The following is a 57,671-nucleotide window of genomic DNA, read 5'->3' on the forward strand; positions in this document are numbered from 1 at the left end:
CTTCTCCAAGAGATTTGCGGCATTACATCCCCCCGGTTGTGGGCTCACGGAGATCTGCCCAGTGCGCAGAAATTGGCAAGGGACTATGGACTAGTCCGCGCTAGAACCGTGATTCAAATGCGCAGGTCGCTCAACCAACCTCTCCCGATTTTAGAAACCGATCTGAAATTGCGGTCCTTTCTTCCAGGACTCGATGATGAGGGTTGGCTCGCGCTCAATAATCGGTCCTTCGCCGGACACCCAGAGCAGGGTGGGTGGACAATCGAGAATTTGCACCAACGAATGGGTGAAAGTTGGTTTGACCCACAGGGTTTTTTCCTTGCAACTATCGCTACCGGCGCGGGGGAAGAACTCATTGCCTTCTGTTGGACAAAAATCCACGGCGCACACACGCATTCGCACGATGGGCAAGAAGAACACGGACACGATCCGATTGGTGAAATCTATGCAATGGGAGTCGATCCTTCTTACCAAGGAAAGAAAATCGGTAGAGCAATCACGATCGCCGGACTTGCTCACCTTCGTCGCCAGGGATTGATGTCAGCAATGCTCTATGTAGACGCAGAAAATGCAGCCGCAATCAAAATCTACAAAGATCTCGGATTCTCCGAGTGGGGACGCGATGTTATGTATCTGGAGTCAAGCCACTAAATCTGAGCAGAGTTTTCGAAACGCCTCCGTGTGCGCATCAACATCAGCCTCAGTAGTTGCTGGAGACATCAATGCCATGTTGTGAAATGGAGTAAGCAGGAACCCATCATTGAGTAGACGCAGATGTATGTACTGTTCCAATTCAAAATCACCGGCTTCGGCGGCTTCACGGCCAGTTCGCGGCGCATCTGGTTGGAAGACGTACTCAGCACGTGCACCTAAGCGATTGCAGTGCCAAGGAAGATTGAACTCCTTAATTGCCGCATCCACCCCATCTGCCCAACGAGTGGCGAGTGCAATCATTTTCTCAAATGCTTCGACGGTTAGGACTTGGGACAATGTTGCCCGCATTGCAGCCAGGGACAGAGCATTGCCCGCCAGCGTTCCGCCTATACCTCCAGTATCAATCTGTTCAAGCAAGACTCGACTCGATATTGCATCAGAGACTTCCTTTGTCATGCCAAATGTCCCAGTTGGTATTCCTCCACCAATTGCTTTCCCGATTGTAAGAAAATCAGGCTTCAATCCGAGGCTCCGGGTCATTCCACCAATACCCATAGAGATCGTGTGAGTCTCATCAATAATCCATAGCGCGCCGTATTTCTTGGTCAATTCGCCCACCTTCACCAAGTAGCCCTCCTCGGCAAGCACGATGCCAACATTGGTCATGGCGGGCTCCATCAAAATTGCAGCAATATCCCCCCTCGCCAGCGCCTCCTCCATTCCCACAAGATCGTTGAATTCAACAACGGTGGTTGTCTCGGCAAGCGGAACGGGTGCGCCAATATTGCCCTCACGTGCCACTGTCATGCCTGATGCATCTAAGGTAGCAAAAGTTTCATCGACACTTCCGTGATAGCAACGGTCGATAACAATGATCTTTTTCTTGCCAGTGATGAGACGCGAGTAGCGAATAACATGCCGGTTTGCGTCAGTGGCAGAGACGGTAAATTGCCACAATGGCAGCCCGAAGCGGTCAGCCAACTCAGCTGAAACGGCAAGTGCATCTCCGGTTGGCAACATGGCAGTGAGCCCCCGTGTTGCCTGCTTATGAATGGCCTTAACTGTTGCAGCAGGTGAATGCCCGGTCATTGATCCAGTGTCACCTAGACAAAAATCGATGTACTTATTCTGATCGACATCAATGAAACTGGCGCCTTGTGCACTTTCGACAAATACTGGGTAGGCACCAGGCCATTTCGCCATCCATGACATAGGAACACCACCGGGCATCACCGCTTTGGCAGATTCGAACATCTCACCGCTCTTCGGGTGTTTCTTGAGAAAACGATCTTCTTCATAGGCGGTCAGATCTGCTAGCTTCTTTCGATTTATCACTCTTAATCCTCCGAGAAAATGAATAGCGCTTCGATGTAATGCTCTCCTGAAATTCCTAAGTTTGCTGCGTCAGGCGGCGCAGTCTGCGGCTCGATGCAGATGGCTTCGGGATCTTCGGTGTAGACAACCCACCACGGGGCGTCGCATTCAATGTCAATGCGAGCGGCGCCTTCCCAAACGATCGCTGGGGTTCCTCGAATTTCTGTAAAGGCATCATCCCAGGGTTGCCGCGACGGCTCGATCAATTTTCCAGTAGGAAATAACTCGCTATCTCTCTCCATCATTTTCAGCGCGGAGAATTCAATCTTCGCGCTAGCTCCACGGTCCAGTTCGCGGGGAAACCAGGGATGGAATCCAAGCCAAGCAGGAAGATCACATTCACCGGGTTCGTACTCCATGCTCCAACGAAGGGCGTCATCGAGTACCTCAAAACTCTGCTCAATGCTTGCACCTTTGTAAGGCGCCGGAAGTTCCAAGAGGGAGCGACCCGGACCAATATCGCGCCAAGAGGAGTGAAAACCGTAGCCATGAAGTGCATGAGGTGGATCGAAGGTAGTCGGTAGTTGGAAACTCTTACCCGCAGGATTTTTAATAATTCCATTGCGAATCCGACCCGCCCATGGCGCCATGGGATACCAGCCATAGGTCGGTACTTCCCCACGAAATGGGAGCGCGAATTCCATATCTTGCCATTTCAGGGAGGCGATTCGCCCGCCTTGATCAAGATCTATTGCTACTTGAAATTCCGCATCGTCAATGAACTGCATTTTCACTTCTCTCTATTGCGGCATCAATTTCAGACCTAGTCGGAGACTGTGCGCCCACACGACTACAGGTTATTGCAGCGGCATGAACTGCACAATTCAAGGCTTCATGGAGCACAGGTCCCTGGAGATTGAGAATCCCATTCCTAAGAATTGAATCAACAAGAACCGCCCCAACGCTATCCCCAGCACCAACCGTGTCGACTACTTTGGATGCAACCGCCCCGACCTCTACGCTTTCCTCGCGGGTTACTGCACTAATTCCCTGAGCGCCGCGGGTTATGACAAGTAACTGGATTCCACCTTCGATTAATTGGGTAACGACATCGACAATAGGTCGATCGGGATACAACCAGCCAAGATCCTCTTCACTCGCTTTCACAACGGTAGAGATGTCGGCCCACTTTTCAAAAATACTCAGATACTTCACTCGATCACCTAGTGCTTGTGGACGCACATTAGGGTCGAAAATAATCGGGGCAAACTCAGATACGCGAGTAGCCCATTCAAAGAGTGCTGAAGCGCCCGGCTCAATGACGGTGGCGAGACTTCCAATGTGGAGTGCCGATGGCTTGTATCGATAAGGGTCTGGAAGCCAATCGAGAGAGAAATCAAAAGTAGCGGTGCCAGATGTACTGAATTGATAAGCAGCTTGACCATGAGCGTCGATACTCACCGACGCGATCGCAGTTGGTTTTTTTGATCTATGAACATGGCGCATGCCGACCTTGTCGCGGACAAATTCTTCGCTGACACGCACTCCAAATTCATCGGTTGAGATTCCGCCAACGAACTCGACGTCTTGCCCTAGCCGAGCGACCGCTCTTGCGGTATTTGCTGGACCGCCACCGACCGCAGTGGACTCGCCTAAACTATCGACCAATACCTCACCGCAGACCCAGACGGTCATCTGGTTTGGCATTTCATTTCGCGCACGGACTCATTCTGCCTTTCCGTGAGCCAATGATTACTATTCCTCAAACATCGCTCTCAGTCCTTCCACTCTGCCAGGGCGAGTGGGGGTCGCAGAAGTAGATCGGCACACCGGTAGTAATGGTGAAGTTCAAGTGAGTGGCCATTACTAGCGTGAGGGGCCTTTGGCTCTGCACAACATGGGCTGTATTCGTGCGCTTCTAATCAGTGTGGCCACGATAGTAGCCACGTGGATAGTATTATAGCCACGTGGATAGTATTATAGCCACGTGACCCCAGGCACTCCCTAGGGTCCCAAAGCATCTGCCGTGCAGTCGGAAGAAAGGAAGACCATGGACCTAAGCGCGCCCGCTCACGCGATCATTCCTACCCTAGATGCAGATGTCTTGACCGTGTTGGCCGGAGTAACTAAGCCTCTGACCGGTAGGCAGATAAGCCGGATGATTGAGGCCAAGAGTCACCGGGGGGTCGGGTTGGTCCTTGAGAGGCTGCGATCGCAGGGAGTCGTTGATGCGGTTGAGGCTGGAAGTTCCTATCTATACACACTCAATCGCGAACATGTCACCTTCCCTGCTATTGAGGCTCTTACTGATTTGCGAGGCAAGCTTTACTCGCGCATGACCGTGGAAATCAAGACGTGGCAAATTCTGCCTGTCTCTGTAGCGGTATTCGGATCGGCGGCCCGTGGGGATGGTGGCATTGACTCTGACATCGACATCTTGATCGTGCGGCAGGAGGAGTTGTACCCAAACAACTTAGAAAATTTCGAGATAGAACAGAACGAAGGGGAAGAGGTGTATTGGGATCTGTGGGCTGCTCAGCTTTCGGAGTTTGGCTCGAAGGTTCGGCGATGGTCAGGCAATACCGCAAGTCTTATCCAAGCCACACAATCGCAGTTGGTAGCCATGGTGGAGCGCAATGAGCCTATCGTTGCATCGTTGCAAAGGGATGCGCGCTACCTCTGGGGGCCAAAGATAATGAAGACGCTGATGGATCAAAAGTGATGCCGACCAAGCTAGGCCGAGGTGGAGAGTGCGGAAAGCCGCAGGCACTCGCACGATTTGCCCACGCCCAGAAATTCCTGGATGTGGCAGAGCTGGTTGCGAGCGAAGCCGCTGACGGTATCGACCCCGCATCGGCGAGTGTTGCCGCAGCGCTTGCAATTTTGGCAGGGATCGCAGCCTCTGATGCCGCATGTTGTCTGGTACTAAATAAGCGATCCAGGGGTGAGAGTCATGCACAAGCCGCAGATTTTCTCAGGACCATTACAGGCGGAGGTAAGGCGGCTGATGCACTCTCGGAACTGAATTCACTAAAGGACACTGCCCATTACGGCGTAATCAACATCTCTAGCAAGGAACTCAAAGTCGCCATGCGTCGGGCCACAACTTTGGTCGATTTCGCTCAATCACTATTTGACGCGGCCTAGTAGTAAGCAGGCAACCAAGGGCACTGCATCACTAAGCAAGTTGAAGAATACAAGGAGTGGCGTGAGGACCACTTTTCGACAAGTCAGCGAAGTGCGAGCGTGAATTACCATATGAATGTTCTCGGTGCGCTGGAAGAGTGTGGGACGCTCTCATTTCGCGCACGATCCCATTCTGCCTTACGGTAAGCCAATGATTACTATCCCTCAGACATCGCTATCCGTCTTTCCACTCTGTCTAGGCGGAAACGTCTTTGGATGGAGTGCCGATGAAGAAGAGTCCTTTAAAGTCCTTGATGCTTTTGTAAAGGTAGGCGGCAATTTTATAGATACCGCGGATGTGTACTCCGAATGGAAAGAGGGAAATGAGGGTGGTGAGAGCGAGAAAATCATTGGGAATTGGATGAAAAAGCGGGGAAATCGCGGCTCCGTTGTTATCGCCACAAAAGTGGCAAAGTTTTCAAAGCGTCCGGGATTGTCAGCAAAGAATATTCTCAGCGCCTGCGACGATTCGTTGAAAAGACTACAAGTGGATCACATTGATCTGTACTACGCACATGAAGATGACACAAAGACGCCTATGGGAGAGAGCCTCGAGGCATTTACTAAGTTAGTTGAAGCAGGAAAAGTCAGATACATCGCCTCTTCGAACTTCTCAGCCCCTCGATTGGCGCAGTCCTTGAAGATAAGCAAAGAGAATGGATTCGCCTCATACATTGGCGCTCAGAATATGTACAACCTTCTCGACCGTAAAGATTATGAAGAGTCAGTGGCAGAGGTTATTTCTAAGAATGAGCTCTCATGTATTCCGTTCTATGGTCTTGCGCGTGGATTCCTCAGTGGTAAGTACAGCCCGGGAGTTGACGTGGACTCCGTGAGAAGTAAAGGCGTAGTTAAGTATCAAGATGATCGTGGATGGAAAACGCTCGACGCGCTTCGCGAAATTTCCAAGGAGTACAGATGCTCAGTAGCCGCTGTTGCTTTGGCCTGGCTACGTGCCCAACCCACCGTGAGTACTCCGATTGCGAGCGCGCGAACTGTTGAGCAGTTGGAAGAAATTACTCAGATCGTCGAACTTTCAACAGAGGAGATTGTTCGGTTGAGTCAGATTACGGCTTGAGCGACTCAGGTCCTACGCTCCACGCAATGTCGTCGTGACGATCCACCACCCACGCGGAGTATTGGGCTAACTCTGGTTGCGAAAACCAGATCGCTCCATCGCGGCCCTCGACCATTAATGCGGTTGCCAATGCATCAGCCAGAGCAGCATCTGGACCTAGAACAGTCGCGGAACGAGCACCAATGGCAATAAGTCCCGAGTGCGGATCAAGAATATGGGCGCCTCGCTCATACGTTCCACTTGTCGCGATCGCCCCATCCATTATTTCGAAGACCTGTACGACCTCCTGGCGGTTCTCAGGATTCACCACCCCGATGGACCAAGGCTTCGTCTGCTTCCCATCGAAAAATCCGCCCCGCAGTGAGAGGTCGCCGGCAGCATTGATTTGAATATGTTCCGCACCGGCGCCTTGCAAAATCTGGGCGCACTTGTCAGCAGCCCATCCCTTTACAAGCCCAGATGGATCAAATCCACCCTCAACGGCCCAAGGGTCGAAGGCACCGTCGGTGAGATCACGTACCTCGATACAGCGATCCCAAACGTCTCGCACTTCAGCCGTAGTTTCTTCAATCTGGATTTCTTTGCGGCGTAATTGTGAAATGACGGAATCGTCTTTATAGGTAGAGAATAGGTCATCAACGTGCAAAACAAACTTTCCGAGAGCATCCATTCCTTCCTGAAGGGAGGATTCGTCTACTCGTCCGGACGAAGCGTCAACAAAAAGCGTGGTCCCCCATACTTCGATCTCGCTTCTTAAATGTGCCACACCTGATGATGTCACAGACCAGCTTTAGCCAGCGCCACCTGAAGTGAGGTGTACCAGCCGTAGGAGGTATACGAAGCCCCGGACACTCCTTGAATATTTGCGGACTGGGCAGCCAGTGTCTGTTGGCGAAGAAAAGGGACTGCCTTTCGTGTGAATCGATCACTTCGCCCCGTAGGTGCTTGAAGCGCGTGCGCATCAGTAATCTTTCCATTAACAACGGTAATCTCCACTTGGACCGTTCCGAAGCTAACAAAAACGGAAGAGCCGACAAAAGTGCCATTTACCGTATTAGCCGTCGGTGTAGGCGCTGCACTCTTTGTGACCACTGGCGTTGGTGCTGGAGTCGTTGATTGCGAACTGGCCGTATTCGCTGGTGTTGTAGAAGCGACTTTCCTTGTTGGAGTTGCGGTGGTCTTCTTCGTTGCAACCGATACTTTGGGAGTTGCTGCCGTTGTTTTCTTTTTGACAGTTGACTTGGGAGTTACCGATGCAGATGAAGCGGACGCGCTCACAACTGCGGATGTAGCTTGAGGAACTACTGCCTTCGTTGTTTGTGAACTAGCCGTACTTGCCGTCGCAGTGCTTGCCGCACTGTTGAGACTGCTAGAAAGATTCGTCATACCCGGCGAACCTAACTCTGGCGGCGTAATCGAGAGAACTGCCCCCAGTCCTCCGACCGTACCGCCGACTATAAGCAGCGCCCGCTTCATTCTGACCCCCTGGAAAAAGAACCACTTGCACGTACAAACAAACTCTCTAACACCAACCTGAGAGAGTCCTGAAACCGAACCGAGCGGATTATGCGACTTTCTGCTTCGTGAATCATGAAATTAGGCCGAGTGGAAAGCGAAGGCTTCATCATGGAAGCGGTTCATGGGGATTCCGGCATCCTTTGCAGCCTGTCGAACGGTCTCGACCAGCGGGGCCGGCCCGCAAATGTAGATATCTGAATCGGCGAAGAGCGGGATCATCTTCAGCAAAGCATCTGCGTTCATTGGGTGCTCTTTGCGAGAGCCCACCAAATAGTGAATACGCACCGCTTCTTCTGAGTGGGCTGCCAAATAATCCAATTCTTGACGAAATACCAGATCTTCTTCCCGAGAGGCGCGAAAAATAACGTCCATCTGCACTCCGCCGCGGAACTCTTCCATGATCGCACGGATCGGAGTGATGCCAACTCCGCCGCCAATCAGTACCACGTGACGCCGCGAAGATCTCCCTGCAGTAAATGCGCCATAAGGACCTTCAACAAGTACGCGAGTTCCCGGCTTCAAGTATGCAAGAGAACGGGAATGATCTCCCAAATCCTTCACAGTAATTCGCATAAGGTGTTCGGTCGGTGCCGCCGATAATGAGTAGGGGTGCGAAATCATGAGGTGATTACGTGCAAGAAAACGCCAACCAAAGAACTGTCCGCCCTCTGCCGCCAATTTGTGCAACTTGCGACCACGCATAATGATGGAGATGACGCCAGGACCTTCGACAACAATGCGGCTAACTTTCAAGTTGTGGCGAATAGAGCGTGCGACTGGAATTCCTATCCGCCAGGTGATGACACTTAGTCCCATAAAGAAATAGAGGCCGGTCCAGTATGCACGGTTAAGGGGATGACCGATGAACATAGGGCCATTCAAAACCTGATGCATAAAGGAGAGTGCGATAGCAAGATAGGTGTAGACGTGAATCATCCACCACGTTTCATAACTCATTTTTGCACGTGCTTTTTTGTACGAAGTCACTCCCGCAATGATCATCAAAATAAATGCACCTAGTGCGGCCCACATCCATGGATACTCAGTGAAGAAGCTCCACAGTTGTCGGTAGAGCGGAATGTGATCTTGACCCGCATAGCCAATGGTCACAAAGAGAACGTGGAACCCCACGAGGAAGAGCGAGTAAGGACCGAGTTTGCGATGCCACGTGATGAGTCGGTCGTGACCAACTCCTTGCTCGATCCACGGAATACGAGAAACGAGAAGAATTCCCAAAAGTGCGAAGTATGTTCCAACCAATGCGCACAATCGTGAAAAAGAACTGATTGCGGCATAGACCGAATTGATATCGGATTTGCTCAACGTGGTGATCTGAATTGCGATTGTGAGTCCCAGGCCAAGGCCGGTTATCAGTGCTGCCCAATCCACCCCAAGACCTTTTGCTCGAGTTGGTTGAACCAGTCCCTTTGCCATGCCCGAAGATAACCCTATAAACCTGGGAGTTAGGTGAGAAGCATCTGGATGCTCTCGGAGAGTGTGCCCATCTTCAGGGAGTACATCCAGGGGTTAAACGTTAAGGGATGAAGGGCGTTATCACGACGTCTTTCGGGATTTCCAAAACAGAGATCCCTGCATTTCGAAGTTCATCAAGAAGTTGCAGATCCGATCTGAGAGCTGCACGAGTTGTTTGCCACCCACGCACACTCTTAGCAGTTCCGGATTTCCCGAAGACTCCTACATTTCGGGCTAGACCACTTGGGTCGTGTCGCAACAGCGCGATTACTCCGCCGAGCTTCGCTGCGTGGAATGCGAGAGCCCAGGCTTGAGCTCTGGTGTAGTCCTCGCCCGAGAAGTCATCTAAGGTGACGCCGAAACTCATGGCTCCTCGATCAGCCATATCCGCAAACCGGATATTTGCGGTCCCAGTTGCCGTCAGCAATGTTCTGCAATCAATATCAGTGCCATTTACGATATGTGCGCCTCGAAATGTCTCACTCCACGCGCCAAATTTCTCAGTGGAGAAGTAGCAGGTCCCATGAGGCTCCGGTAGGTCAAACCTCCCAGATCGTGGTGCCCCGATACTTGAGAAGTACCAACCGGATCGAATTCCGGGAGTCGAGGAGACATGTTTGAAGAGACGGTATAACGGCGAGTTCGAAGCGAGTTTGGTCTTTGGAAACCCCCTCACACTAAAGGGTGGTTTAGTGCTCGTCACTTCAGGCGCTTAAAGATTGCGCCCAATGACGAGCAATCGACATCACCTGCTCCACGTTGCCTTGGTGAAGGGCCTCGATGGGCGCGGTGTCCCCAAGTTCCTTTTCTTTGGAAACCAGCCAGGAGGCAAGGGTCCAACGCGAAAGTAAATCCTCGGGAAGTTGCGCTAGAACCTCATCCAGGCCTTTGACCACAGTGCGATCTCTAAACTGAAATGATGGATAAACCACGCGCTTCGAGCCGGTCGTGAGTGCGAGCAAATTCTTGCGCTTACTGACGGCCTGGCGAGACAAGGGCTTACCGCTTCGGGAAAGTAAGTTTCGGACACCCTCGACGTCGTAAAAAGTCCCCAGGTGCTCCTGCCATGTCCTTGAGGCATCTATGACTTTTTCAGCGGTCTCACGCGCGAATCGTTGGGTGTCTTCTATCCGGTCAATTTGCTGGCCTTGAGGGTCAAGCAGGTGCAACTCTCTAGCGAGTAGTTTTATGAAATATTCAACGCCATCAGACTCTAGGCGTGCCTGAGTTGTACTCGCTGTAACGTACGTTGCTGCTTTAGTGGGCATGATGACCTCCGTCAACCTTGTCAACCATTATAGTACGCGTTTCGTCAACCTTGTCAACCATTCATTTGCCACATGAATTGCGGAATTCAACTAACCCTCATCCATTAGGGTGGGCTCATGCGTGTTTTGATCACCGGAGGGGCCGGATTTATCGGTTCGCACCTCACAGACCGCCTTATTTCAGATGGCCATGACGTAACCGTCCTGGACAACCTCGAGACCGGGCGGATCGAGAATCTCGCCGATGCCAGCACGTCGGGTCGGCTCACCTTTATCGAAGGTTCCGTCCTTGACGCCGAGGTGGTCGAGAAGCAGGTGGGTGAGGTCGATTTTATTTATCACCTCGCAGCCGCGGTCGGCGTATTTAACATCCTCGAGCGGCCACTCGCCAGCTTGATGACGAATCTTCGAGGCACAGAGATCGTTCTGGATGCAGCACTCAAATATTCGCGCCCAATCCTTGTGGCAAGCAGCAGCGAGGTTTACGGAAAAAATACTTCTGACTCTCTCCACGAAGACGACAACAGAATTCTTGGCTCGCCTCTCATGATCCGCTGGTCTTATAGCCAGGCGAAGGCGATTGATGAAACCCTCGCTTACGCCTACTGGGAAGAGAAGAAACTTCCAACGAGAATTGTCCGCTTCTTCAACACCGTTGGCCCCCGCCAACTTGGCGCCTATGGCATGGTCGTCCCCCGCTTTGTTGCAGCGGCGCTCGACAATGAAGAGATTACGATATACGGGGATGGCAATCAGACCCGATGCTTCGGTCACGTTGCCGACATTATTGATGCGCTCATATCTGTTGCAAATTCTGAGAAGACAATCGGCACTGTGGTCAATATCGGAAATGATGAAGAGATTTCAATCATCGATCTGGCCAAGAAAATCATTGATATGACAGAGTCCAAGAGTAAAATTGTCTATCTCTCATACGCCGATGCCTACAAATCTGGGTTTGAGGATATGGAACGTCGCGTGCCCAATATCCAACGGATTAAGAAACTAACTGGATGGGCACCGACTCGAAATTTAGAGACCATCATCCGCGATGTCGCCGATCACCTTCGATCGAATTAGAGTCGAACTACATTCTCTAAATCTTTAAAAGTTCCGGTGCAATCAAGGATCGGAATTCCTCGCGCAGCGATCACTTCCACATGCATGCCTGGTTGAGCCGTTGCAACGACAGCCACATCGCACTTCCACGTGAGATCCACAGGACGCGAACCCTCCCAATCAGGAACAAGTGGATCGTGCCAGGCCACTATGTATCCATGAGCAATGAGATCGTCACGAAGTGCAGTGACAGGAGTCTCACGAATATCTTTGACGCCTGGCTTATATGCGACGCCAAGAATCAACACCCTTTTCTTTCCGTTGCTCTCGCCCGCGAGTTCGCGGACCCGCTTTGAAACATAGAGAGGCATTCCCAAATTGATCTCATCGGAATGTTCAATAATCGAAGCTTGGCGACCATTTCTCTCGGCCCACCACGACAAATACATGGGATCAACCGGAATGCAGTGTCCACCAACGCCCACGCTAGGGGTAAATTTCATAAAGCCATACGGCTTTGTAGCAGCAGCCTCGATCACCTCATGGACGTTGATATTTTGGACTGAGCAGAGTTGAGTCAACTGATTGACAAGGGCAATATTGACCAATCTAAAAGTGTTCTCCAACAGCTTTGCAGTCTCTGCTATTTCAGGAGACGAGACTTCCACAACCTCATCGCAAATGGTGCGATAAAAATCAACCGCAAGTCTTGTCGAATGCTCGTCAATGCCGCCCACAAGCCTTGGCGTGTTTTTCTGATGCCATTTAACATCCCCAGGATTGACTCGCTCTGGCGCCACCGCCAAAAAGACCTCTACATCGCCCGATGACTTTCCAGCCACAATCAAAGGCGCGATGAACTCCCTCAACGTGCCAGGAAATGAAGTGGATTCATTAATGACCAATGTCCCACTTGTAAGGTGTGGCGCAATATCGGTGACCGCCCTCTCCAAAATACCAAGGTCGGGCTGTCTCGCATCATCTAACGGTGTTGGCACGCAAATGATGACGACTGATGCTTCCTTCACATCGGCAGCAGAATTCGAAATCCGATAGGCACCACTTGCCAGCACAGATTGAACCTCCGACGAAGGCACATCTTCAACGGGGCTGACCCCCGCGGCTATGCCTGTAAATTTTGAAGGAGAATTCTCAACCCCAACAACCTTCCAACCACCTGCGATGGCGGCCATCGCCAGCGGAAGTCCCACATACCCTTGACCGATAATGGCAATCGTTTTACTACGCTGCGACATGAGGAAAACCCTATCCTTTTATAAGAGCAGCGGCCGCAAGATCTTCGCCACTTCCGGGTGCCAATTGAGCTATCCTTTCCGCCATGACCTTCGCCTTCGTAACATCCTGAAGGGCAAGGTAATCCCGCACGATTTCGAGCATATTTTTGGCGTTCCATGGATCCATTCCAATGACACGCAGCCGGTAAGGGATGGCTAATTCATACTTCTCTGACATTTCGTATGCCGAGGCCGTGAGAAGGTTCCCTAAAAAAGATTTTTGATCCTCCTCCAAGACCACCTTCGTGAATCTCAATGCCTGGTCAGGGTCGGAAATGCGAAGGGAAAGGTCTGCGAGCGAAGTGAGGGTCTGAGAATTCTTTGGAAAACCATTGGCCACGTCATTTAGCCGTGTTACATACTGCTCTTTAGTTAGACCATCGCCGTTTCCAGAGAGCCTATAGATGGATCCCGATGTGCGGATGATTGGCACCATAAGAGTGAGCGTCGCAATCACAAGAACCAACGAAGCAATCGGCGCTATGTATGAAGAATTGTCCTGCTTGGGTTGACGAGCCGATTTACCTTTACCCTTCTTACTCTTATTGGATAAAACCATCTCCGGCTCACGAGAGTGAGTGATCGCATAAAGTGCCCCTCCGGATATCCAGAACCAGATTGTGACACCCAAGTTATCAATCGAAATCAAAGAGACTAGTAGCAGGGCAATCCAGATCGAGAAAAGTGCCGCGATTTCAATCTGCTCGCGTGCTGAAGAGGATTTTATAGCTTTCAATGCCGTCCAGAAGATGAGAGCCAGAAGAAAAAGGTAGGGAATGATTACTAGCAAGCCACCAGTTGCGAGCAATTGAAGAAAGACATTGTGTGCATTATCCGTATTTACTCCCTGCACCACTTGCACTTGTGGAGCGTACTGAGGGTAATTCTCTGCAAACCGTTCTAGTCCCAGGCCAAAGAAAGGATGGGATTTGAACATACTCAAAGCCGCGCGCCAATAATCCACACGATTGGTCAGGGATGCTCTGTAGACGAAAGTTGCGAGTGGTCCATGGTTTACAACCCCGAGAAATACCAGCACGCCTCCAATGAAAACTCCTATGGTGGCAATAACTCCGAGTCGCCTCTGATATTGCCAGATTCGAACGAGCACCACGATGCTCGTTCCTATGGCGAAGGCGACAAGGCCCTGAAGAGAGCCGGAGCGTTTTACTACGAAAAGTTCCAAGAGAAGAAGGACGCCGGCACCAACTCTATATTTCATTTCATTCTTTACGAGCAAAAACCAGACCGTGGCGATGGCAGCGACACCAACGAGCGCAGAGAAAAAGTCGGGATTTCCTACGGTGCCGACTACTGGACTGTATAGATGAGTCCACCTGAACGGATCGTGCCCCGTAGTTTGCAGCAGACCATAAATGGTGGATAATATCCCCACAATCAATAGAGATGTTCGTAATTGGTTCAAACTCTTAAAATCAAAACAAATCATTGCTGCAAACGAAATAACCGCTAGTGCGATATACGTAAACGCTCCATTATTGCGATGGGTTCCACCAAAGAACGCGGTGTAACGTACGTCAGTCAAAATTGCAGCTACGATCATCGATAAAACCACTGCAAGCAGCGCCCATTGGGCAGGTTCGAATTTTCTTGACCGATCGTAGAAAATGGCCACCGCAAGGCTTCCGAATATCCAGGCAGAGAGTGTGAGAACCACAAACAGCTTGGGCAAGTTCATTGGGTCGTCTAGTGGAAACCAGAAAGCAAAAGTCGCCATTAACCCAGTAATGAGAACACGTCGGCGCATCTGTTGTGATTGATCCTGCGAAAGTGAAATCACTTGCCAACCCCATCCCGTGTCTGCCTAAGAGTGGACTCTAACAATCATTGTCGGAATTCTCCGCTATTTGAAAGGTCATAAGAAAGCCGAAACCCGACCCCTACCGAAGCAGGAGCCGGGTCTCGGTTCTAGTTAGTTAAGTACTAACCCGAGGGAGTCCCTCGATTTAGGCCTTATTTCTTTGCGAGGATCTTCTTGATCAAGTTAGCGATCGTCGTCAACTGCGCGCGTACTGAAGCGAGCAAGCTGTCGACACGGAGACCAAGAGCAACAACTGCAGCAGTTGCGGCATCAGCGGACTCTTGGGCAGCTACTGCAGCAGCAGTTGCTTCCTGAGCGGCTGTGGTAGCGGCATCTGCAGCATCTGCTGCGTAGTTAGCTGCATCAGTTGCGGCGTTAGCTGCATCTGTTGCTGCATCAGAACCTGGGTTTGTTACATCGAATGTCGCTGTAACAGTTCCCTTTGTGGTGCTATCAGTAGAAGCACCTTCAGTACCAGTTACTGTAACTGATGCTGTCGCAACAGGTGCATAAAGGGTGTACGTAGCAACGCCGCCCGCAAATACAACTGAAGCTGTTGGAAGGGTTCCGGTAAGTGCAATGTTGCTGGTAACGCCGGTTGAAGAGAACGTTGTTGCATATGTTCCGTCTCCAACGGCAGTTCCATCTGAACCCTTAGCTGTAACGGTTAGAACGACCTTCTCGCCTGCTGCATATGACGCTTTATCAGTCGACATTGTCAGCGTTCCGATGGTGGTCTTTCCAACTGTAACCGTGAAGGTTGTTGAAACTGTTGGTGAAGTCGCCGCATTGCCAATGGTGATAACAGAAGTACCAACTGCAACACCAGTAACAATTACGTTAGTACCACTGATCGAAACGGTAGCTACCGAAGTGGTAGCACTTGTTGCGTAGTAAGTACCAACTGAAGCAGCAACTCCAGCAGCATCCTTGCCAGTGATAGCTACGGTGTCGGTTGATCCGATACCAATAACTGTCTTAACAGGTGTTGCGGTGAAGGAAGCAAGCGCTCCTGAGAAGGTAACCGTCTCAGTTGAGATTACGGTTGTTCCGATAGCAACTGTGATGGTCGCAACGCCTGAGGTTCCGTCAGAGAAAACGCCAATAACGTTCTGTCCAGCAGTACCTGTGAGTGCGCGGCCGGTTGCAGTCTGAGCAGCAACACCAGCTACGTCACTGATTGCCAAACTTCCTGGTCCAGAAATTGAAACAGAGAGAATGGCAGTAGACGTTAGGTCTGTGCCGGCAGCGTTCTTTGGGGTTACAACGATTGAAGCAGCCTGAGCTGTCGCGTTGATAGTCATTGCAGCAGCAACGGTTGCGTCAGAAGTGGCTGCGGTGGCTTCGCCCGCGTTCAAGAACGAGGTTGAAGCAGCGGCAGTTGCAGCGCCAACATCGGCAACTGTGACAGTCCAGGTCTGAGCTGTTGAGTTAAGTGGCTGTGTGGCGTCAGCTGCATCAGTTGGGGTGAACTTAATTACATAAGTTCCAGCCTTGGTTGGTGTAAATGTTGCCGTTGCCGTACCACTTGTGAACAAGCTGTTCGCATTGTTTCCAACTGAAAACTTGTTGGTGCCAATGTTTGAGCCTGAGTTGGTTCCAGAACTGAAGGTAAATGCTGGAAGCTCTGAAATTGTTGCACCAGATGGTGTACTTACGAAGCTAGCTGTAACTGACATGGATTCTGCTGCTGCTCCGGCAAGGAATGACTGGGTAAGAGTCACGGCTGTGACTGCCGTACCCACGGTTCCTGTGGAAGCTGCTGAAGATAGTGTCAAGGAATCTGCTTGGAAGACGTGAACCGCCGCAGATGATGGCACTACAGACAATAGACCGAAGCCCATTGCAGCAACAGCAACAAGCGCTACGCGCTTGATTGTTGTCTTTGTAGACATTTGTGTCCTTTCGATTGTCGCTACTGAGACGTTCTCAATAGCGGCTTTTCGATGCATCGCACGTGCTGATGCATCAAATCCCCCACCGTGTATCCGGACTCGGCGGGGAAAACTAGATGGAAGGGAGATCATTATGGCGTCCCTCCCTTTCCTGATTCAGTGACTTGGATGGCTTGGGCAAGGATTTGAGTCTTGCCGGCAGTGAGAAGAAGGCGTGTTGTAATGGTCTTCGGGGCTGCAGACAAATCATATCCGTTTCCGCTTGTTGCCAAAAGAAAGTCTGACTTCACGGCCGAATCGATGACCATTGTCACAGTCATGAGGTACTGACCATTGGCTAGGCGCTCAGTATAGGTAGTGCTGGACGCCACATTTAACGAGGTCCAGGTGCCATCAATACCTGCAGCTGGTGCTACGGAATAACTAGTGCCAGTCCCATCGACAGTGATCGATTGTGCGAGAAGAATATTTGGACCGCCGCTCAACGTCATCGCCTGGTTGCTCAGCACAATTCCGGCATCAGTGAGTATTGGCGCATCTTTGCCAACAAAGAGGCTGCCAATCTGACCCAGTGAATCAGTGATAGTGAATCCTGTAGGAATGCCGTACTTATCCAGTCCTGGAAATGAAATTCGGGCCGCTTTAACTGCAAAACCACTGACCAGTCCATTGACCTTTTTGTTTGGAGTCGAAGCGACTGCCAAAGGCGTCTGTGAAGCAGGACTCTCTTTCGTTGGCGTCGAAACTCCAGGAGTAGGTTCTGAAGGAGTAAGAGGTGCATCGATCGCAGATGATGCTCCGGCAACTGGACCAGATGCAATCTGGGTGTTGGAGGCAGGGATAAGAGATCCTTCATTGCCTGTCATTGAATTGAATCCGAGGAAGGCTGTAATGACAAGGACGAGAGAAAGCGCGGCCTTGGAAGACTTCTTCGCGATCTCTGACGTCTTTCGGTAGGTGGTGGAGAGAAGATCCAGGGCGGTGAGGCCACGCTCTTCATCCAGAACCAGCTCGGAGAGAATCCGACGCAGCGATGCTCGAGCGCGAGAAACAGTGTGGCGAACTGCGGAGGTCTTGATTCCAAGTTCGGCGGCGATCTCTTCAGTGGAGCGGCCTTCAACTTCCCACATGACTAGAGCAGCGCGCTCTGCAGGAGAGAGAAGAGCAAGTGCCTGGCGAATAATCGCCGCATCCTCGGCTGCACTCATGGCGACTGAGTGATCCCCGTCGTTCTGCCAGGTGGCCTCGACCTCTGCAGCCACATCATCGAGAAGGACGAGGTTGGGACGGCGACCTTCCATGCGGAAGAGGTCAATGCAGAGGTTTTCGATGGTGCGGTGCAGATAAGAAAGTGCGTGCTCTGTTGACTCCAACTCAGGAGCGGCGAGCATGAATTTGATCAAGGCATCTTGAGTGATTTCCTCTGCCTTGGCTGAGTCTTTGAGGACACGATTTGCGTGAACGAGTAACTCCGAGCGGTGCTCTGTGTAGAAAGCACCGAGTTGGGCAACAGTCCAGACCATCGGACTTGCCTCAACAACGGACCTTTTCGCCACTTGAATATCCTTCGTAACCGGTTTGTGGTGCAGAGGTAACCGTCGTTGCCTCTACTTGCTACTACGAATCTAACGGTAGATTGTCGCGGAGGCTGGACAAAACGGACATTCCGCCAAGTTCTTAAGGAACTCACACGTTTAGGCACAACTTTGCCGATCCCTGTACTGAAGTTGAGCCGTAACCGTCAATAATGCATTATGACGCAGATTTGCGAAAAAAGTCACGACCTAGCCTGCTATTTCACGAGAATCTGCGCTATCATGCAGAAATTGAATGTTTGGAGGCAGATATGGGAGAAAAAAAGGCTAATCTGCGCATTAACGCAGATACTAATCCAAGCCTAGGAAGTTCAATCCGCTCTCGGAGACGTGTCCTTAACCTGACGCAGGAAAATCTTTCTGACATTTCTGGAGTGAGTCTGCGTTTGGTGCACGAGATTGAGCACGGGAAAGATGTAGTTCAACTCGCTACTCTCATCAAGATACTTTCCTGCCTTGGACTGCATCTACAACTCTCCATTGGAGCTGCCGATGCCGTCACCATTGACCCGGCCATTGCTGCGTTAGGGCACGGTGAGAAATGAGTTCGAAGGGTCTGGCCGAACTTCGCAAAGTAGATAGAGCCGACGTTTATAAACAAGGGCGCCATGCCGCCACATTGACGCGCACACCAGATGGGGTCACGTTTGAATATCTATCCACGTGGATCAGCCAAGGTGGTCCGGCAATCGCTAGCACCTTGCCGGTTTCCGATATTGCCCAGGTTCGACCTGGCGGAGGAGTACCTGCCTATTTTTCTGGGCTTCTCCCCGAAGGAAGACGACTTGGTGCTCTTCGCAGAGAGATAAAAACAAGTGCAGATGACGAACTCTCACTCCTACTGGGAGTGGGAGGCGATGTCGTCGGCGATGTGCAGGTTCTACCCGAAGGCGCAAAACCTGGCGAGGTACCTCCTCGTATAGAAGTGAGTGATTTTTCCGAGATTAGTTTTACTCATTTGTTGGCGGAGCAAGGAATTCGAACCGAACGAGTCGGCATTGCAGGATTTCAAGACAAGGTTAGCGCGGCCGTTCTCAACTTGCCCGTCGCCCAACGTGGTGCTCGATTTATTCTTAAACTCAATCCGCCAGAATTTCCGCATGTCGTCGAAAATGAAGCATTTTTTTTACGCGCCGCAAAACTAAGTGGTTTAAATTCCGCCTCTGCCCGAATAGTTAGCGACGCAGATGGAATGTCCGCACTTCTGGTCACACGATTTGATCGTGTGACAACCCGCGAAGGGGGACCAACTACTCTGGCAATGGAAGATGCGAGCCAGGCCCTTGGTAGGCCACCTGCCGATAAGTATCTAATTTCTTGCGAGGATGCATTCAGAGCCCTGTCGAACCTCTGCCTTGCTCCACGTCCAGCTGCGCGCATCTTCATAACCCAACTCGTCTTTGCCTATCTGACAGGGAATGGCGATGCGCACGCGAAAAACTTTTCCGTCTTGCAACTCCCCACTGGAGAGTGGCAGCCATCGCCGGCCTACGATCTTCCATCCACCTACTTCTATGGGGACAGCTCAATGGCAATGACCATAGGGGGAAAATCTACCGATCTCGACGGAAGTGATTTTGTCGGACTCGGTGATCACTTGGGATTACCAGAGCGAGCAGTTCGACGCGTTATCAACGACATAAGTGATCGGGTGGACCTATGGCTTCCGCTTAGAAACGAGCTGCCTTTTCCCATCGCGAATACCGCCAAATTTGTCAGACTCGTTAATTATCGACGCAAGAGGCTCAAGGACTAGGAATCCACCTGAGAGGAGCCCTCAAGTTTTAGGCACAACCATGTATACATGTTGAATTACTACAAATGTAGTAAGGTACTTTCATGAGTATGCCGGTAAGACTTGATAAAGAAACGTATGAACGCGCCAAAGCTGAAGCGGCAATAGAGCATCGCACGATTGCCGGCCAGGTTGAGTATTGGGCCAAGGTTGGTCGCACGGCGATAGATAACCCCGACCTGCCTATAGATTTCATCATTGATGTTCTCGCTGCACTGGCAGAACCGGCGTCAGAGAAGGTTCAACTTGTGCGGCGTGTAGAGCCATCGGAAATTCAGGAAAATAGTTGATCTATTCGGAGATTTTTTCCCATCGCTTTCTCCGTTCCTACAAGCGATTACACCCCAACCAACTCCGCGCAATCCATGAAGCCCTCGAAAAAATCCTCCATGAACCCACAATTGGTAAACCGAAGAAGGGTGATCTGGCTGAACTCCTCGTATATAAATTCCATGTCACCGGAGGAGAATTCTTAATTGCCTACACGGTTAATGAATTAGTGGCACGGGTGACCTTCGAAGCAGTGGGCCCGTATGAAAACTTTTATCGCGATCTAAAGCGATAAAAAACTTAGTGGAGTAAGTCGCTATTTGATCCGATAGGTCTTACTAAAGACAATCTTCTTGGCAATGGAGACAATCACAATATAGAGGCCCGGTTTCAGGGTGTTTTTCCCGATTTTAGCCTTTGACCCGTTGATGGTCACCGTGGCCGCGGCTCCGGTGACGGAGACCGTGAGGACGCGTTTGAGGATGTTGACCTTGACGATGGGGTTGGTTCCCGGCTGAGCGGTCGGGGTGGTGGTTGGCTTAGGGGTCGGCTTGGGGGTGGGTTTGGCAGTGGGCTTTGGGGTCGGGCCGGAGGGGACCAAGACTTGGATGGTGAAGGTCCTTTTCGCCCCGGCCAGGGTGGATGTGGGGGCTTGAGTGGCGGTGATTTTGGCGATCCCGATCCCGACCACTTGAATCACCGAACCGGCAAATTTCACCACGGATAAATTAGCGGACTCATAACTCCACGGCGCAGTTGATGTCGAAGTAGGCGGAAGAATTTTCGGAATCGCTGACCCATAAACAATTTTAAGATTGGCAAAGTCGCCAGCAACGGAGCTCTCTTTGCCGGTTATCGTTGTTTGGACGGTATTGGATTGCGAATAGATTCCCGAAGGACTCTGCGTTGCACTCAGAGTTGAAACTCCAACTCCAACGATCACAACGGCGCCATCTTTTACAATTGCGACTTTCTTATTTGACGATGAGTACGTCCACGTGCCACTCGAATCCGAGGTCGGTGGCTTGATCACGATTGGATCCTCGCTCACTCCACCATCGATTGGCGCGAAAGCACCTAGCGTCGGAATGTCTCCGTTGACGTGAACATTTATCGTTGCGGTTCCTGATTGCCAGAAAGATGTGGCGGCTTGCGTCGCAGTAATAATTGCCTTACCGGCACTCTTTACTTTGGCGACATCCCCCACAACTGCAACCACATCGGGGCGATCTGAAGAGAAAGTCCATGTGCCAGGTGAGGACGATGATGGCGGCGTTAAAGTGAAATCCGGGTCTCTTACGACTTTTTCAAGGTCACTCCACGTTCCAAGAGTGGGCGTCCCGACGACCGTGAAATTCATCGAAACTGGTTCGGATGGACCGTACGTACTCGTGGCAGCTTGCGTCGCGGTAATTTTAGTGACGCCTGGGTTGAGCATTGTGATCGTCGTGCCATTGATCGTTGCCACAGTTGGATCGGAAGAAATAAAAGTCCATGCACCGAGCGAACTAGATGTAGGTGAAGATAAAGTGACGGTGTGCGTCGTAGTTAAGTTGTAGGCAGTTGTTACATCCGGGAATGCGCCCACCGTTGGAAGGGCGCCTTGGATTGTCAGAGTCATCATCGCTGCCGCAGATGAAAAACCTCCGATCGGTGCTTGCGTAGCAGTAATAACGGTCGAACCAAATGCCAGCGGCGTGACGACATTTCCGACCAATCTGGCAACCGTTGAGTTTGAGGAGCTAAATGTCCAGGCACCCGGTGAGGATGAAGTCGGAGGGATGAGCGAAAGACTGGCGACACTGTCCTTCATAATTGTGATACTTCCGAAGGGACCGAGGGCAGGTTTGATCGCAATCACGGTGAGCGTCATAGGAACGGAAACTGAATTCCAATTCACTGACGCCCGTTGTGTCGCGGTAATAACTACCGTGCCCCCGTCCAACAAAGTCACCGTCTTGCCCGAGACCAGAGCAATCTGCGGATTTGAAGAGCTAAAAGACCAATCGGCATCCGAGGTGGATGTCGGCGCAGTGAGGGTGAAAGTTTTCGCAGTTATTTGCACGGACTGCGCGGGGAATACTCCAACTGTTGGAGTTCCGGCACTCACGCGGAGTTGAGTTGAACGCGAGCGTTCGGTAAACGTCCCAGATGCTGCCTGTGTCGCGGTAATCGTGGTTGTGCCAACAGAGTGAATTTGCGCAGTATCCCCCACGACCGTTGCAACGTTCGGGTTTGACGAGGTATAAGACCACGTACCAGGTGAGTTGGTTGTGGGATGAACGATCTGAACCGACGTCACTCCATACGTCGCTGAGATGACGGGGAATGGCCCGAAAACCGTGAAAGTTGCTTGCGCCAGCGGAGGAATCACAATAGTTATGAGTGCTAGCACTACCGAAACAATTACACCTCGGCGAATCCGTTGAATGAGTCCATCAGTAAAAGGTCGTGGAGTCAGGAAAGTTGATTTTCGCATAAGGGAATTATCCCCGTTGTCTCGTGAGTTTCGGGGATTTAGCCACGGCTCACCGATAACAACTGTGTTATGAATCATTATGAAGTTAATCGCAATTGCCTGTTCTGAGTTGCTTCCATCATGAAATAGGAGAAGGCTTCAAGAGTTCGACGGTGAACGGAGAGGCCACCAATGTTTCAAGTGCGTATTCATGGTCGTGGAGGACAGGGCGTTGTCACAGCCGCCGAACTTCTCGCGCAAGCTGCATTTTTTGAAGGTCGTCACGCTCAAGCGTTCCCGAGTTTTGGATCAGAACGAACGGGCGCACCAGTGGTCGCCTTTGCAAGAATTTCAGAGACCCCGATCAGGGTCCGCGAACCCGTAATGATGCCCGATGCGATCATTGTGCAGGATGAGACCCTTTTCCACGTCATTGATGTCCTTAATGGACTCTCCCCCACTGGGGTTGTCGTTATTAATACAACTCACACGCTTGCCGAACTTGGCTTGGGCGAATTTGCCTCGACCAAGATCCGCTTCGTCACGGTTCCGGCCGCCCAACTGGCAATGGAGCATCTGGGCAAACCCGTGCCAAATGCTGTTCTGTTGGGTGCATTCGCGGCCTTTACAAATGTGGTCTCCCTTGACGCAGTAACTCGCGCAATCTCAGCCAGGTTTAGCAACAAACTTGCAACGGGTAACTCGTCCGCAGCCACCGCTGCCTTCGAGATTGTTCGCTCGCAACTCACTCTAGAGCACGGAGAGCCAGCACATGCTTAAACAAGTCGAAGGGTCAAAAGCGGTGGCAGATGCAGTAGCTTGTTGCCGCCCCGAAGTTATCTGCGCATATCCAATATCTCCACAAACACATATAGTCGAGGGATTAAGCAAGTTGGTGAAAGAAGGCACACTCAAGAACTGCGAGTTTGTCAACGTCGAATCTGAATTTTCTGCCATGTCCGTCGCGATCGGCGCCAGTGCAACCGGCGCTCGCACGTACACAGCAACAGCCAGCCAAGGACTCCTCTACATGGTCGAAGCTGTATACAACGCCTCCGGTCTGGGATTGCCGATCGTTATGACAGTGGCCAATCGCGCCATCGGTGGACCAATAAATATTTGGAATGACCATAGCGATTCGATGTCACAACGCGACTCGGGCTGGATTCAGATGTATGCCGAAACCAACCAAGAAGCCGCTGATCTGCACGTTCAGGCTTTCAAAATCGCCGAGGAACTTTCACTACCCATCATGGTTTGTATGGACGGATTCATTCTTACCCACGCATCAGAGCAGGTGGACATCCCAGAGCAAGAACAAGTGGATGCTTATCTTCCACCATTCGTACCGCGTCAGATCTTGGACCCAAATAATCCAGTCTCAATTGGGGCGATGGTTGGACCCGAAGCTTTCACAGAAGTGCGTTACTTAATTCATGCGCGGACACTTCGTGCACTCGATGTAATTCCGAAGGCTTCTGAAGAATTTGAGAAAGTATTTCACCGCGAATCTGGCGGACTCGTCCGGCCCTATTTCTGCGAAGATGCTGAAACAGTTGTTGTCGCACTCGGCTCGGTCCTGGGAACAATTAAAGATGTTGTGGACGAGCAACGTAGTCGCGGAGTTTCCATCGGCGTGCTTGGCATCACCACATTTCGACCCTTTCCCTTCGCAGCAGTACGCGAAGCTATATCAAAGGCAAAGCGGGTTATTGTCGTTGAGAAGGCATTCCAAGTCGGAATCGGCGGGATCGTTTCAGAGAACATCAAGGAGTCACTCTCTGGTCTTGATATCACGTCTTACTCAGTGATTGCCGGACTCGGTGGACGTCCCATCCTCAAAACTTCGTTAGATACACTATTTAACAAAGGCGTCGCTGATGCTCTCGAACCACTGGTGTTCCTGGATCTAGAGAAGGAAGTAGTAGAGCGAGAGAGTATTCGCGAGGGGGCAATGTCATGACGACAACCCCCGTAAAGTTTTATCAGGTTGGCAGTTTCGCAGTCGGTAATCGACTCCTTCCGCCCGAGATGGGTTCAGTACAGTCCGATAGCGAACGTACCAATGCACTTACATCTGGGCACCGCGCATGCCAGGGATGCGGTGAAGCACTCGGAGCAAGGTATGCGCTCGATGCCGCGATGCGCGCGACCGATGGAAATCTAATCGCGGTCAATGCCACTGGGTGCTTAGAAGTCTTCTCTACTCCGTATCCAGAAAGTTCATGGAGAATTGCCTGGCTTCATTCCCTCTTTGGCAACGCCCCTGCAGTAGCCACAGGAGTCGCAGCTGCTCTTAAAGCAAAAGGCCGCACTGAGATCCGTGTGGTTGGACAAGGCGGAGATGGCGCAACCGTCGACATTGGTTTTGGTCCGCTCTCTGGAATGTTCGAGCGAAATGACGATGTCCTCTTTATTTGTTATGACAATGAGGCGTACATGAATACGGGCGTGCAGCGCTCAGGTGCCACACCACCAGCTGCGCGCACTGCCACAACTCAGGCTGTCGGAACCGAGCCGGGCAATGTTTTTGGCCAAGGTAAAAACCTTCCCCGCATTGCAATGGCTCATGAGATTCCCTACGTCGCAACAGCAACAGTCGCCGACCTACGAGATCTTGAAGCGAAAGTAACTCGCGCAATGCAGATTCGCGGTGCGCGATACCTTCATATTCTGGTTCCCTGCCCTCTCGGCTGGGGATCGGAATCCTGTGACACGATCCGCATTGCACGCCTGGCAACACAGAGCGGTCTCTTCCCCGTGTTTGAAGCAGAGCATGGGGAAGTCACCTCATCCACGCCCATTCGCCAACTAGCAAAAGTCGAGGAATATTTGAAATTACAGGGTCGCTATGCGCATCTGTTTAGACCAAATCGGAGAGATGACGTAATCGACCACCTGCAATCAATGGCGGACAAAAATATCCAGCGTTACAACTTGCTCCCAACCGATGGGGAGGCAAAGTAATGGAACAACCGTATGCAATCACACTTGGTGTTGAAACCAGCCTGGCAAATCACACTGGATCGTGGCGCGTAGAACGCCCTCAATATGTGAACTTGATGCCGCCCTGCAACAACGCATGTCCAGCAGGAGAGAACATTCAGAATTGGCTATACATCGCAGAAGATGGGTCGTATGAAGCCGCCTGGCGGGCGCTGGTTATTGAAAATCCCTTTCCGGCAATCATGGGTCGGGTTTGCTACCACCCCTGCCAAACCGTCTGCAGCCGTGCCCAGTTGGACGAAGCGGTCGGAATTAACTCGGTAGAACGCTTTCTCGGAGATCATGCCATTGAGAAAGGCTGGAGCATTCCTGTCACGGCCGAGCCAACGGGACGTCGCATTCTGATTGTTGGTGCGGGACCTGCGGGATTATCAGCTGCCTACCATCTTCGTCGACTTGGTCACGATGTCACCGTGCGGGATTCCATGAATGCTCCCGGCGGAATGATGCGCTACGGAATTCCAAAATATCGACTCCCGCGCGAAATATTGGATGCCGAAATCAAACGAATTGCGGATATGGGTGTTCGATTTGAAATGAATACTCGCCTCACAGATGTGCGAGACGCCATCGAAGAGGGATTTGATGCAGCTTTCCTGGCAGTAGGAGCGCACATCAGCAAACGCGCATATATTCCCGCCGGGGAGGCGGCTCGAATCCTGGATGCTATTTCAGTTCTGCACGATGTCGAAGATGGACAGGCCCCGCTGTTAGGTCGAAAGGTCGTTGTCTATGGCGGTGGAAATACCGCAATTGACGTCGCAAGAACGGCCAAGCGACTTGGCGCAGAAGAGTCGATCATTGTTTATCGACGCACGCGCGAAAAGGCGCCGGCCAACGACACAGAAATTAAAGAGGCCCTGGAAGAGGGCATCCTCATTAAATGGCTCTCTACTATTAAGCAGGCCGATGAGGGGCATCTCACGGTTGAAAAAATGAAGTTGGATGAGAAAGGATTCCCGCAACCCACAGGTGAATTCGAAGAATTAGAGGCCGATTCACTCGTTCTGGCTCTCGGTCAAGAATCTGATCTCACCCTTCTTCAAGGAGTCCCTGAACTTGAAGTTATCGACGGGGTAGTGAAAGTGGACTCCACGATGATGACCGGCTATCCGGGAATCTTCGCGGGTGGAGACATGGTGCCTGCCGAACGGACAGTGACCACGAGTATTGGCCATGGCAAGAAAGCCGCGCGCAACATTGATGCCTGGTTGCGCAAGATCGAATACCAAGGCGCGGAGAAACCGGCAGTCGTTGAATATAAAGATTTGAATCCTTGGTACTACTCAGATGCCCCTCACGCGGTACGCCCGCGATTAGAGGGCGCGCGACGCGCCACCAACTTTGATGAGGTCGTGCAAGGACTCGATGAATCTACGGCTCTCTATGAGGCGCGGCGTTGTATGTCTTGCGGAAACTGTTTTGAATGCGACAACTGTTTCGGGGTCTGCCCGGACAATGCCGTGATCAAACTCGGGCCTGGTAAAGGCTTTGAATTTAATCTCGATTACTGCAAGGGATGCGGTATCTGCGTCTCTGAATGCCCATCAGGATCCATCATCATGATTCCAGAGAAGAGTTGAAATGATCGTATGCGTACCAGTGACGAAGTCACACGATGTAGATCCACGTTGGGGAAGAGCAGATTGGGTGGCTCTGGCCGAGGTTGATGCAGGAGAGATAGTCGACTGGCGCGAGATCGAAGTCTCTTGGAGTACTTTGCATGATGAAGGTACCGATGGGTCACACCACGCACGCGTCGTAAAATTTCTTCGCGACAATAATGTCAACGTTGTTGTCTGTCACCACATGGGCGATGGCATGACGCGCATGCTAAAAACGATGGAAATACCTGTCCATCTCGGAGCAAGTGGAGATGCGAAAACCGCCATTCAAGTCGCTATTTCGTGAATCCCATATTTCTTATCCCACCACTCTCGCGCCAGAGCTAACAATTGTGGCTCGGTAAGCCTCGTAACATCGACATCTAAATTGTCCGCAACCTTCTTGGCCAACCCTGGATATTTCTTCTCAAAATAATCCATAAGGACGGGGTATGCACTTCCTTTTCCGTCGCCATGGGTAATAAGTAAAACTTCTTTCGCTGGCTCAAGTGCTTCGGCGATATTTTTTAGATAATCGACGGTATAAACATCGACGCCACGCATGTGATGAAACTGGGCCATACGGACATGGTGGTGACGCGTAAACGGATTGCGTGCTTTCACCTCATCATGCTCAGCGCCTCGTTCCAAATCTGGACCAAAGATTCGAGCTTCGTCCTGTGTAACAACTGCTACCGCAAACTGACCCGTGATATCTGACATGACATGCCTCCAGAGGAGATTGATAACTCAACCCTACCCTTCTGGGCTGATTGGTGGGGAGTCAGGGTGTAGCACAAAAATACTATTGTGCTACCTTTCTTCCATGAGTTCAGGTATCAAGCAAGTAGGAGTAAGGAAACTCCGCCAAGATGCCAGCGGAGTACTCCGGGAAGTAAAAGCTGGAGCATCGGTGGAAATCACCGAGCATGGTCGGCCCGTGGCTCGCATAATTCCGATCGTTGCTTCTCTCTGGGAGGACTACTTTGCCGCTGGCTTGGCGCTGCCATCCGCTATCGAAGATTGGCGCCCTAGTAAAAAAAGAATCAGAATCAAAGGCGGAAAAACCAGCACTCAGATCTTGATTGAGATGAGAGCGCAAGAAGATTGAATTGGTATCTAGATAGTTCGGCCATTCTCAAACTTATCTTCCAGGAAGACGAATCCAATGCTTTGGTTCGCACAATTACCGATCAATGCGTCACATCTAGCATCTCCCGCATTGAAGTTATTCGCATTGTGCAACGCACGAATCCAGGCAGTCTTGGCTTCGCCAGAGAAGAATTATCAAAACTGATTCTTGTACCTATTAGCGAAGCAGTTATTCGTATTGCCGAATCTTTCGCCGGTTTGACGACACTTAGATCCCTGGATGCTATCCACGTCGCAAGTGCCCTCTTAGTTCAAAACTCCATTGGAGGCTTAATCACCTACGACATGACGATGGCCCGAAATGCCAGAGAGTTGGGACTCGTTGTTCAATCCCCTGCCTAGATCACAGAGGAAAGAGTGATCTAAGCCCGGGACTGAAAGGTTGCTTATTTCTTGCCAAATAGCTTGGTGAAGAAGTTCGGCTCCACTGGGTCATTAGCGTGGCCTTGGCAACGCGCGGACTTAGAAACACCTTTCAACGCAATCTCGATGTGGTTACCGCAACCGCTCCACGTTGGTTTTCCGCACTTGCGACATGTTGTTCTGCTGCACATTTTCTTACCGTTCCCTATCTATTTCATTGGTTATGGATGAGTATTTTCTTCAATCGTTCTTATTACTGAATTAACAGTTGCAACGATCCTGCTCTGGTACGCCCCACAGCGCATCTTCAATATGATTGCCGCAACCTGACCAGCTTGGTTTCTTGCAGACATAACATGTAACTCTGGAACACATTTTCTCTCTCCCTTTTTCGAACAGGTGGTTAAGTCGCAAATCGTAGCATACCCCAGGGGGTATGCTACGATTCAAATGGGAGGATTCATACATGACGCTGAAGATCATCAATCTAGACACCCCGACCCTGGGAGATCGCTCATATATTGCCCACGATGGCAAGACCGCTCTCGTGGTCGACCCGCAGCGAGATATCGATCGCGTAGAGGAGATTATTCGAGCCGAAGGGGTGCAGATTGGCGCGGTAGTCGAGACCCATATGCACAACGATTACATCACTGGTGGATTAGTCCTAGCGCAGAAATACGATGCCAAATACATCACGAGTGCCGAAGACAAAGTGGATTTTAGTCGGCAAGGGGTTAAGGATCATGAAATTGTAAATGTGGGCGACTTTGCCATTGAAGCTATACACACACCAGGTCACACTTTTACTCACATGTCTTATATTTTGTTTACTCCTGACAATGAAGCGCAAGGCATTTTTACTGGTGGTTCTATGTTGCATGGGTCAACTGGCAGGCCAGATTTACTTGGTTGGGATCGAGCGGCCACTCTCGCGGGCCTGCAGTATGGAAGCGCACATCGGATTGTCGAACTACTTGAAGATAGGACGAGCGTTCATCCAACCCATGGTTTCGGATCATTCTGCGCAGCCACTTCCACGTCGGGAGATTCATCCACGCTCGCTGACGAAAGACGCACTAACCCAGCATTGCTTCTAGATAAAGAAAGATTTATTTCAGAGACACTTGCTGGCCTTGATGCGTACCCCGCTTATTACAAACTTATGGGACCAACAAATATGGCAGGTCCGGGGCCGATGGATCTCTCCGAACTCCCGTCCATGTCAACAGATGAATTGCGCAGGGCTGCCCAGGCAGGTGCCTGGGTTCTGGATTTGCGATCTAAGAACTCATATATTCAGGGCCATATCCCCGGTTCTCTCTCATTTGGGTTAGACGGATCTTTTGCCACCTACTTTGGTTGGTTATTTCCATATGGGGAGAAATTGATGTTGCTCTCGAACAAGAAAGAGGACATCACCACCGCGCAGCGCGAATTGGTTCGCATCGGCATAGATCGTCCAGACGGTGCAACCGTGAGTGAGCTGAAAGGAAGTCCAGATCTTAGTAAAAACAGAGGGGTGACCTTTAATGATGTGCCAGGGGCACTGAAAGATCCTGACGTCCTAGTCCTTGACGTTCGTCGCAACAGCGAACGCTACGCCTCCCACATTCAGGGCACCGTGCATATTCCGCTCCACGAGTTGGCTAGTCGGGTCACGGAGTTGCCGAAAGAGAAAAATATCTGGGTGCACTGCGCTGGCGCTTACCGTGCTGCCGGATCATTAGGTATATTGGAATCCGCTGGTTACAAGCCAGTTCTTATTAACGAGTCTTACGACAAGTCTCTGAATGTGGCGGGACTAAGTATCATTACGGGGCACGCTGATGCTGGACCCGTCGCACCTTCGGATGCAAAGGAAAGTGCCTAAATGACTCAGACCCCAACGCCACCAGAGTTGCTTAGATGCTGATCACGGAAGGATTGATCCTCGGCATATTTATTGGCTCAGTCCTAGGTATGGTGGGCGCGGGCGGAGCAATCCTTGCAGTTCCTGGATTAATAGCCATCATGGGCCTTTCAACGACTGCCGCGACTACATCCTCCATGGTGATAGTTGGTGCCGCAGCATTCTCTGGCACGTTGCGAAGATTAAAATCCAAGAATTTGGATATAAGAGTCGGGATAATTTTTAGCTTATTAGGCATCTTCGGTACGTTGCTTGGGTCGCGACTCGTCGAATTCTTCTCTGATAGAGCGCTGATATTTATATTTGCATTCTTAATGTTTGCGGCGGCTTTCGGCATGTGGCGACACCAGGTCTCGGAGAAAGAAATCTCTAGGGCGTCTTGGCCCTTGGTGGTCCTCACGGCTTCGGCAGCGGGAGTCCTAACTGGTCTACTAGGAATTGGTGGCGGATTCTTGATAGTCCCAGCACTTGTTCTTGTCCTTGGAATTAAACTCAAATTGGCTGTCGGAACTTCGCTTGTGGCAATAACCATGAACTCGATCATTGCCCTCTCACTTCGCTATCAATATTGGGATTTGATCCCATGGAAGAGTGTTCTGGTATTTACGGCAATGGCGGTCATCGCATCATTTGTAACAACGCCATTGGCCACTCATCTACCAACTAAGACCTTGCAGAAATCCTTCTCAGTTCTTGTCGTTATCGTTGCAATATTTATGATCATTACTCAAGGTTTCAAATAACTCAAGGAAATACGTGGGCTGACTGCAAAGAAATGTGTGGTCGAAAGGTCAGAATGAAGCCTGCACTAAATGGCGCGAGGCCGCGAGATGCTCGCGCATTGCCTTTGCCGCGAGTTCAGGATCGTGAGCCTCCAAAGCGGAAACCAGGTCTGCATGCGAGATCATCGTCGATGGCTGCGCGGGTCGCGAAGCCCAATACATTCTCCAGAATCGAAGATTGTGCAGGAGGAGACGGTCCGCGGCGTCTTGTAGCAGTGAGTTATTGACCATGTGCACGAGAAAGGCGTGGATCGCATGGTCATCGCGGAGGAATTCCTCGTGGTCGGTGCCCTCTCGCGCATGATCCGCCGCCTCGACCAACTGGCGCAACGTAGTTAGGTCGTCCTTAGTCGCGCGCTTGGCGACGATGTAGGCGACGCCGCACTCAATGGCTTCGCGCGCCTCGAACATGTCGAGTACATCGCCAAGACCTACGGGTGTGACGACCGCGCCACGACGGGGCACGACAGTGATGAAACGATCGCTTACTAGCCGGGCGATTGCTTCGCGAACCGGCATCCGACCCAATCCGAGTTCATTAGCCATCGCCTGCTCGTTTACCACCGAGCCAGGCGGCAGGCGCAGGTTGATAATCTGATCGCGTAACCCGTCATACGCGAGCTCGCTGGCTCGTGGCTGACGCCTATCCGCCACTACCTCTCCACTCATCACACCACCTGTTCTCTTTCTACTTCATTCTTCATTCTTCTATAAATAATTGCTAGAAATGCCGCCGTCGAGTACGACAACCTGTCCGGTAATCCAAGACGCTGCATCAGAAGCGAGGAAGCATGCCAGTCTCGCCGCGTCCTCTGGCACTCCGAATCGACCGAGTGGCACTCGCTCAAGTCGAATCCGGCGCGCCTCAGCATCTGGGAAAAATTGTTCTACGTGTGCCGTAATGATGGGTCCGGGTGCGAGCGCGTTCACGCGGATATGCTGGAAACCAAGTTGCACGGCCATTGAGCGGGTCAAGGATGAGATTGCACCCTTGCTTGCGGCGTACGCGTCCTGCGGATAGGTGCATCCGATCACCGCCAGAAATGAACTCATATTGACTACGGCACCACCGCCGGCAGCCGCGATATGTGGCACGGCGTACTTCGAGCACAACATGGTGCTGTGTACGTTGATATTGCTGATGAAATGCCAAAGGTCTACATCCGCATCAAGAAATGATTTGTCTTGATGCGGCATTATTCCGGCGTTGTTGAATAGCGTATCCAGTCCACCGAAAGCATCAACCGCCTCGCCAACAGCTCGCCGAACCTGCACCTCATCGCTCACGTCGGCGATGATTGAAACGGCCTTACCTCCCAACTCGGTGATCATGCGAACCGTCTCGTCAGCCGCTTCGGCGTTAATGTCAACCACGGAGACCAGCGCACCCTCACTCGAGAAAAGCAAACTACTCGCGCGCCCCAGCGCACCTCCGCCGCCAGTAACGAATGCCCGCTTGCCCTCCAACTGCCTCATCGGGTCGCCCCCGAGTTGAAACCGTATAACTGCAGAGCGTTATCCCGCAGAATCTGCTCGCCAACACGGCCTGCTTCATCGGGACCCAGATCACCGTCTGCTACGAACTCGCCAAGTACCGTGCCGATCGCACGTCGACCCGCATGTGCTCCCATCCAATGCAGTTCGGGAACCCCGACCCCATCTGAGCTGTACATAAGTTTGCTGAACGGGGCAGCACCGAGGGCAGCCCGAGTCATTGAGGTCATTTCACCCATTGATAGAAAGGGAATCCCGTACGACAGATCGAGATAAGCGTTGCCATACACAGAGGCGAGATAGGCACCCTCACGGAAGTATGGCCAACTGCCGTGCAGTAACACGATGGGCATCGACCGGTACTCTGGTTCTTCCAAGATGGTGCGCAACTCCAGCGGCGAGGCTTTACGAAGATCGACGTCTGGGTCACCGTATCCGACATGGAACTGAACCGGTAATTCTTGCGCGGCCGCCGCCTTAAAAGCGCTATGCAACAACGTGTCCAACAACGGTTTGTGTCCGAGCCGCACGGCGCCATCGGAGGCGATTTCGTTACGGGCGCGATCAAATGATGCTTGGGCCTCCCCAAGTGACCATCGCTCAATCGCCAACCCGGTGCGGTAGGCAACGATGCTCTTGAAACCCGCAAATCCGGCACCTCGCACATCGGAAAGCAGTTCGTGAACGGCTCCCACAAGGTTCTCGTACGAGTCGTGTTTAGCAATCAACTCTTGAAACACCACCTCTAACCGCAGCAGCGCAACGTAGTCAGAACCACTTGCCGCCCTGAATGCTGTCTCCGACATCGCCCTCTCCGGGGCAGGGTAACCCGTGTCGATGACGACACCACCGATTGATGCGTCGTGAAATAACGCACCAACGAGATCTCCAGCACCGTGGCGCTCACGAGCCCGCAACACCTCTTCCTCGGTTGTGACGCCATAAAACAAGGCCATCGCCCGGATAAGCCTGCGGTAGAACGCGGTGTCGGCGACATCCCGTGTCCGCATGTATGGATCGGGCGATTCAGTGAAGAACTGCCGCCAGGTCGTGACATCAACTTGCTGACTCGCATCGACGGCGTGGCAATGGTTATCGATGACGGGAACGTTCGCGAAATCAATGACGTGCGACATCGCGCTCAGAACCGGTAGAAGTGGTTGCGGATCTCAAAGTCCTCGTCCTGCGCATCAAAGGCCGCAGCCTCGGATCGACGTACGGCTATATAGGCCGTGGATAGCATCGTGCCCATCGTGTCGAGCAGGAACTGGTCCTTCTCGAGTTCGTCGAGCGCAGCGCTCATCGATGTTGGCAGAGGGCGCACTTTGCCACGCGCCAATTCCTCTGGCGACAGGCGTGCCGGATCGTGCTCACATGGCTCGCCCGGTTCCAACTTGCGCTGGATCCCGTCCAGCCCGCAGGCAATCAGGGCGCCTAGCGCAAGGTATGGATTCGCGCTTCCGTCCGAAGTCTTGAACTCAATGTTATAACTCTGTTCTTCGCGCTGGTAAAACGGGGAGCAAACGCGTAGCGCGGCCTCCTTATTGTCGAAACCCCATGCTGTAGTCGCCGATGCCCACGAGCCAGGCTGCAACCGACGATACGAGTTGTAACTTGGAACCGTCAGGGCGACGAGCGCCGGTAAATGTTCCGCAATTCCGGCGATGAAATGTCGGCCGAGAGTGGAAAGGCCATGTTTCGCGGTCTTGTCATAAAGCAAACTGCGCTTACCCGCAAGATCCCAGAGGCTAAAGTGCACGTGCGCGCCACTGCCGATCTGGTCGGGGTATGGTTTCGCGGCGAACGAGGCGAATAGCCCGTGTCGGAGCGCAACACCGCGGATGGTGTCGCGAAATTTCATCTGGTTATCAGCGGCGCCGAGCGCGTCGGTGTGCCGGATCGAAATCTCGTGTTGTCCGGCTCCAAATTCGTTGATGGCCTGTTCAACCACTATTCCTTGGGCCTCCAGCGCGCCCACTGTTTCGACCATGATTTCCGCGTTTAGATCGTGACCGATAGCACTGTAGACCGGCGCGTGATCAGGAAAGTCGAATGGAACATAACGCCCGTCTTGCTCACGGGCCAAGTAGTACTCATTCTCGAAGGTCGCCTGCACGCTGAGTCCGAGGTTAGCCGCCCGATCGATGACACTTTTCAGATAGGACCGAGGACACACACCCCAGTCGAGCCGATCATGGCCGAGTTGATCACAAAGAACGCTGGCGCTGGCCGGTACCCATGGCAAGACGCTAAATGTCTCAAGATCTGGCACCAACCGGATTTCGCCAACCGGCTCCATTCCTCCGACATGGACCATCTGCTCTAGCATGTTAATCGACATCTGAGCACGTGTCAGACTCACACCTTCGAGCAACTTGTGTTCAAGTTGGGCCACGTGAATAGCCTTGGTACGGGCGACACCGCTGAGGTCGCAGTACTCAAATCGGATAAGTTTGACTCCCGACCGCTGAGCGGCGGCAACAACTTCTTGAATGTTCATGACCATCTCTTTCCGCTCCAGGCTTGTGGCCTAAAGCATCACGTCTCCGCCATTGGGGCCCAACGTTTGCCCAACGTAGTACGAGCCATCGGATGAAGCCAACAGCACAGCGGTCGGTGTGACCTCGTCGACTGTTCCGAATCGGCCGATCGGCAACTCCGCTAGCTTGGCGCTACGCCACTCTTCGGTCTCGCTGTCGAGCAGCGGTGTTTCGATAGGACCAGGCGCGATGGCATTGACGAGCACACCCCGGCGGGAAACCTCGCGCGCAAGCGCCTTTGTGAATCCGATGACACCTGCTTTGCTCGCCGAGTAGTGTGCAACAGCTCCGCCACCGATCTGGCCGAGTTGCGATGCGATATTGATAATTCGCCCGTCACCCCTTTCGAGCATCTGCCCGATTAACACTCGCGTGCACAGAAAGGTGCCACGCAAATTCGTACTGATGACGCGATCCCAATCCTCAATCGGCATGTCTTCAAGTAGCGACTCGGTGAAGATGCCGGCGTTATTCACGAGAATGTCGACTCGACCAAAGTGGGCGAGCGCCTGCGCTGCCATCGCGCGCACGCTCGCTTCGTCACTCACATCTGTACGAACAAACAGTGCATTCTGCCCATGCCCCTCAATCGCCGCTATCACTTCAACTGCCTGTTCCTCACTCACCCTGTCGGCAATAACGATATCGGCGCCCTGATGCGCGAACTCAATAGCAATCCCTCGCCCGATACCGGAGGCTGCACCTGTGACAACAGCGATGCGGCCCGCAAGTTTGTTCACTAATGTCCCTCTCGATCGTCCGTATTATGAGTCTGCCAAACCGCGCCGATCTCATCAGCTGTAGCCATGTCGAACCGGTGTCGCATTAGGAGCATCGAAGCGTCATGCTGTTCTTTGTCATCGCTGCCGACACAGTCCGTCGCAATAACGACGTAGTGGTCGTTGAACATCGCGTCACGTGCCGTCGACTCCACGCACCCTTCGGTCGTGCATCCGCCGACAACTACCGTCTGGATCGAGTTGCTGCGAAGCACCAACTCCACGTTGGTGCCCCAAAAAGCGCTAGAGCGGTATTTGCGAATCACGAGTTCCCCAGGACGAGGAGCGAATTCTTCTACGAACTCGTGTCCGGGAGTACCGGGGACGGTGTACTGCAAAGGCATCCCGCCCTTGCGCGCCGCTTTGTGCATCCGAAGGTTGAATCGAATCTGCGCCGGCGAATCACTCATCCGGTTGGGTAATGCGGTGTTCTGGATGTGGATCACAAGCACACCGTTACGTCGAGCCGCGGCCAGCAAAGTCGCGAGTTTCGGCCGCATCTTCGCGTACATGGACAGGTCAATTCCCAGTTCGCCGAAGATGCCGTTCTGGTCGATGAAGTCATGTTGCATGTCAATCAGGAGTAGCGCAGTGTGCGCCGGATTGACAAGTTCGTCGAGGCCGGTGAAGACGTTTTTCCCGTCTACATTTATCAATTCGTCACTCCTTAGTGATTTCGGGGTGGCGAGCGGCCTCCTCCGCAATTGTTGGATGCTGTGCCGATGGTGTGCGTGCGGTCAGGCGCCCCGCGGGTTGCTCACCGAGTGGAAGGTCGTCCTCGGCGATGAATGAACCGAGAGCGGCAATCTTCGCTGGTGACTTTGCGCGATAGTAGAGATAGAGCGCGAGACCCAATGCGATCCAGATCAGCACGATCCATGATACTAAGTTGTAGGGGTAGCTCTGGGCCGGGTTGCTTACCGCGTACAACGGGTACGCAAGAGCGATAACACCAAGCAATGGAACAATGACGTGGGCAAGAATCTTTCGGTCTGCCGCACGCCAGAAGTACCGAATGAGCGCAATGTTACTGAGGATATACACGATCACAATTGCGACCGTGCCGATCGTGCCGGTGAATCCGTACGCACCTGTTGCGCCAGGACCTAGCCACACACCCACACTTAGCCCAATAACAACTGTGAAGAGAGTCTGGGCAATTATGGCGCGGTAAGGAGAGAACCACCGTGCATGGACACGTCCGATTGATGATGGAAGCACCTGATCGCGACCCATTGAAAACATCACTCGAACAGTCGTGTTATGAATGGCCAAGAAGCAACTGAAGATACCGGCAATCGCAGCGAGTTCGATTGGCTGCAGAAGCCAAGGCGTCACGGTATCGCCGAGCGTAACAAACGGATTCGCATCCTTGAGGAATGCGTCCATCTGAGACTGATCGTTCAGTCTGTAACCGGCGGTGAGCGCATACATCATGAGGACGTAGAAAACACCGACGGCACTGAGCGCACCGATGATGGCGAGCGGAATGTTGCGCCGCGGATTGCGCGTTTCCTCGCCCAGTGTCGCCGCCGCATCAAATCCAATAAACGACAGAATGCCAAACACGACGCCGAGACCGACACCATTGAATCCGGTGGGCGACGATGTCACGAGGAAGACGGATGGCGTGTTGCCACTGCCAGCACTCATGATCGCGGCCACACCGAGAATAAGGAAGATTACTACCTCAACAACGAGCAGAGATAAATCAATGTTGACCGACGCCTTGATACTACGTAGTGACAGACCGCAAATGATCGCCATAGCGCCAAGGCTGAACACCCACCATGGGATATCGCTCTGGAAAGTCATTAGCACGTAGTCGTGGACGAACGCGCCAAACGCGGTGAAAAGGCCTGGCGCCAAGATCGCGTACCCAATCCAAAATAGCCAACCAGTGAAGAAACCGGCAACTGGGCCTAGACCCTTCGAGTTGAATGTGTAGAACGAGCCAGCCGAAGGTAACCGTCGGGAGAACTGCACGACCGTATTGCCGACGAGGGCGCAGGCGATGAACGCGATCAGAAACGATAACGGCAAAGCGGCACCGGCAGCTGATGCTGCAGCGGGTGCGTTCAGTACGACCGCCAGTACGGGTGCCATCGCCGCGGCCGACAGGGCGATGGCGTTGGGGATTGTGAGAATTCCACTTTTTAAACGGTGCGGTTCGTGTGACGCGTCAATCTTCAGGTTTGCGCTAGTCATATTTGACTCACTCCTCACGGGTTAGGCCACTTCGTAGCCATCTGATAAACGGGTACTATGTCAGTTGTATGCATACTTGACAAGGGTTTGGTGAGATTCTTCTAACGGACTCACGGTTCGTTAGATCTGGAAATGATCTTGGTACCCTTCACAGAGCGAGGTCAACGAAGGGGAAATAGTGTGAATTCAGAGTTACCTCTCACAGGAATAAGAGTCCTGGACGCGACATCCAATATTGCTGGACCCTGGGGAGGCACTGTACTTGGGGATCTCGGCGCTGAAGTCCTCAAGATTGAGACGCCTAATGGAGATCCTGCCAGATTCATGTCACCAGTAGATGGAGATCGCTCAGCTTATTTCCACATTGTTAATCGCAATAAAGAGGCTATTACCGTAGATCTCAAAACCCAAGATGGCATTTCAAAACTTCAGGAACTTCTGGATGGGTGTGATGTCTTTCTCACAAATTTCCTTCCAGCTCAGTTGGAGAGATTCGGCCTTACGCCTTCAGAGCTCATGAAATCACGCCCACAACTAATTATTGGCAATCTATCTTCATACGGATCTCAAGGTCCGTCATCTTCATGGCCCGGCTATGACGCCACTTTGCAAGCCCGCACAGGAATTATGAATGTCACGGGCGAACGAAACGGCCCACCGGTTCGTGCCGGGGTCTCAATTCTCGATTTAGGCGCAGGGACGTGGCTTGCTTTAGGAATCCTCGCCGCAATCGTAAAACGAGATCGCACCGGGATTGGCTCACTTGTAGAAACATCTCTCTACGAGACGGGGGCGAGTTGGGTCAGCTATCACATTGCTGCTTATGAGTTGACGGGTGATGCATCGATTCGTTCGGGTAGCGGGCATCCGGCATTTTCTCCGTACGGAATTTTCTCGACCAAGCAGGGCAATATCTGTATCGGGGTTGGCAGCAATGCGATCTTTGCCAAGCTTTGTACAGTCATAGGTCAAGTCGAACTAATCGAAGATCCTCGATATAGAGAAAATACGAACCGAGTAAAGAACGCCTCTGCACTTAAAGGTGAAATTGAGAAGAGCCTTCTCTCGCACCCGGCCTCTCATTGGGTTGAAGTTCTCTGCAAATCTGGCGTGCCTGCCGAGGAAGTACTTCAGCCAGAACAGATGCTTACTGATGAACAAGCAAAATCAATGGGCGTCCTCATCGACTATCCCGACAACTCATCCGCGGTAAAAGTTGTGCCGGGATTGCCGCTTCGTTTTGATGGCGTGCGACCGCAGGTAAGCAAACCCGCTCCACATAGAGGCTAGATAAGTCCCAGGATCTGCCGAGCGCGTTTGAGCATTGCGGTATCAACTAGGTTTGCATCTACAACAAGGGCACCAGAACTTTCGTCTCTCTCATCCCATCGCTCAATGACTCGTTTTGCCCACTCGCTTTCATCCTCACTTGGTGCGAAACTTTGATCAACTACCTCCAGTTGATTTGGATGAATGCAGAGCTTTCCACCAAATCCCATTTGCGAGGCATAGAGAGACCGATCTCTAAGTCCCTCGGTATCTGTTAGCGTGAAGTGTGGGGTGTCGATTGGCGCTCCAAGGCGTGAATGCACACTGGCCATGACCAGAGCCGCCATCGCAAGGTCGGTATTGGGACCAGCGGGAGAGTAGGCAATTCGAAGATCTGTATAAAGATCGGCGCCACCGAAGGCAAGCCGCTGAACTCGGGTAGGTATGCTCGATGAATTGAGTAGTCCTAGTACTCCCGCGCTAGATTCAATAAGACCAATCGTCGGTAGCACTCTTTTGCTTCCGCTCTCCACCTCCAACTGAGTGAGAGCTTGGTCAGTAGCAATTGCGTTGTCCCCTGGGACAAACTTGGGAAGAACAATTCCATCAACTTCAAGCTCGAGCGCTTTACGGACGTCTTGGTTAAATTCGTGAGAACCAAATGCGTTCACACGGATAAATATAAGTGGCCCATCTGTAACCCTCAGTGGGAGACCAAGCGCCGTTCGTGCCACAGACTTATTTTCTGATCGAACCGCATCTTCAAGATCGATAATGACCGCATCGGCCTTTGATTGAAGTGCCTTCGCAATACGATCTGGCTTATCTCCAGGAACAAAGAGAAAAGTACGCGCAATTCGAATGCGCCAATTCCTCTCTTCCGTATTCACTATTTGACCCAGATCGCCTTCAAGGCTCTCATAATATTTCCACCCAGGATGGCAACAATATCTTCGTCAGAGAAGCCGTTCTGTACAAGCCAGCCTGCGATATTCCAAAAATTCTCTGTTGGGTTTTCAAGACCATCTACGTACTTCACGCGCTCAAAAGGTGGTGCTTCCCTAAATGCGGTCTTGAGAAGGCCTGAGAAGACTGTATGCAACCCAACATGATCTCCATACAAAGTATCCGGACCGAAAGCCACGTGCTCGATACCGACGAGATCAATGCAATAGAGAAGATGATCCATCACTGAATCGATCGAGTGCTGAGGATGTGCGTGCGAAAGAGTCGTATGCGGCGCGGCAGACATGCCGATTACTCCGCCAGTCTCTGCAACTGCCTTAAGGACATCATCGCCTTTCATCCGCTTAATGGGCCAAATGGCGCGCGCGCCGGCATGTGTCATGAAAACTGGTGCATCGCTCTCTCTACAGGCGTCAATACCGGTTTGATCTGATGAATGTGAAATATCGACGGCCATTCCAAGAGCGTTCATCCGCTTGACTGCACGGCGACCAAAGTCGGTAAGTCCGCTATCAGTATTCTCATTGAGTCCACAACCAAGTGCATTGGAGTCGGAATAGGCGATTCCAATTTGCCGTATTCCTAATCCATAGAGCACATCAAGGCGGTCAATTTCATTTTCGATAGGAGTCGATGCTTCAAGACCAAAGACGAATCCGACCTTATTGTTCCTGTGTGCGTAATCAATGTCGGCCATAGTCCGGACAACAGTGACATCATCCTGATGAGCAATATCTGCCAGGCGCATTCCAATATCTGTAATGATGTCAAGCCAGCGCCAAGGCGCATTCCCTGTTACACATGCTGTGCCATCCATCATATTATCGAAAATCACTGTCATGCCAGATTCTTTTACTCCAGCAAACGCGGTGTGCTGGCGACCAGTGCGGTTGTACTCCGGGGTGTCCCTCATGTCATCTGGAAAACGAACTGGATGGTCATGCAGGCTGACCGTGATGTTCTCTCGCATTAATTTCTCTGCCCGGGTCTGCTCTTCAGCTGTGAGAGCACCTTCATACGGTGCGACACGATTGAATTCAGAGGCCAACTTAATTTTGTCGAAACGTTCTTCCTCTGGAAGATAGCTATAAGAGGTGTAGGGATCTTTGCTCATTCTATTTACCCACAATCGCAAGTTTGTGCGGTCCATCCGCAAGGAAACGCCAGAGAACTTCCCAAGCGTGCATGCCTTCGCGAAGACGCTTGATACGCATAAATTCATTGGGAGCATGGTGTTTTTCATCGGCCGTTGCAAAGGAAAAGAAGAGGGTCTTTATACCCAGTACATCCTCAAAGAGCGCCGTGGCCGGAAGTGTTCCGCCAATAACCGCGAAAAGAACTGTTTCTCCAGGATAGACCGCTTCAAGTGCAGCTGCCGCTGCCCGATTTGCCGGGTGATCAGTAGGAATTGTGTATGCCGGAACCCCACCGTGATCTGCTCGCATCGCAATCTTCACGCCATCATGTTTAATCTTTTCAATATGCTTCCTGATAGCGTCTAAAACTTTCTCAGGAAACTGTCCTGGCACCAACCGACAAGAGATATGTGCAGTGGCAACATGTGGAATGACTGTGTATTTCCCTCCAGCTTGAACGCCGTTTATCTCAAGAGTCGGACGCTCCCATAACCGCTCAATGGTGCTGTAACCCGCCTCTCCAAATACTTCATCAATTCCTAGCGTCTTCATATATTCCGCGTCACTGAATGCAACCTTTGCAATTTCCGCGCGACGCTCAGAACTCATTTCCGGAATACCTGCGTAAAAACCTTCAATGGCGACACTGCCATCTCTGTTGTGTAGTCCTGCGAGAATCTCTGAGAGCACGTGAACGGGGTTGGCGACTGTGCCACCATAGCGTCCCGAATGCAGATCTTCCTTTGCACCAGATACTTCAAGATCAAATGTAACTAGGCCCTTGGATGCGACCGAGAGTGAAGGTTCTGTTGGACGCCACATCGCCCCATCGGCAGAAATCACCAGATCTGCTGCAAGTTCGTCCACATGAGCTCGAACATACTCAGGAAGATTTGGGCTACCAATCTCTTCTTCGCCTTCAAAGAGAAACTTCACGTTGAGGGGAAGTTTTCCTTCTTGCGCAAGAAATGCCTGCGCCACTTTTAGGACGATAAGCACTGGACCCTTATCGTCAGTGACGCCACGGCCGCGGATTACGTCTCCATCTCGAATGAGCTCGAAGGGTGGCGTATGCCATTCAGCGAGATCGCCCGTTGGCTGCACATCGTAATGTCCATAGACCAAGATGGTCGGGGCATCCGGGGCTCCCAGCCACTCGCCACGCACTACTGGATGGCCTGATGTTGGAACTACCCGAGCATTCGCGAAGGAAAGTTGAGCGGCAAGCCATTCGGCAGCTTTCTGCATCGTCTCGGCTGATGCATCCCGGCTAACAGATGGAATGGCTACATATTGAGAGAGCTCAGCGATGTAATTGTCATCGTGTGAATCAAAGGTCAACATCCATATCTACTTTCTGTAGGCAACAAGCGCCGCGGTGCGGGCCATTTCATTTCCAACAATCATCATTCCTTCATCGACGCCCATGCCAGGTTTTGCCAAAATTTGAATCGCTCCACATGCCATGGCGATATGGGCGCTTATTTGTGCAGATCGATCTGTCTCGTTGCAGGTACCACCACAGTATCCGCCTAGTCCACTCTTGTGAATCAAAAGCAATGCCTCAATAGTGTTGTTGACACCACCGAGATCCGGCATCTTTACGTGAATCACATCCGCCGCTTCTGCCTCAACGAAGAGTCGAATATCCTCGAGGGTGTTGCACCATTCATCGACAGAGAGTTGAACGTCCGATCCGCGTGCTTTGAGCGCTTCACGGAGCGCCTTGGAGACCTTTACTTGCCCGTCGACACTCTTGCCATCAATAACATGTTCGACGCGAAGTTGAAACGGCGCAGCAATCTTGCTGACTTCTACAAGATAGTCCGCGCATTTTTGAACGTCCGAATCAAATGCTTGACCAATAGTGCCGTATGCATCAAATTGCAGAACCGGGCTGTAATCAGAGTGCTTGCGAATCGATAGAATCCGATCTCGCACCCACCCGACATATTCCTTAAAGATCTCACCATTCTTGCCAAGTTTGGTCTCCATATTATTGATGAGACCATGTGGCAAAACGCCAGCTTCCTTCAAAATCATCTTGTCTACGTTGGAGTAGCGCTCGTCACCTGACTGTGTGTGCATAGGGACGATGGCAATATCAATACCAGTTTGGTATTCATCTTGGATGACTTCTGCCATCGTGATCGAACGATTCTTGGCAACCGCATCCAGAAGAGCTTGAGTAAGGCCGTACCGAATTGCTGCAGAGATGCGCTTCCCATCAATTTCAAGGTGATCAATTTCTTGCGCCATACTTCTAAAGTCGACGATGGTTCGGCCCTTCAGTATGGGAAGAACATGTTGATTTATTAACGCTTGCGCTTCTAATGAATTGAAGAGTGGCTCTCTTCCGCCCGCGCCTGAGTATTGGACAACAGCACAATCTCCCTGTGCGATCTCGCCATTATCAAGTACGAGCAGGACGGAGAGAGATTGACCGGCCTCACGAATTGACGTAAACCCCGGAGTGATTGGCTCTCCCACGTAGTCAAAGCCATCGTGTTCGGCGCCCGCCAGGATCGCGGCCTGATCGTCAACATAAAAACCGGTAAGTCCTGGAACGCAGAGTAAATCCTTTATCTTCATTCTCTTTTAGTTGCTCGCTTCTCCATAGTTGAAAGTTGTTACGCATCCACCATCCACGGTAACGATGGATCCGGTCATAAATGAAGCACCAGGAGATGAAAGAAAGACCGCAACATTTCCGACTTCGACCGGTTGCGCCTGTCGGCCCAACGGCTGCATTCCCGCTGCTTTCTCACGACGATCTGTTGCTGCCTTGAATTCTTCGGCGCTCAAAGTGGGGCCACGACGACCAAGGCTGGTGTCAATGTAACCCGGGCAAATGGCGTTCACGCGGATCTGATCTGGCCCGTAATCAACTGCCAACTGACGGGTGAGGTTGACGATCGCACCTTTGGTCGCACAGTAGGCGGGAGCCTTCGGCGCACCCACTAGACCATATGTTGATGCGATATTCACGATACTGCCACCACCTGCTTTAAGAAAGTACGGGATTGTGTACTTAGTCATGAAGAAAGTTCCGACGAGATTGACATCAACAACCCGCGAGAACTCATCTGCATTAACCTCGTGAAGGCGCTTCTGCGCTCCACCAATTCCCGCATTGTTGACGAGAATATCGATGGTTCCGAAAGTTGAAACCGTATTTTCAACAATACTCTTCACCTGATCTTCGTTGGCGATATCTGCAAGTACGAAGATGGCTTCGCCCCCTGCGTCTCTAATCTCCTTGACGGTTCGTTGACCATCTTCAACCAAAGTATCAGAGACACAGACCTTTGCGCCGGCTGCTGCCATCGCTTTAGCCGTTGCCCGACCGATTCCGTTTCCGGAACCGGTGACGATGGCAACTTTGCCGTCAAGAACTTGTGCAACTCCCATTCTTAGCTCCACTCAACGATGCTGCGAGTGAGGATGACAGTTGTAATGAAACGACGGAAGAGCGCCAAAGGATCCTTATCTGTAATCGCAACTTTCTTTGTACCGGTCTTGACGTTGCCTGGAATCCAAGCAGCCATATCTGCAAAATCATTGTTATGGAAGGTGATTTCCAGGGTTGCTGGCAGTTCGATGGAAGGCACTGGAATTGATTTGAGCTCAGCAATAGACGCCTTTGCCTTTTCAAATATCAAGTCGCACGCTTGATTTGGGTGCATGCTGTCGGCTGCAAAGCGAGTAATGCTCTTCTTTACAACTGCTGCCTTAACACCAGGTGACCACATCTTGGTCTCAACTTCAGTGATCTCATCACCCGTAACCAGCACAATAGGCACTCCGTAGGACTGCGCAACAAGAGCATTGATCCCGGCCTCAGAGACGAATTCACCGTTCAGTCGGATATCTGAAATGGCGCGTGGATTGTACGTGTGTGAAAGGACCGACGCTTCGGCGCTCATCGAACCGTGATATGAGACGAAAAAGATTGCGTCATAAGAACTATCGAGTCCTTGCATCATGTACATCGGCTTGTGCTTACCCGAAAGGTAGCGAGCATTCCCTTCAAGTGAATGCGGTCGAAGATTCTGCATCGAAGAGTGGGAGTCATTGACAAGGAATTCATCTGCTCCAGCTGCCATCGCGCCTTTGATACTTGCATTCACTTCATTTTGAAGAAGTTCGCGGTAGTAGCCGTATTCGGGATTTCCTGGAATGCATTGACTCCAGTCGACAACTCCTGCGGTGCCTTCCATGTCGGTTGAAATAAAGATCTTCATATCTTTCTCCTTGGTCGAAATTCTGGAGCGGTGGAATGCTCGGTCATGAGCGTGTAAGTCGAACCTTCCATACCGGAAGCCCCGCCATGTCGGCCATCCTGGGTCAACGAGAGGCAACGAAGTTCAGCACGGAAATTATCAGGTAACGTGCGAGCATCAAGGAGCGCATTGACACAGGCAGTTTCGGGATCTTGTCCCGTTCGCAAATTTTCAACGATTGTTCGCGCAGTACCAGCTCGTAAAGCCAGTTCGCCACGACCAGTACATGCAGCAGCTCCGTAGCGGATATCAGAGTAATTACCTGCGCCAGCAATTGCGGAATCCCCTACTCGCCCCGGGTGCTTATAGGGATACCCACTCGTGCTGACGCCGCATACAAGTTCGCCAGATTGATCAAGGGCGATGATATTGATTGTTCCCCATGGGCCGGCGTGCGGTGCCATGCGCTTTACCAATTCGAGAGAGGCAAGCCGGTATCGCTCATCACCGCTCGTTGCCTTCGTGTTTTCACCCTCGATAGATTCAGAGTTAGCTGTCTCGAGCTGCTTGAGCCAGAGTGCATTGGATTCAGGAGTGAGTAAATCTGCGGTAATGAATCCAAGATACTCAGCAAATGCTTCAGCTCCCTCACCAACAAGAAGTGAATGCTGTGGCAGCTGTTCCATTACTTTGCGAGCAATTGAAATTGGATTTGGGTAATTCTTAACGGCCGCGACTGCTCCAAAGGCTCGCGTTGATCCAACCATGATGGATGCGTCAAGTTCGACGATGCCGCGCGCGTTTGGGAGCCCGCCCGTACCGACATAGTGATCGGCTAAATTATCTTCACATAATCTAAGTCCACGTTCGACGGCATCGAGCGCGCTTCCGCCGGTTCGAAGTATTTCCATTGCTGCCGGTATTCCAGCTTCACTGCGCTCGCTTCCAATAATGATTGGACTAAATTTCGCCGCCAAGGCACACCCCTTTTTATATAACTACGTGTCAAACCAGGAGGCAGGCTGCCTGATGGGTTCCTTCCACTAGATTCAAACTTGGATCAGTTGTTGCACATTCAGCAATCGCAACGGGGCAACGGCCACGGAAGCGGCATCCAACCATTGCGCTCTTAATGGACTGTAGTTCGCCATTTGGAGCAGATGAAATCTTTGAGCCCGTGGTCATCTTTGGTACAGAACTCAAGAGAAGCTTTGTATAGGGGTGTGAAGGATTATTAAAGACCTCTTCGGTCGGCCCAACTTCGACAATGCGTCCTAAGTACATAACCGCGATGCGATCGCTAACTTGACGTACAACGGCAATGTTGTGCGAAATAAAGAGCATGGTCAGTCCGAGGTCCCGCTTTAGATCCATCAGGAGGTTTACAACAGATGCTTGAACGGATACATCCAGCGCTGAAACAACTTCGTCTGCGATCAACACCTCAGGTTCTAGGGCAAGTGCCCGAGCGATACCAATGCGTTGACGTTGCCCACCGGAAAATTGGCGCGGGTACGACTGGAGTGCATCCATCGGCAACCCGACGAGGGCAAGCAGTTCGAGAGAGCGCGCTTCAACTTTCTCTTTGGGTACAAGATTATGGAAGGAGAGCGCTTCTCGAAGAACTTCGCCTACGGTCAAACGTGGATTAAGCGATGAGAATGGGTCCTGAAAGACCATCTGCACGCTACGGCGCTCATCAAGAGTGCGCTCCGCAGTCACTTTTTTTCCCTTGAGCGAGATAAAGCCCTCCGAAGCGGTATAAAGACCAACGAGTGTCCGACCCAGAGTTGATTTACCACACCCGGATTCACCAACGAGGCCAAGAGTCTCACCTGCTCTGAGATCGAGCGTTACGCCATCAATTGCCGGAACATTAAAAATTTCTTTCTTGCGCAAGCGATCAACAATTGATTGGCGCTTTGCAAAGTGCTTTACAACATTCTCGGCTGAAAGTACGGCTTGACTCATTCTGTTACACCACTTCCTGACGCAGCCGTAGCCCATTCTTTGTGGTCTGTAGATTTGAAACACGCGCTCTGTGAATTCTCGATAGGAGCGAGATTCGGTTCTGCAGAAAGACACTGCTCTTCTACAGCGAAGCAACGTGGGGCAAATGGACAACCCAATACCGGCTTGGTGAGGTTTGGGGCTTCACCGGAGATCGTGAAGAGACGGTGCACTGCCATATCTGGATCTGGGGCGGCTTTGAGAAGAGAAAATGTATACGGATGTGTTGGAATTTTAAAGGTTCCTTGCACATTCCCCGATTCAACGAAACGTCCCGCGTACATAACTTTGATGTCGTCGCACAATTCGTTTACTACAGCAAGATCGTGAGTAACAAAAACTATTCCAAGGCCGGAATTATGGCGAAGTTCATTCAGGAGTCGAAGGACCTGTGCCTGGATTGTCACATCGAGGGCGGTAGTTGGCTCATCGCAGAAGAGAATCTTAGGACTTCCAGAAAGTGCAATTGCGATTGCAATACGCTGGCGCAAACCACCAGAGAGTTGGTGCGGATAAAGATCGTACCGAGACTCCCCATCGGTAATTCCTACTCGTTCCATCAATGAGAGTGCGATCTGCTTCGACTCTTCTTTACTCTTGCCAAGACGATAGCGTGGAACTTCTGAGACTTGCTCCCCGACCTTGATAACTGGGTTAAGGGCGGCAATTGCATCTTGGAAAATCATTCCGGTGTTATGCGAAAGCAGCGCCCGCCGGCTCTTATGGTCAAGCGTTGAAACATCCTTGCCTTCGACGAAAATCGAGCCCGAGGAAACGCGGGCATTGCTTGGTAAGAGTCCAAGAATTGCCTTGAGAGTGATTGATTTGCCGCTACCCGACTCGCCAACGATACCGATGGAATCCGCTGAATCCACATCAAATGAGACTCCACGAATCGCCTGGAGCAGACCGCGGTCAGTCTTGATCTCGACCGAAAGGTCCCTGACGGAAATGAGCGGAGTACTCATTTAGCGCTCCAGACGTGCGACAAGTCCATCGCCAATGAGTGAGAGTGAGAATCCGACGTAAACGACCATAAGTCCTGGAAGTGTGGAGAGCCACCATTGATTCATGATGTAGGACTGACCTTCTTGAATCATTGAACCCCACTCGGCAGTTGGCACTGGAACACCCAGTCCGAGATAGCCGAGAGAGACGATCGCCAAGATGCTCAGGACGATATCGCTCATCGCAAAAACAATTGATTGGGAAATCACATTCGGCAGGAGATGACGTCGAAGAATGCGAAAGGTCGGAAGGCCCGTGAGCCGGGCAGCATGCACGTAATCTTGCTCTTTTGCAACAAGCACGTTTGCTCGCACAATTCGAGAGTAGGCAACCCACCCCACCAAAGTAATTGCCACGATAATGCTTTTTATGCCTGGCCCGAAGACGAAGATAAGTGCAATCGCCAGAACATAAAATGGGAAAGCAATCACGGTATCTACAATGCGCATGACCACTGAGTCAGTTGCACCACCTAGCCATCCGGTTAGCAGACCAAGCGAAACGCCAATGAGGTAAGGGAGAATGACCGCCAGAAGCCCAATTGTCAGGTCAACCCGAGCTCCGTAAATGAGGCGAGTGAAGACATCGCGACCCAGTGGGTCCGTGCCGAGCCAGTGATGAGAGCCAGGTCCTAATAGGGTGTTCAATAAATCTTGTTCGTTCGGATCGTATGGGGAAATCAGTGGTGCGATAATTGCAACAAGTACGAGAAACCCGAGAAGTCCTGTACCAATATATAAAGTCTTTTTGGACTTCACTTCACCACCACCCGAGGGTCAAGAGCGGCATGGATCAGGTCAGTAACTAAATTGACGATGACAACAACAAAGGCAAAGTACAACGTCACTCCTTGCACGATCGGATAGTCACGACGTGAAATGGCATCAATCATGAGGGACCCGGTTCCGGCGATCGCAAAGACGCGTTCTACCACAACCATCGAACCAACGAGGTAGGCAATATTAATACCGAGAACTGTTACTGATGCGATCAAAGAATTTCGAAGCACGTGAACGCGCGTAATGCGTGCAGTTGAGATTCCTTTTGCACGCGCAGTTAAAACGTAATCCGAGTCAAGAATTTCCAACATACTCGCGCGCAAACTGCGAATAAGAATTGGAGATAACAGGATCGCAATAGTCAGTGCTGGAAGGAAAATCGAATGAAGGTGTTCCGGGAAAGTATTACCAAAACCGCCTACGGGAAAGAGGGGATACTTGAGCCCGAGAAATAGAATCAGCATCACACCAACCCAGACTTGCGGCATTCCCAGACCGATGATTGGAATGGCACGAACAAGTTGATCACGTAGCGCGCCGCGCTTGGAAGCCGCAAGAATGGAGAGTGGGAGAGCAATCACAATGGAGAGAATGACCCCTCCGGTCAATAGCATTCCGGTCTCAGGGAGCCGTCCCAAAATAAGGCTTGTGACCGATTGCTTATTGTAAAAACTGGTGCCCAGTGAGCCGTGCAAGAGATCCCAGACAAAATTTAGGTACTGCACGAACATCGAACGATCGAGGCCGAGTTGGTGTCGGACGATCAGAGCCTTCGCAGGAGTGGAATTCTGTCCAAGAATGACATCTGCGGGATCCCCAGGAATCGCGTGAACAATGAGAAATACGGCGATAGAAATACCGAAGAGAACGGGCAACATCTGAAGGAGTCTTTTACCTACGTAGGCTAAGTAACTCAATGCGATATCACCCGTTCTCTTCGTTTGGCAATTGTACTTACAAACATTACAGCTGTTTTGATTTTTGCATAAATCCGTCTAGAAGAGGATTAGTTCTTCTTAACGTTTTTCAGGTAGTAGCTGTAGAGCGGGTTCACGGTGAATCCCGTGATGTTGCTACGCCAGGCGTAGGTATAAGGAGGGTTGAGAGTAAACGCCATAAACGCGTCTTCCGCTGTCTGCTTCTGTACAAATGAGTAAGCAGCCTGACGAACTTTAGGATCAACATTTGTCTGACCCTTCTTGATCGCAGCAATTACTTTCTTGTTGACATAACCCGTGTAGTAAGAGTTTGTTCCACCTTCTGGTGCCAAACCAAATGTCAACAACTCGTCCGGGTCAACGATATCCATCGTCCAGGCCGTTACAACCATTTGGTAGTTCATGGCCTTTTGGGTGGCGCGAGATACAGTTGGCTCTTGTGCCGTGATTGTCATTGTGATGCCAATCTTCTTCAAAGCAGCCTGCACAATTGAAGCTGTTAGCTCATGTGTTCTGTTACCACCGCGGATCAAGAGGTCAAGTTTTAGGCCCTTCTTGAACTTACTCTGTGCAAGTTCGGCGGCCGCCTTCTTGAGATCATATTGCTGGCCTGGTGTCGTCTTATCGTAAAAGTTAACACTTGGCGCAAGGAATGAGTTTGAAATTGTTGCGTTACCTGAGTACAGCACTCTGTTTAGCGCTGCACGATCGATTGCATATGAGATTGCCCGGCGAACATGTACGTCAGCTAGGGCAGGAACCTTCTGGTTAAAGGCAATGTAGTTTGAAGCTGCCGCAGAGAAAATGCCGACTTTGATCCCTGGCGAAGCCTTGAGAGATGCGACCGTATTAGATGGCGGCTCTTCGTTGATATCAGCTTGTCCACCCTTGAGCATGAACTCACGAGTGTTGTCATCTGCAACATATTTAAAGGTTACCGAGTTGAGGTATGGCTTACCTGGCTGCCAGTAATTCTTGTTAGCAACCAACTTGACTTCGGTTCCTGGAGTCCAGCGATCAAGCATGAATGGACCGGTAGCAATTGGATTCTTGAAGAATTCTGCTTCGGTCTTTCCGTCCAAATTCGCCTTCAGGATCGAATTGCTAAAGCAAGCAAGGTCCGCCAGCAACGGAGCCCAAGGAAATTTTGTCTTGATAATAACCGTGTCAGCTGACGGCGCAGTGATGGTTTCGATAGCCGTGTTGAGGAAGCCCCAACCGTCTCCACCTGATGCGCGTTCAAGGGAGAACTTGACGTCCGCGGAAGTCATCGGTGTTCCGTCAGTGAACTTAACATCAGTACGTAGTTTGATGGTCCAAGTTAGTCCATCTTTTGCCACAGTTCCGCTCTTTGCCAGCAATGGCGTAACGCCTTTACCGTCTTGCTTGTTGTTAAAAAGTGGTTCGTACATTTGCTGTTGGATGAAGATTGAGTCGTTCTGCGGAAATAAAGGATCCAAGGTTGCCAAATCTTGGTTTCGAACCAAGACCAAGTCACCCTTAGGTGTTGGGTTTGCTGCATTTGCCGTAATCGGTAATACAACTGTTGTTGCAACCATAAAGGCCGCAAGAAGAGCAACCAACATTTTATTCTTTGGTGCCATATCGATAGTTCCCATCTCGTGTGGTGAATGAGTCCGCGACCCAAATGTCTGAAATTTTTAAATCTCGGAACTGCGTCTTGAAGCGGTATGAGCGTAGGGTAAATTTTCAAAATTCACACCTTTTTTGGCCAGGAAATAATAAAGATTCCATAACACTCGAGCCTCTCAAAAAATGCTAGCACTCGCTCGTTATTCACAGCCGTGTAGATGAGCCGTACGTGAGTTTAGAAAAGTGAGTGACCGCCGTCAATCGACAGACACTGACCGGTGACCCAGTCGGAAGCTTCAGATGCAAAGAAGGAAACACCATTTGCGATGTCTTCGGCTTTCCCTAATCGACGAGTGGCAATACCACTGAGTAACTTTGCTTGACCTTCAGAGCCATAACTTTCCCACTGAGCGATCGTTGAAGGATTCGAAAGAACAAATCCAGGAGCGATGCAGTTGACAGTGATGTTGTACTGGCCAAGTTCGTAAGCCATCTGACGAGTAAAACCAATCTGAGCAGCCTTTGATGACGCGTAGGCCTGAATACCAGTCAAACTCACGCTGCGACCAGCTCCTGAGGAGATATTGACGATACGTCCCCACTTATTGGCTTTCATTCCAGTAACGACGGCACGCGTGCAGAGAAAAGTTGTCTGCATATTGGCGTCAAAAATCTGTTGCCAGGCATCATCGGTGACTTCATCCAATGGTTTATGTGTCTGCCCTACGACTCCACCAGCACAGTTGACCAGAATATCAACCTGCCCAATTTTTTCGAAATAAGCTTTTACTTCAGCTGAATTTGAGAGATCTGCTTGATCACGATCAACTCCATGGACTGTATGGCCGCTTGCTCTAAGAGAATCAATTATCGCACTGCCCATGCCATGTGTGGCGCCCGTCACAACTGCAATTCGCGGTTCAATCACGCCGCTATACAAGCACTAATTCTCTCATTGGTAAAGTGGACTACCTTTACCGCACTGCATAATCTCAATACGTGAACATAAGTGAGACAGGTGGAAGAAATGCAACTTACTATTATCGGCGCAGGTGCAATTGGCGGAACCATTGGTGCTCATATGATTCGCGCTGGCCATGACATAACTTTCTGTGATGTTGACGAGGACCATGTCAATGCAATGAACGAACACGGCATCACGATTGAAGGCCCCGTAGAAAATTTCACCGTGAAAACCAAGGCAATTCTTCCATCACAACTTCCAGCGACTCTTCATAATGTTGCCGTTGCAGTTAAGAGTCACCATACGAAGAGCGCTGCTGAATTGCTCCGTGGTCGACTTGCGCCAGACGGATTTGTCGTCACGTTACAAAACGGTTTGACTGCGCAAGATCTCTCTGATGTCGTTGGAGCCGACCGAGTCATCGTGAGTTTCGTAAACTTCGGTGCGGACTACATCGCTCCAGGAAGAATCATGCAAGGCAATATCGGCACTTTCCGAGTTGGCGAACTCACCGGAAATAAAATTACTCCTCGCGTTCTTGGACTTGTCGATGCTTTCCCATACGCAGAAGCAACCGCAAACATCCTGGGATTTCTCTGGGGTAAAGAGGCATACGGCGCAATGCTCTATGCAGGCGCCACTTCTGATCTTTCTATTGCAGATCACCTTGAAAATCCTAAATACCGACCACTGATGCTGGCCATAGCGCGTGAAGTGCTAGCGCAAGCTCCAGTGACACCTGAGGCCTTTGATGGCTTTGATCCAAAAGATCTCGATGGATCTTTAGACCGCCTCGTTACCTTTAACCGTAAATCCGCAAAAACACATAGCGGAATTTATCGAGATCTCACTGTGCGTAAGCGCAAAACGGAAGTCGATGACTTACTACGAGATCTCAAAGGCCCGCTTACAAATTTCGTGGGTGCAATTATTCATTCGATTGAACGAGGAGAGCGAATCTGTGAAATCGCTAACCTTGATCTTCTTGCAGCATATGAGCGCGCATTTCGGCTTGGCGCCCCGCTCAATGCAATTTCACATTTGATTTCGGCACCCGAGCGCTCACTTAATGGTCCATTGCTAGGGGTCGCGGTCGGAGTCAAAGACATCATTGATATCAAGGGGCAACCGCGAGGCAATGGCAATCCTCACGACATGAAATCTTTGCCAGCAACAAAGGATGCGCCAGTAATCGCACAACTTCGTGCCCTTGCCGCTGATGTCTTTACTACGACGTCACTCCTTGAATATGCAGCCGGTGCCACGCATCCCGAGGTTCCGGAAGCAATGAATCCATATAACTCCCACCGCACCGCAGGTGGTTCAAGTGGCGGTTCGGCAGCCCTCGTTGGTGTCGGCGTTTGTGACGTAGCACTCGGAACCGATACTGGTGGATCCATACGTATCCCTGCGCATTATTGTGGGACGGTCGGTTTCAAGCCCAGCTATGGCTCGATCTCACTTGAAGGCGTTACCCCACTTTCACCAACCTTTGATCACGTGGGCTTGCTGGCAAAAGATCTCGCAACGACCACAAAGGTCTTCTCGGCGCTAATGGGTGGTCTCAAAGCAGAGGAAAGGTCGCAGATCAAGGGCCTCAAAGTTGGAATCGTCAAAACTCATTTCGAACTCGCGCAGTTGGAGAAGGATGTGGCCGAGTCAATTCGAGACGTCATCGCAAAGTTGCAGAATGAGGGCGCAGAAATTATTGAAGTAGACGACCGTGCTTTTCAAGAACTCGAAAAAACTTTCGGGGACATTCTTCACTTTGAAGCCTGGCAAGTGCATGGCGAGAAAGTGAAATCAGATCCAACTCACTTTGGACCTGAGACTTTGAGGCTCTTTAAATCGGCACAATCCATCACCGAAGATGCGTACAAGAAGGCATCGGCACGTCGCATCGAGCTTCTTCCGAACGCTCTCAAAATTTACGAAGGTATCGATGTCTTGCTCACGCCAGTTGCGCCATATGTTGCGCCACCAACAACACCTCCCATGGATACCCCGGAAGGTGTTGTCGAAGGAGCCTACACAAGCATCTTTAACCTCACGGGTGATCCCGCAATTTCGATTCCCTGCGGATTGAACTCCGAAGGTTTGCCGATTGGAGTCCAACTGGCAACCGCTAAAGGGACAGATATGCAGCTCTTATCCATTGCTCAAGCCATCGAAGAGTTACTGAACTTTCACCTTGTGAGTAAAAGAGAGCACTAACTCTCAAAGGCTCTAGCGAAGCGCCAGACCAACCAAAATCCCACCTGCAACGACTGCAGGACTACTGGTCTGGAAAAGAACGGTTCCATCTTGCGGGGCCCGAATCTCGGTAATGGACTTTCCCCAGGGATCACCCAAAGTGCCTAACAAATCTGCCGCTTTCACATCGGAACCGGTCTTATGTGCCGGTTGCCACCAGCCCCCGCTTTCCGCGCGCAACCAATTCCAGTCGTCATAGAGGATATGTCCTCGCTCTGGCAAAGGATCGCCGCTTAGAACTCCGAGAACACGGGCAAGATTTCGCAGTCCGGTTAAATGTAATTTGACGGCCGCTGGATCGAGAATCCCATTCTCTCCTGATTCTGCTATGAACGCAGGAATTCCAATTGCAGATGCTGCACCAGATGTACTGCCTGCCACAACGATACCTGCCGCACGTTGTCGAACTATATGTTTGATTCCATAAGCCCTTGCCATCCAAAGCGACTTCTCCTCGACAGGTGATTCTTCAAAGATTGAGAAGGGTTCGAGTGCTTCTGGAATATCTCCGGCATGCATATCCAGGAGGTAGTCCGAGCCCTTGATAATCTTTTCGAAGATATGGAAGGCATAAATATCCGTAAACGATCCATTTTCCTTTCCCGGAAATGCCCGGTTGAGGTTCTGATTGTCGACAGGAATCACGAAAGGGACTCGAGCCCAAAATGCCAAGACATTTACAATCGGCATGACAGTGATACGACCAATTACCTCTTGATCATTGATCTCCGCTACAAATTCCCTGGCGGCAGCGATCGAGGAATATTCCGCGCCGTGGATTCCCGCAATGACTGTGAGATGCGGCCCAGGTTTTGCACCAACAATCTCAAAATAAGGTACGTCGATTCCTGGACCATCCGTCCTAGGAATCGATAACACATGCTGTGAGATCATCTAGGCCTGCTTTACTGCCAGATGAGGAAGGTAATCAGCGATGAATTTCCGCTGTACCTCTTGGAACAAGTCGTACTCTTCGAACTGTGGTGAGTGACCCGACTTTTCAAAGATGACCAAACGTGAGTTTGGAATACCATCAGCAATAGTTTGCGCGGAAGAGACCGGCGTAACCCAGTCTGTCCGACCCACGGTGACCAGGGTTGGAGCTTTGATCGTTCCGAGAACGGGCTTCAAATCGTAGTTAGGCTTGTTATGAGTAAAACAGTAGTTGTGTGCCTCATGGTGATAAGTACCGGCCTCAACCCGGGCGGCTGACTTCTCTGCGTCGTAATGGAAGTCATAGAGTGGAATCAGTTCTGCCCAACAAGCCTTCAGATCTGCGTCATCTCGTATATGGCCAGTCCAGTAACGATTGAAGTTATCCCAGTTGATTTCCACGCGATTCTGGTTCTTTGCATTCTCTTCAAGGGTTGTAAAGTTATTGTTGTCAGCCGAGGTATCGCGAAGCAAGACGGCCTCAGTGTGCTCTGGATAGCGGACCGCGTACTCAAGTGAGATAAATCCGCCATACGAGCCGCCCGCTACAACAATCTTCTCAGCGCCAATCCACTTACGAAGACCATCGACGTCCGCTGCCCACTGTTCATGAGAATAAGGTCCAACAATTTCACTATGACCGCAACCACGCGCATCAAAGACGATTACTTGGAAAATATCTTGCAACGGACCGTATGTAGCTTTGGGTTCGTTCAGGTTCCCGATTCCACCACCACCGTGATGCGCGATAAGAACTGGTTTTCCTTTTCCCTCACCCAAGACTTCAACATTGAGTTTGGCACCGTTAATTTCCACAATCATCTATTTTCCCCCAGAATAATAATGTTCCGATCGAGACTCGTGAAGGTTAACTCTTTTACCGGAAAAATAAAAGTACTTTGTCGAACGGGTGAGGCGTACAGATATTTTTCAAGAATTGCAATGTGTTACTTTCTGCTCCATCACGGTGAACATCTTTAAAATAAATAATGTGTAGGAGATCAGCGCGAGAAATAAAAAAGTTGGGTGGGCCCCGACGGGCTCGAACCGTCGACCCACGGATTAAAAGTCCGTTGCTC

Annotated in this window: 57 protein-coding genes and 1 tRNA gene (2 of these 58 cut by a window edge); 20 read left to right on the forward strand and 38 right to left on the reverse strand. The window is 51.2% G+C overall.

From position 1 onward, the window contains the following. Positions 1-651 carry the 3' portion of a mycothiol synthase gene (gene mshD / locus VMW30_02130; GenBank protein ID HUW87165.1) on the forward strand. It extends 276 nt beyond the left edge of the window, so the window shows 651 of its 927 coding nt (coding positions 277-927); the start codon falls outside the window, past its left edge; its stop codon occupies positions 649-651. Here the strand turns inward: mshD and VMW30_02135 are convergent. Genes VMW30_02135 through VMW30_02145 form a run of 3 tightly spaced genes read right to left on the reverse strand, consistent with a single transcriptional unit; the run spans position 640 to position 3,675 of the window. Continuing rightward, positions 640-1,989 carry a transaminase gene (locus VMW30_02135; protein HUW87166.1) on the reverse strand — a complete coding sequence of 450 codons (1,350 nt, stop codon included), beginning with the start codon at positions 1,987-1,989 and terminating at the stop codon, positions 640-642. The two genes, mshD and VMW30_02135, sit on opposite strands and share 12 nt — an antisense overlap. Before the next feature lie 2 nt (positions 1,990-1,991). Further along, positions 1,992-2,756: a galactose mutarotase gene (locus VMW30_02140; GenBank protein HUW87167.1), complete on the reverse strand. Its 765-nt coding sequence runs from the start codon at positions 2,754-2,756 to the stop codon at positions 1,992-1,994. Further along, positions 2,743-3,675, reverse strand: a complete 933-nt coding sequence (locus VMW30_02145) for a carbohydrate kinase (GenBank protein HUW87168.1) — start codon at positions 3,673-3,675, stop codon at positions 2,743-2,745. The genes VMW30_02140 and VMW30_02145 overlap by 14 nt, the downstream gene beginning before the upstream one ends. Positions 3,676-4,018: 343 nt before the next feature. Between VMW30_02145 and VMW30_02150 the strand changes: the two genes are divergently transcribed. The 3 genes from VMW30_02150 (at position 4,019) to VMW30_02160 (ending at position 6,232) form a co-directional block, all read left to right on the forward strand. Then, positions 4,019-4,690 carry a nucleotidyltransferase domain-containing protein gene (locus VMW30_02150; GenBank protein HUW87169.1) on the forward strand — a complete coding sequence of 224 codons (672 nt, stop codon included), beginning with the start codon at positions 4,019-4,021 and terminating at the stop codon, positions 4,688-4,690. Further along, positions 4,687-5,115, forward strand: a complete 429-nt coding sequence (locus VMW30_02155; GenBank protein ID HUW87170.1) for a hypothetical protein — start codon at positions 4,687-4,689, stop codon at positions 5,113-5,115. The genes VMW30_02150 and VMW30_02155 overlap by 4 nt, the downstream gene beginning before the upstream one ends. A gap of 190 nt (positions 5,116-5,305) precedes the next feature. Beyond that, the gene (locus VMW30_02160) at positions 5,306-6,232 is read left to right on the forward strand and encodes an aldo/keto reductase (GenBank protein HUW87171.1); all 927 of its coding nucleotides are present in this window, start codon (positions 5,306-5,308) and stop codon (positions 6,230-6,232) included. Here VMW30_02160 and VMW30_02165 read toward each other — a convergent pair. From VMW30_02165 to VMW30_02185, 5 genes are all read right to left on the reverse strand, one after another. After that, positions 6,222-7,013: an FAD:protein FMN transferase gene (locus VMW30_02165; protein ID HUW87172.1), complete on the reverse strand. Its 792-nt coding sequence runs from the start codon at positions 7,011-7,013 to the stop codon at positions 6,222-6,224. The two genes, VMW30_02160 and VMW30_02165, sit on opposite strands and share 11 nt — an antisense overlap. Further along, positions 7,010-7,708 carry an FMN-binding protein gene (locus tag VMW30_02170; GenBank protein ID HUW87173.1) on the reverse strand — a complete coding sequence of 233 codons (699 nt, stop codon included), beginning with the start codon at positions 7,706-7,708 and terminating at the stop codon, positions 7,010-7,012. Before VMW30_02170 ends, VMW30_02165 begins: the two co-directional genes overlap by 4 nt. A 120-nt stretch (positions 7,709-7,828) precedes the next feature. Continuing rightward, complete coding sequence (locus tag VMW30_02175) at positions 7,829-9,184, reverse strand: ferredoxin reductase family protein (protein HUW87174.1); 1,356 nt, start codon at positions 9,182-9,184, stop codon at positions 7,829-7,831. A gap of 100 nt (positions 9,185-9,284) precedes the next feature. Further along, positions 9,285-9,926: an RES family NAD+ phosphorylase gene (locus VMW30_02180; GenBank protein ID HUW87175.1), complete on the reverse strand. Its 642-nt coding sequence runs from the start codon at positions 9,924-9,926 to the stop codon at positions 9,285-9,287. 1 nt (position 9,927) lies between these two features. Then, positions 9,928-10,491, reverse strand: coding sequence for a hypothetical protein (locus VMW30_02185; GenBank protein ID HUW87176.1), 564 nt, complete (start codon positions 10,489-10,491; stop codon positions 9,928-9,930). A gap of 117 nt (positions 10,492-10,608) precedes the next feature. On the opposite strand from VMW30_02185, the gene VMW30_02190 reads away from it, so the two are divergent. Then, complete coding sequence (locus tag VMW30_02190; GenBank protein ID HUW87177.1) at positions 10,609-11,571, forward strand: GDP-mannose 4,6-dehydratase; 963 nt, start codon at positions 10,609-10,611, stop codon at positions 11,569-11,571. Here the strand turns inward: VMW30_02190 and VMW30_02195 are convergent. The 4 genes from VMW30_02195 to VMW30_02210 form a co-directional block, all read right to left on the reverse strand. Continuing rightward, positions 11,568-12,806, reverse strand: a complete 1,239-nt coding sequence (locus VMW30_02195) for a nucleotide sugar dehydrogenase (GenBank protein HUW87178.1) — start codon at positions 12,804-12,806, stop codon at positions 11,568-11,570. The two genes, VMW30_02190 and VMW30_02195, sit on opposite strands and share 4 nt — an antisense overlap. A 10-nt stretch (positions 12,807-12,816) precedes the next feature. Continuing rightward, a complete protein-coding gene (locus VMW30_02200; GenBank protein HUW87179.1) occupies positions 12,817-14,646 on the reverse strand; it encodes an O-antigen ligase family protein in 1,830 nt (609 codons plus the stop codon). A gap of 173 nt (positions 14,647-14,819) precedes the next feature. Further along, complete coding sequence (locus VMW30_02205) at positions 14,820-16,694, reverse strand: hypothetical protein (protein HUW87180.1); 1,875 nt, start codon at positions 16,692-16,694, stop codon at positions 14,820-14,822. Continuing rightward, a complete protein-coding gene (locus VMW30_02210) occupies positions 16,694-18,118 on the reverse strand; it encodes an RNA polymerase sigma factor (protein ID HUW87181.1) in 1,425 nt (474 codons plus the stop codon). The genes VMW30_02205 and VMW30_02210 overlap by 1 nt, the downstream gene beginning before the upstream one ends. A 290-nt stretch (positions 18,119-18,408) precedes the next feature. Between VMW30_02210 and VMW30_02215 the strand changes: the two genes are divergently transcribed. From VMW30_02215 to VMW30_02230, 4 genes are all read left to right on the forward strand, one after another. After that, complete coding sequence (locus VMW30_02215; GenBank protein HUW87182.1) at positions 18,409-18,702, forward strand: helix-turn-helix domain-containing protein; 294 nt, start codon at positions 18,409-18,411, stop codon at positions 18,700-18,702. Next, positions 18,699-19,913 carry a type II toxin-antitoxin system HipA family toxin gene (locus tag VMW30_02220; GenBank protein ID HUW87183.1) on the forward strand — a complete coding sequence of 405 codons (1,215 nt, stop codon included), beginning with the start codon at positions 18,699-18,701 and terminating at the stop codon, positions 19,911-19,913. Before VMW30_02215 ends, VMW30_02220 begins: the two co-directional genes overlap by 4 nt. 83 nt (positions 19,914-19,996) lie before the next feature. Then, on the forward strand, positions 19,997-20,242 hold the full coding sequence (locus tag VMW30_02225) for a hypothetical protein (protein HUW87184.1): 246 nt from the start codon (positions 19,997-19,999) through the stop codon (positions 20,240-20,242). Continuing rightward, positions 20,239-20,517: a type II toxin-antitoxin system RelE/ParE family toxin gene (locus VMW30_02230; protein HUW87185.1), complete on the forward strand. Its 279-nt coding sequence runs from the start codon at positions 20,239-20,241 to the stop codon at positions 20,515-20,517. The genes VMW30_02225 and VMW30_02230 overlap by 4 nt, the downstream gene beginning before the upstream one ends. A gap of 21 nt (positions 20,518-20,538) precedes the next feature. Here VMW30_02230 and VMW30_02235 read toward each other — a convergent pair whose 3' ends face one another. Next, the gene (locus VMW30_02235) at positions 20,539-22,779 is read right to left on the reverse strand and encodes a hypothetical protein (GenBank protein ID HUW87186.1); all 2,241 of its coding nucleotides are present in this window, start codon (positions 22,777-22,779) and stop codon (positions 20,539-20,541) included. A 93-nt stretch (positions 22,780-22,872) separates the two neighbouring features. Here VMW30_02235 and VMW30_02240 point away from each other — a divergent pair, with 93 nt between their 5' ends. The 5 genes from VMW30_02240 to VMW30_02260 are packed head-to-tail and all read left to right on the forward strand — an operon-like array spanning position 22,873 to position 27,597. Continuing rightward, positions 22,873-23,460, forward strand: coding sequence for a 2-oxoacid:acceptor oxidoreductase family protein (locus tag VMW30_02240; protein ID HUW87187.1), 588 nt, complete (start codon positions 22,873-22,875; stop codon positions 23,458-23,460). Further along, positions 23,453-24,643: a transketolase C-terminal domain-containing protein gene (locus VMW30_02245; protein ID HUW87188.1), complete on the forward strand. Its 1,191-nt coding sequence runs from the start codon at positions 23,453-23,455 to the stop codon at positions 24,641-24,643. Before VMW30_02240 ends, VMW30_02245 begins: the two co-directional genes overlap by 8 nt. After that, positions 24,640-25,647, forward strand: a complete 1,008-nt coding sequence (locus VMW30_02250) for a thiamine pyrophosphate-dependent enzyme (GenBank protein ID HUW87189.1) — start codon at positions 24,640-24,642, stop codon at positions 25,645-25,647. Before VMW30_02245 ends, VMW30_02250 begins: the two co-directional genes overlap by 4 nt. Further along, complete coding sequence (locus tag VMW30_02255; GenBank protein ID HUW87190.1) at positions 25,647-27,269, forward strand: NAD(P)-binding protein; 1,623 nt, start codon at positions 25,647-25,649, stop codon at positions 27,267-27,269. The genes VMW30_02250 and VMW30_02255 overlap by 1 nt, the downstream gene beginning before the upstream one ends. A gap of 1 nt (position 27,270) precedes the next feature. Further along, the gene (locus tag VMW30_02260; protein HUW87191.1) at positions 27,271-27,597 is read left to right on the forward strand and encodes a NifB/NifX family molybdenum-iron cluster-binding protein; all 327 of its coding nucleotides are present in this window, start codon (positions 27,271-27,273) and stop codon (positions 27,595-27,597) included. Here VMW30_02260 and VMW30_02265 read toward each other — a convergent pair. After that, complete coding sequence (locus VMW30_02265; protein HUW87192.1) at positions 27,579-28,013, reverse strand: hypothetical protein; 435 nt, start codon at positions 28,011-28,013, stop codon at positions 27,579-27,581. The genes VMW30_02260 and VMW30_02265 overlap by 19 nt on opposite strands. 103 nt (positions 28,014-28,116) lie before the next feature. On the opposite strand from VMW30_02265, the gene VMW30_02270 reads away from it, so the two are divergent. Both VMW30_02270 and VMW30_02275 read left to right on the forward strand, forming a co-directional pair. After that, positions 28,117-28,401 (forward strand): type II toxin-antitoxin system prevent-host-death family antitoxin, encoded by a 285-nt coding sequence (locus tag VMW30_02270; protein ID HUW87193.1) that lies wholly within the window; start codon positions 28,117-28,119, stop codon positions 28,399-28,401. Continuing rightward, positions 28,398-28,784, forward strand: coding sequence for a type II toxin-antitoxin system VapC family toxin (locus VMW30_02275; GenBank protein ID HUW87194.1), 387 nt, complete (start codon positions 28,398-28,400; stop codon positions 28,782-28,784). Before VMW30_02270 ends, VMW30_02275 begins: the two co-directional genes overlap by 4 nt. 242 nt (positions 28,785-29,026) lie before the next feature. On the opposite strand, the gene VMW30_02280 is transcribed toward VMW30_02275, so the two are convergent. Then, a complete protein-coding gene (locus VMW30_02280; protein ID HUW87195.1) occupies positions 29,027-29,158 on the reverse strand; it encodes a hypothetical protein in 132 nt (43 codons plus the stop codon). A gap of 113 nt (positions 29,159-29,271) precedes the next feature. Here VMW30_02280 and VMW30_02285 point away from each other — a divergent pair, with 113 nt between their 5' ends. Beyond that, on the forward strand, positions 29,272-30,678 hold the full coding sequence (locus VMW30_02285) for an MBL fold metallo-hydrolase (protein ID HUW87196.1): 1,407 nt from the start codon (positions 29,272-29,274) through the stop codon (positions 30,676-30,678). A gap of 35 nt (positions 30,679-30,713) precedes the next feature. After that, positions 30,714-31,460, forward strand: a complete 747-nt coding sequence (locus VMW30_02290) for a sulfite exporter TauE/SafE family protein (protein ID HUW87197.1) — start codon at positions 30,714-30,716, stop codon at positions 31,458-31,460. Between the two features lie 48 nt (positions 31,461-31,508). Here VMW30_02290 and VMW30_02295 read toward each other — a convergent pair whose 3' ends face one another. Genes VMW30_02295 through VMW30_02325 form a run of 7 tightly spaced genes read right to left on the reverse strand, consistent with a single transcriptional unit; the run spans position 31,509 to position 38,520 of the window. Further along, positions 31,509-32,168 (reverse strand): GntR family transcriptional regulator, encoded by a 660-nt coding sequence (locus tag VMW30_02295; GenBank protein HUW87198.1) that lies wholly within the window; start codon positions 32,166-32,168, stop codon positions 31,509-31,511. 39 nt (positions 32,169-32,207) lie between these two features. Then, on the reverse strand, positions 32,208-32,975 hold the full coding sequence (locus VMW30_02300) for an SDR family NAD(P)-dependent oxidoreductase (GenBank protein ID HUW87199.1): 768 nt from the start codon (positions 32,973-32,975) through the stop codon (positions 32,208-32,210). Continuing rightward, the gene (locus tag VMW30_02305; GenBank protein HUW87200.1) at positions 32,972-34,129 is read right to left on the reverse strand and encodes an amidohydrolase family protein; all 1,158 of its coding nucleotides are present in this window, start codon (positions 34,127-34,129) and stop codon (positions 32,972-32,974) included. Before VMW30_02305 ends, VMW30_02300 begins: the two co-directional genes overlap by 4 nt. Positions 34,130-34,134: 5 nt before the next feature. After that, positions 34,135-35,493, reverse strand: coding sequence for a glutamine synthetase family protein (locus VMW30_02310; protein HUW87201.1), 1,359 nt, complete (start codon positions 35,491-35,493; stop codon positions 34,135-34,137). Between the two features lie 30 nt (positions 35,494-35,523). After that, positions 35,524-36,273, reverse strand: coding sequence for a 3-oxoacyl-ACP reductase family protein (locus VMW30_02315; GenBank protein HUW87202.1), 750 nt, complete (start codon positions 36,271-36,273; stop codon positions 35,524-35,526). Further along, complete coding sequence (locus VMW30_02320) at positions 36,273-37,016, reverse strand: isochorismatase family cysteine hydrolase (protein ID HUW87203.1); 744 nt, start codon at positions 37,014-37,016, stop codon at positions 36,273-36,275. Before VMW30_02320 ends, VMW30_02315 begins: the two co-directional genes overlap by 1 nt. Continuing rightward, the gene (locus VMW30_02325) at positions 36,973-38,520 is read right to left on the reverse strand and encodes an APC family permease (GenBank protein HUW87204.1); all 1,548 of its coding nucleotides are present in this window, start codon (positions 38,518-38,520) and stop codon (positions 36,973-36,975) included. The genes VMW30_02320 and VMW30_02325 overlap by 44 nt, the downstream gene beginning before the upstream one ends. 180 nt (positions 38,521-38,700) lie before the next feature. Here VMW30_02325 and VMW30_02330 point away from each other — a divergent pair, with 180 nt between their 5' ends. Then, entirely contained in the window at positions 38,701-39,810 is a 1,110-nt protein-coding gene (locus VMW30_02330) for a CoA transferase (GenBank protein ID HUW87205.1), read from the forward strand. Here the strand turns inward: VMW30_02330 and VMW30_02335 are convergent. The 13 genes from VMW30_02335 to VMW30_02395 form a co-directional block, all read right to left on the reverse strand. Beyond that, a complete protein-coding gene (locus VMW30_02335; GenBank protein ID HUW87206.1) occupies positions 39,807-40,679 on the reverse strand; it encodes a CoA ester lyase in 873 nt (290 codons plus the stop codon). The genes VMW30_02330 and VMW30_02335 overlap by 4 nt on opposite strands. Then, entirely contained in the window at positions 40,679-41,869 is a 1,191-nt protein-coding gene (locus VMW30_02340; GenBank protein ID HUW87207.1) for a membrane dipeptidase, read from the reverse strand. The genes VMW30_02335 and VMW30_02340 overlap by 1 nt, the downstream gene beginning before the upstream one ends. A 1-nt stretch (position 41,870) precedes the next feature. Beyond that, positions 41,871-43,235, reverse strand: coding sequence for a dipeptidase (locus VMW30_02345; GenBank protein ID HUW87208.1), 1,365 nt, complete (start codon positions 43,233-43,235; stop codon positions 41,871-41,873). 6 nt (positions 43,236-43,241) lie between these two features. After that, on the reverse strand, positions 43,242-44,483 hold the full coding sequence (locus VMW30_02350) for a methylaspartate ammonia-lyase (GenBank protein HUW87209.1): 1,242 nt from the start codon (positions 44,481-44,483) through the stop codon (positions 43,242-43,244). A gap of 6 nt (positions 44,484-44,489) precedes the next feature. Next, positions 44,490-45,302: an SDR family oxidoreductase gene (locus VMW30_02355; protein ID HUW87210.1), complete on the reverse strand. Its 813-nt coding sequence runs from the start codon at positions 45,300-45,302 to the stop codon at positions 44,490-44,492. A 2-nt stretch (positions 45,303-45,304) separates the two neighbouring features. Beyond that, a complete protein-coding gene (locus tag VMW30_02360; protein ID HUW87211.1) occupies positions 45,305-46,135 on the reverse strand; it encodes a M55 family metallopeptidase in 831 nt (276 codons plus the stop codon). Further along, on the reverse strand, positions 46,132-47,091 hold the full coding sequence (locus tag VMW30_02365; GenBank protein ID HUW87212.1) for a N(4)-(beta-N-acetylglucosaminyl)-L-asparaginase: 960 nt from the start codon (positions 47,089-47,091) through the stop codon (positions 46,132-46,134). The genes VMW30_02360 and VMW30_02365 overlap by 4 nt, the downstream gene beginning before the upstream one ends. 28 nt (positions 47,092-47,119) lie before the next feature. Further along, positions 47,120-48,085: an oligopeptide/dipeptide ABC transporter ATP-binding protein gene (locus VMW30_02370; GenBank protein HUW87213.1), complete on the reverse strand. Its 966-nt coding sequence runs from the start codon at positions 48,083-48,085 to the stop codon at positions 47,120-47,122. Further along, a complete protein-coding gene (locus VMW30_02375) occupies positions 48,082-49,092 on the reverse strand; it encodes an ABC transporter ATP-binding protein (protein HUW87214.1) in 1,011 nt (336 codons plus the stop codon). Before VMW30_02375 ends, VMW30_02370 begins: the two co-directional genes overlap by 4 nt. Continuing rightward, positions 49,093-49,890 (reverse strand): ABC transporter permease, encoded by a 798-nt coding sequence (locus tag VMW30_02380; GenBank protein HUW87215.1) that lies wholly within the window; start codon positions 49,888-49,890, stop codon positions 49,093-49,095. Further along, a complete protein-coding gene (locus VMW30_02385; GenBank protein ID HUW87216.1) occupies positions 49,887-50,828 on the reverse strand; it encodes an ABC transporter permease in 942 nt (313 codons plus the stop codon). The genes VMW30_02380 and VMW30_02385 overlap by 4 nt, the downstream gene beginning before the upstream one ends. A gap of 89 nt (positions 50,829-50,917) precedes the next feature. Further along, positions 50,918-52,453: an ABC transporter substrate-binding protein gene (locus tag VMW30_02390; GenBank protein HUW87217.1), complete on the reverse strand. Its 1,536-nt coding sequence runs from the start codon at positions 52,451-52,453 to the stop codon at positions 50,918-50,920. A gap of 224 nt (positions 52,454-52,677) precedes the next feature. Next, positions 52,678-53,370, reverse strand: coding sequence for an SDR family oxidoreductase (locus VMW30_02395; protein ID HUW87218.1), 693 nt, complete (start codon positions 53,368-53,370; stop codon positions 52,678-52,680). Positions 53,371-53,469: 99 nt separating this feature from the next. Between VMW30_02395 and VMW30_02400 the strand changes: the two genes are divergently transcribed. Further along, complete coding sequence (locus tag VMW30_02400) at positions 53,470-55,620, forward strand: amidase family protein (GenBank protein ID HUW87219.1); 2,151 nt, start codon at positions 53,470-53,472, stop codon at positions 55,618-55,620. A 12-nt stretch (positions 55,621-55,632) separates the two neighbouring features. On the opposite strand, the gene VMW30_02405 is transcribed toward VMW30_02400, so the two are convergent. The 3 genes from VMW30_02405 to VMW30_02415 all read right to left on the reverse strand — a co-directional run. Then, complete coding sequence (locus VMW30_02405) at positions 55,633-56,553, reverse strand: succinylglutamate desuccinylase/aspartoacylase family protein (protein HUW87220.1); 921 nt, start codon at positions 56,551-56,553, stop codon at positions 55,633-55,635. Further along, positions 56,554-57,414 (reverse strand): alpha/beta hydrolase, encoded by an 861-nt coding sequence (locus tag VMW30_02410; protein HUW87221.1) that lies wholly within the window; start codon positions 57,412-57,414, stop codon positions 56,554-56,556. It abuts the gene before it with no gap. A gap of 205 nt (positions 57,415-57,619) precedes the next feature. After that, positions 57,620-57,671, reverse strand: a tRNA-Lys gene (locus tag VMW30_02415); it runs 21 nt beyond the window's last position.

Source organism: Candidatus Paceibacterota bacterium (genome assembly GCA_035530615.1).
Classification (GTDB): domain Bacteria; phylum Actinomycetota; class Actinomycetes; order Nanopelagicales; family Nanopelagicaceae; genus QYPT01.

Excerpts from the sequence above, each read along its gene's own strand:
- VMW30_02390 (HUW87217.1), bottom strand. The coding sequence starts at position 52,453 with ATGGCACCAAAGAATAAAATGTTGGTTGCTCTTCTTGCGGCCTTTATG.
- VMW30_02325 (HUW87204.1), bottom strand. The coding sequence starts at position 38,520 with ATGACTAGCGCAAACCTGAAGATTGACGCGTCACACGAACCGCACCGT.
- VMW30_02190 (HUW87177.1), top strand. The coding sequence starts at position 10,609 with ATGCGTGTTTTGATCACCGGAGGGGCCGGATTTATCGGTTCGCACCTC.
- VMW30_02220 (HUW87183.1), top strand. The coding sequence starts at position 18,699 with ATGAGTTCGAAGGGTCTGGCCGAACTTCGCAAAGTAGATAGAGCCGAC.
- VMW30_02185 (HUW87176.1), bottom strand. The coding sequence starts at position 10,491 with ATGCCCACTAAAGCAGCAACGTACGTTACAGCGAGTACAACTCAGGCA.
- VMW30_02265 (HUW87192.1), bottom strand. The coding sequence starts at position 28,013 with ATGTCAGATATCACGGGTCAGTTTGCGGTAGCAGTTGTTACACAGGAC.
- VMW30_02235 (HUW87186.1), bottom strand. The coding sequence starts at position 22,779 with ATGATTCATAACACAGTTGTTATCGGTGAGCCGTGGCTAAATCCCCGA.
- VMW30_02195 (HUW87178.1), bottom strand. The coding sequence starts at position 12,806 with ATGTCGCAGCGTAGTAAAACGATTGCCATTATCGGTCAAGGGTATGTG.
- VMW30_02410 (HUW87221.1), bottom strand. The coding sequence starts at position 57,414 with ATGATTGTGGAAATTAACGGTGCCAAACTCAATGTTGAAGTCTTGGGT.
- VMW30_02175 (HUW87174.1), bottom strand. The coding sequence starts at position 9,184 with ATGGCAAAGGGACTGGTTCAACCAACTCGAGCAAAAGGTCTTGGGGTG.
- VMW30_02255 (HUW87190.1), top strand. The coding sequence starts at position 25,647 with ATGGAACAACCGTATGCAATCACACTTGGTGTTGAAACCAGCCTGGCA.
- VMW30_02400 (HUW87219.1), top strand. The coding sequence starts at position 53,470 with ATGCAACTTACTATTATCGGCGCAGGTGCAATTGGCGGAACCATTGGT.
- VMW30_02370 (HUW87213.1), bottom strand. The coding sequence starts at position 48,085 with ATGAGTCAAGCCGTACTTTCAGCCGAGAATGTTGTAAAGCACTTTGCA.
- VMW30_02310 (HUW87201.1), bottom strand. The coding sequence starts at position 35,493 with ATGAACATTCAAGAAGTTGTTGCCGCCGCTCAGCGGTCGGGAGTCAAA.
- VMW30_02240 (HUW87187.1), top strand. The coding sequence starts at position 22,873 with ATGTTTCAAGTGCGTATTCATGGTCGTGGAGGACAGGGCGTTGTCACA.
- VMW30_02205 (HUW87180.1), bottom strand. The coding sequence starts at position 16,694 with ATGATCTCCCTTCCATCTAGTTTTCCCCGCCGAGTCCGGATACACGGT.
- VMW30_02245 (HUW87188.1), top strand. The coding sequence starts at position 23,453 with ATGCTTAAACAAGTCGAAGGGTCAAAAGCGGTGGCAGATGCAGTAGCT.
- VMW30_02300 (HUW87199.1), bottom strand. The coding sequence starts at position 32,975 with ATGAGGCAGTTGGAGGGCAAGCGGGCATTCGTTACTGGCGGCGGAGGT.
- VMW30_02215 (HUW87182.1), top strand. The coding sequence starts at position 18,409 with ATGGGAGAAAAAAAGGCTAATCTGCGCATTAACGCAGATACTAATCCA.
- VMW30_02145 (HUW87168.1), bottom strand. The coding sequence starts at position 3,675 with ATGCCAAACCAGATGACCGTCTGGGTCTGCGGTGAGGTATTGGTCGAT.
- VMW30_02350 (HUW87209.1), bottom strand. The coding sequence starts at position 44,483 with ATGAAGATAAAGGATTTACTCTGCGTTCCAGGACTTACCGGTTTTTAT.
- VMW30_02160 (HUW87171.1), top strand. The coding sequence starts at position 5,306 with ATGATTACTATCCCTCAGACATCGCTATCCGTCTTTCCACTCTGTCTA.
- VMW30_02340 (HUW87207.1), bottom strand. The coding sequence starts at position 41,869 with ATGAGCAAAGATCCCTACACCTCTTATAGCTATCTTCCAGAGGAAGAA.
- VMW30_02375 (HUW87214.1), bottom strand. The coding sequence starts at position 49,092 with ATGAGTACTCCGCTCATTTCCGTCAGGGACCTTTCGGTCGAGATCAAG.
- VMW30_02305 (HUW87200.1), bottom strand. The coding sequence starts at position 34,129 with ATGTCGCACGTCATTGATTTCGCGAACGTTCCCGTCATCGATAACCAT.
- VMW30_02280 (HUW87195.1), bottom strand. The coding sequence starts at position 29,158 with ATGTCTGCAAGAAACCAAGCTGGTCAGGTTGCGGCAATCATATTGAAG.
- VMW30_02355 (HUW87210.1), bottom strand. The coding sequence starts at position 45,302 with ATGGGAGTTGCACAAGTTCTTGACGGCAAAGTTGCCATCGTCACCGGT.
- VMW30_02405 (HUW87220.1), bottom strand. The coding sequence starts at position 56,553 with ATGATCTCACAGCATGTGTTATCGATTCCTAGGACGGATGGTCCAGGA.
- VMW30_02250 (HUW87189.1), top strand. The coding sequence starts at position 24,640 with ATGACGACAACCCCCGTAAAGTTTTATCAGGTTGGCAGTTTCGCAGTC.
- VMW30_02260 (HUW87191.1), top strand. The coding sequence starts at position 27,271 with ATGATCGTATGCGTACCAGTGACGAAGTCACACGATGTAGATCCACGT.
- VMW30_02270 (HUW87193.1), top strand. The coding sequence starts at position 28,117 with ATGAGTTCAGGTATCAAGCAAGTAGGAGTAAGGAAACTCCGCCAAGAT.
- VMW30_02285 (HUW87196.1), top strand. The coding sequence starts at position 29,272 with ATGACGCTGAAGATCATCAATCTAGACACCCCGACCCTGGGAGATCGC.
- VMW30_02170 (HUW87173.1), bottom strand. The coding sequence starts at position 7,708 with ATGAAGCGGGCGCTGCTTATAGTCGGCGGTACGGTCGGAGGACTGGGG.
- VMW30_02290 (HUW87197.1), top strand. The coding sequence starts at position 30,714 with ATGCTGATCACGGAAGGATTGATCCTCGGCATATTTATTGGCTCAGTC.
- VMW30_02150 (HUW87169.1), top strand. The coding sequence starts at position 4,019 with ATGGACCTAAGCGCGCCCGCTCACGCGATCATTCCTACCCTAGATGCA.
- VMW30_02360 (HUW87211.1), bottom strand. The coding sequence starts at position 46,135 with ATGAAGATCTTTATTTCAACCGACATGGAAGGCACCGCAGGAGTTGTC.
- VMW30_02345 (HUW87208.1), bottom strand. The coding sequence starts at position 43,235 with ATGTTGACCTTTGATTCACACGATGACAATTACATCGCTGAGCTCTCT.
- VMW30_02140 (HUW87167.1), bottom strand. The coding sequence starts at position 2,756 with ATGCAGTTCATTGACGATGCGGAATTTCAAGTAGCAATAGATCTTGAT.
- VMW30_02295 (HUW87198.1), bottom strand. The coding sequence starts at position 32,168 with ATGAGTGGAGAGGTAGTGGCGGATAGGCGTCAGCCACGAGCCAGCGAG.
- VMW30_02225 (HUW87184.1), top strand. The coding sequence starts at position 19,997 with ATGAGTATGCCGGTAAGACTTGATAAAGAAACGTATGAACGCGCCAAA.